The following is a 57,671-nucleotide window of genomic DNA, read 5'->3' on the forward strand; positions in this document are numbered from 1 at the left end:
AGGCTAATTATAAGCTAATTCCTTTTAATACAGCTATAGATATTACCTCAAATTTAGAGGGCATAGACGCTGTGTATATGGCAGGAGGTTTCTTTTTAAAAGATGAGGAAATAAAACAATTAGCCAATGCATTTATTGAAAAGCAATTACCGTCATTTACTAGTTTAGGAGTTGACCAAGTACAAATGGGTTTAATGGCTACCAACCAATCTAATGAAAATTTTGATCAGTTTATGCGTCGTATATCATTATCGGTCGAAGGGTATATTAACGGTACACCTTTATCAGAAATGCCGGTTTATATTGAATACAGCCCTAGATTGACTATGAATTATAATACCGCTGAACAGGTAAATGTGCCTATTAAATATAGTTTGATTGCTGATACTGATTTTGTCGGAGAAATGAAAAATGCCTTGTCAAAGAAAACCTATACTCTTTTAGATGTTATAGACGGTGTTTTAAATGGAAACTTATCACTGCAATCACAACAAAAAGATGTTGAGCTTAGCACGCAAGATGTAAAAATTGCTAAAAGTAATTATTTACCAAGTTTGACAGCATCTGGAACAGGAACATATGTAGATCCTGATGCTGCTGAAATTAGTAATGGTCAAAGCCCTGAATTTTCTACTGCAGGAAATATTACATTGCAGCAAACTCTATTTTCTGAAGCTGCCAATGCCAATATCACCATCCAAAAAAAATTACAACAAGCGCAGCAAGAAAATTTTAACGCTGCTGAATTAGATATTATTTTCAATGCTACTAACGCGTATTTTAATGTATTGATCTTAAAGGCAAATGCGCAAATTCAATTACGAAATTTAGATTTAACAAAGCGCAACTTGCAAATAGCCGAGCAGAATTTTGAAGCTGGTGAATCAGGAAAATCAGATATGCTTCGTTTTCGCAGTCAAATGGCGCAAAATACACAAGCTATGGTAGAAGCCGTCAATCAGCTGGAACAGAGTTTTATTGCCTTGAATCAGCTGTTGAATAATCCGGTGGAAACGGAAATTGATGTGGAAGATGTTGAATTAAACGAAGGGGTGTTTAAAGATTATAACTATGACCAATTGGCTAATTTATTAGATGACCCAAGGTCTAGAGAACCTTTTATTGCTTTTTTGATTGAAGAAGCTATGAATAATGCACCTGAATTAAAATCCCTTGGTTATAACCTTGAAGCAGTTGAACGTAACTTAAGGTTAAACTCAGGTGGACGCTTTCTGCCAACGGTTGCCTTGCAAGGACAATACAATAGAACATTTAATAGAAGTGGTGCAGGAAGTACAGCACCTCCAGGATTTTCATTGTTAGATGATAATTACAATGTAGGAGTAAACGTTTCAATTCCTATTTTAAATCAAAATCAAACTAATATCAATCGTCAAACAGCCATTATTCAAAAAGATCAGTTGAACATTAATAAAGAAAATACCGAGTTAAGTATTGCGGGTAATATGAGAACTGCTGTCTTGAATGTTGTCAACCAAATGTCAAATATTGAATTGTCAAAAGTGTCTGAAGAAACGGCAAAAGAAGCTTTAGAGCTTACGCAAGCATCTTATGCAAGTGGGGCAGTAAATATTATTCAATTAATAGATGCACAGAATAATTATTTAAATGCACAATTAGCGAGAACCAATGCGGTCTATAATTTTTTAATTAATAGTTTGCAACTAGAACGCTTTTTGGGGTATTACTTTTTATTAAATACCAAAGAAGCTAATGATACATTCACACAACGATTTTTAGAGTTTTTAAATAGAAGAAATTAAGCTAACCAAAAGATAAAACTATCAAAATGAAAACAGGCATAAATTTTTTAAGTATAGCTGTTCTAACAGGATTATTGTTTTCCTGTTCCGAAGAAAAAAAAGAAGCCGAAAAATTTGTACGTCCGGTTAAGTATGAGGAAGTGGGTTATTTAGGTGGTGAAAAGATCAGAACATTTAGTGGTACTGCTCAGACCGATAAGATCATTAACCTAAGTTTTCGTAATTCAGGAATCATAACCTTGTATGATGTTAAACTGGGGCAAAAAGTAAAGAAAGGACAATTGCTGGCAAAATTAGACAATGTGCAGTCTAGGTTGACCTACGAACAGGCGGTTACACAGTTGAACAGTGCTGCATCACAAATGAATACAGCTAAGTTGAGTTTAAATCGTGTGCGTTCTTTGTATGAAAAAGGGAGTACTTCTTTGAGTGATTTTGAGTCAGCTAAAAATGCCTATAAAACGGCACAAGAGAGCTATCAATCTGCAAAGCGAGGTGTTGATATTCAACAAGAACAGATTCGATACGGTTATTTATATGCACCAGAAGATGGTCTTATTGCTGCGGTAACTTCTGAAATTGATGAAAATGTAAGCCCTGGTCAAGCGGTGGCCACCTTAAATGCAGGTACTGATATGGAAATTACCCTAGGAATTCCAGAAAGTGTCATCAACGGTGTAAAAACGGATATGACTGTAGACGTTGATTTTTCTTCGTTGCCCGGTAAAAAGTTTAAAGCAAAAGTTACTGAAGTTGCCCCTGCCGTTGATTCAAATACGGCCACGTATCCGGTTAGAGTAACGGTGACAGACCCTAGTGATGAAATAAAAAGTGGTATGGCTGCTAATGTAACCTTCGATTTTGGAGATCATAAAAATGACAATACCATTTTAGTAGTGCCAGCAAATGCAGTTGGTGAGGATAGTAATGGACAATTTGTATTCTTAATTGAAGGAGAGGGTGAAGCTGCTAAAGTGAAAAAGCAACAAATAGCAATTGGTAATTTAACAGCTGAAGGATTTGAAGTAACGTCGGGTTTATCAATAGGACAAAAGATTGCAACGGCAGGCTTACAGACACTTTTGGATGGGCAGGAGGTGAGGTTGAATTAGTTTTAAACGAAAATTCAATTATAAAGAATTCCTCTCCTAACAAGGAGGAGAGGTGACTTCAAGTCGAGAAATGACTTGAAGTTGGAGAGGTTCGATCATAAAATGTAGATAAGTATGAATTATAACCGCCTCGCTTTTCAACCTTATAAGATTGAAAAGTACTCCTCCTTTAAAAGGAAGAGAATTTTTAAAGATTAAAAAACTAACCAAATGAACCTAGCACAATTTTCTATAGACAAAAACCGTATCACCTTTATGGTGCTTATCACTATTATTTTAATGGGAGTGGTAATGTACTCAGGTTTATCACGCGATAGTATGCCACCTTATACCGTAAGAGTAGCTACTGTTGTTTCTCAATTTCCAGGTGCTAGCCCAGAAAGGGTAGAGCAATTGGTGACAGATAAAATTGAAAAGGTAGCACAAGAGTTACCGGAACTAAAAGAAGTTTCGAGTACTTCAAGAACTGGACTATCTGTAGTAAGTGTAACACTTAAAGATGAGGTAACTCCTGGAAAAATGCAATCAGTATGGGATAGGTTACGTAGAAAACTAAATGCATTACAAGGATTACCTGAAGGCGTACAGCCTTTTCTAAATGATGACGGTATTGGTGATGTGTATGGTATAGTTGTAGGCTTAACTTCCGATGGGTATTCATATGCTGAAATGAAAGAATATGTAGACGATATAAAGGATGCACTCATTAAGCTACCTGATGCCGCAAAAGTAGAAATTGGAGGTGAGCAAGAAGAAAGGGTCTTTGTAGAATTTGATAACACCCGCTTAAAAGAATATGGACTCTCAGCTTCCAAATTGCAACAAACCATAGCTTCAACCAACATTCTAAATTCTGGGGGACAAGTTAACTTGGGTGATGAACGTATTATTTTAGAGCCTACAGGAAATTTTAATTCAGTAGAAGATATCAGAGATATGCTCATTACTATGGGTAATAGTAATAGCTCACAATTGGTAAAATTAGGAGATATCACCACGGTTACCAAAGCCTATATAGATCCGCCAACTCAAAGAGTGCGTATCAATGGCAAGGATGCTATTTCTCTACACGTCAATTTAAAAAAGAATGCCAACGTTATTGCTTTAGGTGAAGAGGTCAATAAAGTTGTGAATGATTGGCAGCAACGATTACCCGTTGGCTTAGAATTAACTAGAGTATCATCATTAGATACTTATATAGATAACAAAGTAAGTGATTTCATTGTAAACTTAATGCAATCTATTGGTATCGTATTATTAGTGATGTTAGTTTTTCTAGGTATTAGAACAGGATTTGTGATTGCGAGTTTAATTCCTATTGTTACCATCATGACACTCATGATAATGGGGGTCATTGATATGGGCTTGAATCAAGTTACGCTGGCAGCATTGATTATGGCGCTTGGTATGTTGGTAGATAATGCCATTGTGGTGGCCGAAACAATTATGGTAAAAATGGAACAAGGTGTTGAACGAAAGCGTGCTGCTACCGAAGCGTTTTCGGAATTATGGATGCCTTTATTAATATCTACGCTAACTACATCTGCGGCATTCTTAGCTTTCTACCTGTCTCCAACTACAATGGGAGATATTGTAGGGCCTATTTTTGTAGTGATTACCATTGCTTTAATGTCATCATGGATTATTGCATTGACTGTAATAACCATGTTCTGTTATCTCTTTTTAAAGGTAGCACCTAAAGGAACAAAAAAACCAGGTTTTGTAGACAGAATCATTAATAATTTAAAAGTAAAATATAAAGATTTGATTCTGGTTGCACTTAGGCATAAATACAAAGTAATTATAGGAATTTTTATTGCATTTTTTGCCTCCTTATACGGCTTCGGATACATTCCTTTTATTTTCTTTCCAGATAGTGATCGTAACATGATTACGGTAGATATTAATCTCCCCGAAGGAAATAAAATTGAGCGTACCACTGAGGTTGTTAAACACATTGAGCAATATATGGCTGATTCTCTTCAGATGAATATCAACAGAACGACAGGTATATCAGATTGGTCCTCGTACATAGGGGAAGGGCCAGAGTCTTATGATTTAGGATACAGCCCAGATGAAGCGAATTCCAACTATGCGCATATCTTGGTCAATACATCATCATTTAATGAAAATAATAGCGTAATTGCCAAACTTGATAATTTTACATTCAATAATTTTCCGAATGCAGATATCAAAGTTGGAGCACTTGGCGCAGGTGGCGGGGGAACTCCTATAGAAATTAAAGTTTCAGGAAGTAATCCGGATGAATTATCTAGAATAGCCGAAGTTGTAAAATTAAAGCTTTCAACTTTGGCAGGCACAAAAAATGTGAAAGATGATTGGGGGCCAAAAAGCAAAAAGTTTTTAATTGAAGTTGATCAGAATAGAGCGCAATCTGCGGGCATTTCAAGTTCAGACATTGCTACTTCACTAAGAACAGTATTAGATGGATTTCAAACAGGTGAGTATCGCGAAGATGATAAATCTATCCCTATATTAATGCGAAGTGATGATAATCAGCAACAGTCTTTAGCTTCTTTAGAAACCTTAAATGTGTATTCACAAACCTCTGGGCGAAGTGTACCATTATTGCAAGTGGCCAGTATAGTTCCGCAATGGCAATATTCAAAGATCAGACGTTTTGACCTAAGAAGAACTATTAATGTTACCAGTGAATTGCGTGAAGGAGGAAATGCATCTGCCATAACTGCAGAAATTACCCCTTGGCTTGATGAGCAAAAACAAAATTGGCCTGCCGGTTATCGCTATGAGTTTGGCGGTGATGCCAAACAGACGGCAGAAAGTATGGGGTCTATCATAGGATTTTTACCCGTGTCAGCATTTATAATTGTTCTTTTGTTAATTATTCAATTCAACTCTTTTAGAAAAATGGGAATGGTGGTATTGACTATTCCATTAGGAATTATTGGGGTGGTTATTGGCTTATTGACTTTTCAGGAAGCTTTTGGATTTATGCCTTTCTTAGGTGTGATTTCTCTTGCGGGAATTGTCATTAATAATGCCATAGTGTTAATTGATAGAATGGAAGTAGAGCAAAAAGCAGGGCGTAATGATCAGGATGCGGTAATTGCAGCTTGTTTACAACGTTTCAGACCTATTTTATTGGCTACTTTTACAACGGTTTTAGGTTTAATTCCGCTTTATCTTTCAGGAGGCGAAATGTGGGAAGGAATGGCTGTAAGTATTATGATTGGGTTGTTATTTGGTACGGTGATTACCTTATTATTCATTCCATCTTTATATAGTGCGTTGTTTAAAGTGAGTTATAAAGATTATGAGTTTAATGATAAATTATTAGGGGATTAAGACTTACCATGCATAGAGATGCAACGAGTTTTTTAAAATTACTTTGGCAGTCTTTATTATTTTGGGGACTTGCATTAGGTTGTTATGCTGTATTTAGGTATTTTGGGATAGAAGGCGAACCTGGTATTGTGGTTCAGGAAGAGTTTTTAGGGCTTAGATCATTTATACGACCTTTCTCTGTATTGATTAGTCTTGGTGCTGTTTTAGGTATTTTATACGCTATAATTGATTTCTTTTTTGATAAGTTAATTTCAAAGCGTCTAAGTTTAGGGTTAAGTCTTATTTTAAAGACGGTTGTATATTTTGTCTGTACCATTGTAGTATTTACAATTACCTTAGAAATATCTTCAAAAATTTTTGAGATAGAATTCAATACTGAGTTAGGTTGGTGGCGTGAAGATCGCAGTGCCTGGGCATTGATTTTTTATATTGTAATTGCTTCTATAGTTTTTTCTTTTATAAGAATAGCCATGGAACGTTTTGGATCTGGTGTTTTTATAAAATTACTACTTGGGCGTTATAAAAAACCGCGTGAAGAAGAACGTATTTTTATGTTTCTTGACTTAAAAAGTTCTACTGAGATTGCAGAACAATTAGGGCATCATAAATATAGTCAGTTTATTCAAGATTGCTTTTATGATTTAAATGAAGTTGTTTTGGATTATAATGCCGAAATATATCAATATGTTGGCGATGAAGCGGTACTGTGTTGGCCCTACCAAAAAGGTTTGGTTAATAACAACTGTGTGGGTGTCTTTTTTGCATTTGAAGCACAACGCCAATCTAAAAAAGACTATTATATTGAAAAATATGGTGTCTTTCCTGAATTTAAAGCTGGTTTACATGGGGGGTCATTAATGGTGGCAGAAGTAGGTTTTGTAAAGAAAGAATTGGCTTACCATGGTGATGTAATTAATACTTCTGCAAGAATTCAGGCCGAATGTAACAAGCACAATGTTACCCTGTTACTTTCAGAAAAATTATTGAAAGATTTAAAAATTAATGTCCTGTTAAAAACAAAATCTTTGGGTAATGTTATCTTAAAAGGTAAACAAAAGGAAGTGAATATTCATACCATAACTGCTCTATGATAAAAACACTTTACAAAAATCGTTTCGAAATATTTTTGGTGACACAATTGGCCATCTTGTTTGGATCATTGTTTTTTCCACATGATTTTTTTGAGTACTCTTTACTGCCTTTGCTATATTTAATAAGTATTGCCGCCGGAATTTTAATGATTTCTAAAAAGAAAAAGTTAATGTGGTTTTCTATTGTTCTTTTTGCTGTTGCTGCATTTATTTTTGGATCAGACATGATTTCTAGAACAGAAAATACTGAGAGTATTTTAATTCGTTTATCTATCTATTTTGTGTTTCATATTCTGGTAACGTGGAATATCATTGGGCAGGTTTGGAAAGCAAAGCGAGTCACCAAAAATGTGATTATGGGTTTGATGAGTGGTTATATTTCATTAGGTTTTTTAGCATTCTTTCTATTTATGTCTATAGAGCTAACGAATCCTGGAGCTTTTGCTGGTATTTTAATGGAAAGTAGTGATATGGCAATACATTCAGATGGTATTTTGTATTATGCCTACATTACACTACTCACTATTGGTTATGGTGAAATAGTTCCTGTAATTCCCATAGCACAAAAGGCGGCTATATTAGTGGGTTTGGTAGGACAGTTTTATATGGTAATTATTACCGCAGTTGTGGTAGAAAAATATATCAAACATTCTTCTGAGCATTGAAAAAAATCAAAATCAAAAAAGGGCAAATTCTTCAGAGACAAGGTGAAGTGAATACTAAGGTGTTTGAAGTGCTATCAGGATTACTAAGAAGTTATTCTATTGATGAAAAAGGCAAAGAACATATTTTTCTTTTTGCATCTGAAGGTACAGTAATGACAGATCATTTACCACCTGAATTACCCGGCGATCTTTTTATTGATGCCATAGAAGATTCAGTGGTTATTATTAGAATAAAAGATTTTGAAATTGCAAAAAGAGATGTGCATAAAATAGTACAACGAATTGATGCATTGCAAAAACGAGTTATCATGCTGATGAGTTCTTCTATAATTGAACGCTATAAGCATTTTATAAAGACCTACCCACAAATTGTTGAGCGTGTACCGCAAAAAATGATCGCATCTTATTTAGGTGTTACGCCTGAAGCTTTAAGTAAAGCTAAAAGTCAATATCTTCAGACTAAATAGAACCATTTCTTAATCTCGATTAATGCAAATTAGATTTTATTAAATCATTTTTGTGAACTAATTCAAAATTGAAATAATGAAAAATCTAAAACCACTATTAAAAATTTCAGCAGTACTTTGGATCATTTGGGGACTGGTTCATATTCTAGCTGGTGTTCTAACTATGTCGAAAACAGTATCTGGCGATATAACAGGAGCTGTAGCTGGAATTGCTGATGCTATTGCCCCTGCAACCTTACAAGCTGATTATCCTAATGCGGCAGGAGCCGTTCTAGGGCAACATGGTTTTAACTTGTTTTGGATTGGTCTAGTAACGCTTATTTGCGCTTTTTATGTTTGGAAAGGTAACAAAAATGCGATTTTCTTAGCAGCTATTTGTGGCGGCCTAGCCGATTTAGGATACTTTATTTTTATGGATTTAGGAGGCTATGTAAACTTTATGCCAGGTACCTTAATGACCCTATTTTCTTCTGCCGCTATTATTTTAAGTTTTTATGCTCATTTTAAAGAAATTAACAGTTAGTTTATATAATTCACCTAAAAAAAATACTAAGATGGTTGCAATTATTTTATAAAGGGGCTACATTCATGCTTTAATTCTTAAGCATGGACTATTATCTGATTGCTGCCATATTAGTAACACTATCTGCCATTTTTGGCTATATCAATGTTCGTTTTTTAAAGCTGCCCAACACCATCGGTTTGATGCTCATTACCATCATCTATACCATGGCAGTTTTTGCATTAAGTTATTATGATGACACCTTATTGCAAGCAGAAGTTGAGCTCATAAGACAGATTGATTTTAAAGATTTGTTGATGGATCATATGCTGAGCTTTCTATTATTTGCAGGAGCGATGCATACCAACTTTCAGCAATTGAGAGTTCAACGTTGGCCCATTTTTTTGTTTGCTACATTAGGTGTTTTAACATCTACTTTTTTGGTAGGAGGAGCACTGTTTTTTTTGTTGCAACTATTAGACTTAGAAGTGGCTATCATTTATTGCCTTTTATTTGGCGCTTTGATTTCTCCTACGGACCCTATTGCTGTATTAGGGATTTTGAAAAAAGCTGGAGTTCCAAAAAAATTGGAAACCAAAATTGTTGGTGAATCACTTTTTAATGATGGTGTGGGTGTGGTCGTATTTTTAACCATATTTAATATTGCTTCTTCTAGTAATGGTGAAGTTAATGTTGGTGAAATTGCACTACTTTTTGTAGAAGAGGTGCTTGGTGGTGTTGGTTTTGGATTGCTGTTAGGATGGATAACTTACAGAATGATGAAGTCCATTGATGATTTTGATATAGAAGTAATCATCACTCTTGCTATGGTTATGATGGGAACTATTATTGCCCAAAAACTACATTTTTCCGCTCCTTTAGCAATGGTGACTGCCGGGTTGGTAGTAGGAAATGATACGATTCGAGATTCGGTGATGTCTGAAACTACAGAATTGTACGTTGATAAATTTTGGGAGCTTATAGACATATTACTTAATGCCATTTTATTTGTTTTAATTGGTATGGAAATGCTTGTTCTGGTATATGACGGTAATTATATAGTAGCTGGTTTATTAGCAATTCCTATTATTTTGTTATGTCGTTATGTTTCACTGCTTTTACCCGTCAATCTATTTAAAAAGAAACTTGATTTTGTTCCTAAAACTAATTTGATAATGACCTGGGGTGGTTTACGTGGCGGAATTTCTATAGCACTTGCTTTAGGGTTGTCACAAGAGATGCATCGTGATATGTTTTTAGTCATTACCTATATAGTGGTCGTGTTTTCTATTTTAGTACAGGGATTAACCATTGGGAAATTAGTAGAAAGACTGCGAAAAAAATATAACTTTTAATGAACTTAACACAAGATCTTATTGAGCACTTAGCTCTTAAACAATTAGAAGACTTTGTATTTGAAGGGGAGAATATTACAATTGGAAGCCCTAATGTCTTTGGAGGCCAGGTACTGGCCCAAGCTATCAATGCGGCCTACCGTACTATTCACAATAATAGGATTTTGAATTCTATGCATGGTTATTTTTTAGAGCCTGGTAATTTAGATTTACCTATACAGTATGAAGTGGGAATTATGCGTGATGGAGGGAGTTTTTCTACAAGAAGGGTAACTGCAAAACAAAAGGGCCTCACTATTTTTATTTTGGCTTGTTCTTTTCATCAAAAAGAAGACGGTCATGCACATCATTTTGAAATGAAAACCAATCTCAAAAAACCTGAAGAGTTGTTGAGTTGGTCAGAAATGTCACTGAAGTTTGGTGAAATGCTACCAAAAAGCCTAAAAGCTTTTTTGGATATCCCTAGACCCGTAGATTTTAAACCCGTTAAGAATTTAAACCCGGTGGGAGAGCAAAACCTACCACCATATACAGATGTTTGGTTTAAGTTGAAAGGCAATACTTCTGGACTTAGTTTAGCGGTAAAGCAACAAATACTAACTTATATTTCTGACTATAATATTTTATCGGTCATGTTTTTTCCACATGCAAGCGAGGCACATTGGGGCAATACCAGAACTGCGAGTTTAGATCATTCTATGTGGTACTTTAATGATTTTGACTTTGATGATTGGTTATTGTATTCCCTAGATTCGCCTAGCACCCATAATGCACGGGGGTTTTGCCGAGGAAATATCTTTACACGTGAAGGTAAATTAATTGCATCTGTTACGCAAGAAGGTTTGATGAGACCAATCAAGTTATGAGTTAAGAGTGTTGAGTTATGAGTATTCTGTCATATTGAACTTGTTTCGGAATTTTATCAACATTTAATACCACGCTGATCGAGTTAAGTATTTACTTGTCATTCCTGCGAACGCAGGAATCCAGGATAGTAATCTAACTTTTAAATGAAGATGAAAAGTCGTACAGAATTTAACAGATTCTCACACTTTTCTTTGAAAAGCTCAGGATGACACTAATTTTCAATTAGGTCTTTCATTTTTGCACTATAGAAAATTCATACAAATTTCCACCGGAACCATGTGCCAGTTCATCAGTAATATAAAGCGTACTGTCATTCTTAAAACAGATACCTTCTTTTTGAGAAAGATCTGCTTTAAAAGGTAGTTCGGTTGTTTTACCATTGAAGAAATCATGGCCTGTAAAATCGGTAAATAACCAAGCGGATTTATGATTAAGCAAAACTACTTTTTTACCATCATTAGAAATATCGGCTGAAGTAATCCAACATTCCATATTACTGCATGATTCAAATGAATTAATATAAGTAGCTATGTGATTGCCGCGTTTAGCAGGTATTTTATAGAGATTAGTTTTACCGAACTTATTTTTTACGCGGCTTTTTGTAAAAATGTATAAACTGTCCTTGTAAAAGAAAAAGGATTCACTATCAAAATGCCGTTGTTTCTTTTTGGGTGGAAATTTTTCCTGATTGGGGTACTTAAAATTTATACGTTCTATATCAATTTTTTCATTGCTTTTTAGATCAGAAACATTAACCTTTAGAATAACCAGATTCTTTCGTTTATTGGCATTATTTCCAAAATCTCCAATATATAAATTCCCTTTAGGGTCTGATGTCAAGTCTTCCCAGTCATGGTTTTTAGCATTGATTTTTAGTACTTTTTTTATCGTTCCTTTTTTATTCAAACCAAATAATTCTGGTTTATTACCACTGTCATTTAACATCCAGATCAAATCTGAGTTGGCGGTAATTTCAATTCCGGAAACTTCTTTTAGAGATGTAGGCAGATCAGCTAATACTTTTAATTGCCCAAAATTTGTGCAATTTAATAGTACAAAAAAGATAAAAAGAATAAAAAAATTGCGCATCCTAAACAAATTGATGGTCGGCAAATTTTTCAAGAACTTCATCAAAGACATTGTAAATATCTTGAGGATCATCTAAAGTCACCATCTTTAAACGGTATTCCTTAAAATGGGGTATCCCTTTAAAGTAATTAGTATAATGACGACGTGTTTCAACCACTCCTAAACGTTCACCTTTCCAATCGATTGACATTTCAAGGTGGCGTCGTGCCACTTTTACACGCTCTTCTAGTGTAGGTTTTGGTAGATTTTCTCCGGTTTTAAAATAGTGTTTTACTTCATTAAAAAACCATGGATAACCAATGGTAGCACGTCCAATCATGGCGCCATCTAATCCATAATCATCACGCATTTCTTTGGCGCGCTCTGGCGAAGAAATGTCACCATTACCAAATACAGGGATATGCATTCTTGGGTTATTTTTTACAGCTGCTATAGGTTTCCAATCGGCATTGCCTTTATACATTTGTGCTCGTGTGCGCCCATGAATGGCAATAGATTTGATCCCTACATCTTGCAAGCGTTCTGCAACTTCCACAATTTTAATAGAATCATGATCCCAACCCAAACGTGTTTTGACAGTAACTGGTAAATTAGTGCGCTTTACCATTTCTGCAGTGAGCTTTTCCATTAGGCAAATATCTTTTAGAATACCTGCTCCGGCACCTTTAGAAACCACCTTTTTAACCGGGCATCCAAAATTAATATCTATAATGTCTGGATTCGATTTCTCAACAATATCAATTGTTTGTAGCATAGAGTCTAGGTTTGCTCCAAAAATCTGAATACCTACCGGGCGCTCTTTCTCATAAATGTCGAGTTTCATGGTACTTTTTGCAGCATTTCTAATTAATCCTTCACTTGAAATAAATTCAGTATACACCACATCAGCACCTTGTTCCTTACATAAAGCGCGGAACGGTGGGTCAGAGACATCTTCCATAGGTGCTAGTAGTAGCGGGAAGTCTGGGAGTTCTATGTCACCAATTTTTACCATGGGACAAATTTACACAATCCTATAAAAGGAGAAATCTAATTATTATATTTACTTTTTAGTTAAGAAAATGGCAGAACATGATCATGAAGGGCATCATCACCATGGTCCCTCTGATTTATCTCAAATAAATAAGGCCTTTTATATAGGTATTTTGTTAAATGCTGCATTTACGCTCATTGAATTTGTTTATGGGTTTCTTCATAATTCTTTAGCTTTAATTGCTGATGCTACACATAATTTAAGTGATGTTGCGAGTCTAATTATTTCATTGGTTGGATTAAAACTTACACAGAAAGCTGCTACTAAATTATACACCTACGGTTATAAAAAAGCTTCTATTTTAGCTTCGTTAATCAATGCTATTTTATTGGTAGCGGTAGTCTTTAATATAGCAAAAGAGGCCATTGAACGTTTTGATGCACCACCAGAAGTTTCAGGTAGGGTTATCATCATTGTGGCGTTAATAGGAGTTGTTATAAATACTGTTTCGGCCTTTTTATTTTATAAGGGACAAAAAGATGACATTAACATCAAAGGTGCTTTTTTACATTTATTAGTAGACGCACTTGTATCTGTTGGAGTGGTGATATCAGGAGTTCTAATTCATTATACCGGTTGGAATGAAATAGATTTAATAGTTAGTGTTGTCATAGCCATTGTTATTTTAATTACCACTTGGGGTTTGCTGAAAGAAAGTATAAAGTTGACACTTGATGGTGTACCTAAGAACATTGACGTTGAGAAAGTTCAGGAAGTAATATTAGCTAAAGATTCCGTTCAAAAAGTACATCACACTCATATCTGGGCATTAAGTACCAATACAAATGCCATGACTACACATGTTATTTTAGATAAAGATTATACATTAGATGAAATTTCAAAGCTTAAAACAGAGCTAAAGCATGAGTTGCAACATGAAAATATTCAGCATATAACCTTAGAGTTTGAAACAAAAAACAATTTTTGTAAAGAAGAAAATTGCGATTAATGGAAGCATTCATTAACTTCATAGAGCAATACATTAATCTCTCCAAAGAGGCAGAGGACAAAATTAGTGCATTTGCTAAAGTCAAACAATTAGAAAAAGGAATACTGTTATCTGAAGAGGGAAAAACCTGTAAGTATTTGTACTTTCTATCTAAAGGAACAGTACGTACTTTTTTTTATCAAGATGGTAAGGATATCACGCACTGGATATATACTGAGAATAGTCTTGTGACATCTTGGTATAGTTACCTGTCTCAAACACCTTCAAAAGACTATTTGGAGACTACTGAAATATCTGAAGTAATCGGTTTGACCTATGAACAATGGCAAGACTTGTATGAAAGATTTCCTGAATTAGAACGTTTTGGTCGACTCATTATTGAAGAACAACTTGCGCTGATTGACGATTTTTATAAAGGATATTATTTTTTATCTGCTAGGGAGAAGTATACCTTATTAACTAAGGTATATCCTGACATTACGTTGCGTGCCAATCTTGGGCATATAGCTTCTATGTTAGGGATTAGCCAAGAAACGCTAAGCAGGATCAGAAAATAGGTACTGATAATTATTTGAGTATATGTTTAAATATTGGAAGACCATACTAGCACTTATCTTAATGGCTTTGGCTATTTATTTTAATTGGGGATGGTTCTGGGCTTTATTTATTTTTTTAGGTTTGATTAATATGATTAAAAGCAAAAAAATCCATTTTGTAGAAGAAGTTTCGTTAAAAGATTCTCCAAAGTTGTACTGGATAATGATAATCATCTGGACATTTTTAGCTCTTTATTCAATGTTAGCATATTTAAACATTTTGACATAGATCAAAAATCAAAAGAAAACCCCATGATATTTTTGTCTTATAATTTTTAAACAATTAATAATGATAGAAAATAATTTTATATGGGCAGATTTATCCAGTTACAACCCAATAAAAACTGAAGAGTTTTATAAAGCGGTTTTTAAATGGGATTATTATGGTGCTAAAGGATATTTAACGGCCTATAAAGGAGATAGGGAAGTGGTGGGTTTGTATGAAACTCCTGAAAAATTTCAAAGAATCAATATGCCATCGTTTTGGATGTCTTATATTCAAGTTGATAGCGTTTTAAAAACTGTAGAAAAGGCAAAATCATTGGGCGGTATTATTGAATTGGTAGATGCAAATAATGATATAGGTAGCATCGCTTTAATTCGTGATACGCTAGGGGCAGGCTTTACTGTTTATGAAGGAAATATATTGAATTCCAGAACCCACAATGAGCCAAATACTTTTGCTTTTAATGAGTTGCATGTTTCTGATGCTAGCAAAGCCATTGATTTTTATAAAAATTTATTTCAGTGGAACTTCAAAGAAGTTTATAAAAATTATTATGAAGTTTTTAATATTCAAGGTGAGCATATCGCTAATATTAATGAAGTAGACAATACCATTAAAGGAAAGTATGAGTATTGGGCGGTTATTTTTACAGTAGAAGATTTGAAGGACACATTGAGTAAAATACAAAGCAATGGTGGTAATTTGATTTTTGATGAGGGTGATCGTTTGTTATGTTCAGATGGTTCAGAAGCGTTTTTTTATATTCAACAAAATTAAAGCCATGAAAAATTCAACACTGTTATTTAGAAGTTTAGCAATCATAATTTTAATTACTGGTGGAGCGCATCTAGCAACGTATGCTTCGAAAAATATGGCTTCATCCGCAAGTTCAACGGAAGAAATTATAGACGGAAATAAAGGTCTTGAAAAGGAGTATCAATCTGAAGATTCTTTAGAGGTAGTGTCAAAGAAGTATGATGTAAATACCGATTACATTATCGGAGAATGGAAAGTAACTTACAATAATGAGAATTTTGAAGGTGCTGTAGTATATAATATCAAGAAAGAAGGAAAAACCTATAATGCCTACACTTATAGATATGAAGATAAGGATGGTAATTCTGAAAAGGCCGAAGGTTCAAAAACATTAGTTATTAAAAAATTTGATGGTTATAAAGGAAAAGGCATTTATAAAATTGAATATGAAGGGCAGCAATATGAAGTGAAATGTGCCATTGATATGGTAGATGAAAATACCTTTAAATTAAGTTATGACTATTATGGTTATGGTGATGTTGAAACCTGGAAAAGACAATAAGTTATGATAGAATTTCTTTCAAAAAAATTAGATTGGATCGACGTTGACTACTGGTTTTATGTGCTGAATGACTTGAGTCTATTATATATTATAGTCCCATTTTTTGTGCTAGAATTAATTCGCTATGCGTATTTAAAGCGCTTAAATAAGGATTTGATTTTCGATTCAATTGCAAACATTATCACTTTTGGAGGTTTCTTTTTAATTGAAATTATCCTAGGACTATTAGCTGTAACCAAAGTCTATTTTTGGATATACAACAACTTCAGTCTACCACATCTAGAGTTGAATTGGGCAACGATTATAGCTTGTGTATTAGTGGCAGACTTTGCTTATTACTGGGAACATAGGATGATGCACCGTATAGGTATTGGTTGGGCAACACATACGGTTCATCATAGTTCACCACATTTTAACATGTCAGTAGCGTATCGTTTTGGTCCTTTAGATGCTATTATGCCTATTGTATTTTCATTGCCAATAGTGATGTTAGGGTTTGATCCGATCTTAGTATTGTTGTCCGAAGTCTTTGTGCAGGTATTTCAAACCTTATTGCATACTGAGGTCATAGGAAAATTAATGAAACTAGTTGAATACATTTTCAATACTCCTTCGCATCATAGAGTGCATCACGGATCCAATCGTCAATATTGGGATAAAAACTATGCAGGAATATTAATTATATGGGACAGGATGCTGGGGACGTTTGAACCTGAAGTTGAAAAAGTTCGCTATGGTATTTCGCAACCGATAAATTCAACGAATCCCATTAAGGTCTTTTTTCATGGAATCAGTCGCTTGTTTAATAAAATGAACAGTATAGATGGTCTCAAAAATAAGCTTCTAGTTCTTGTAAAACCGCCTGACTGGATGCCTTAGAAAAAAAGCCCTAGATTAATGGTTTAGGGCTTTTTAACAGTAAGGTTAAGATTTTATAAATCAAATGCTTTTTTCACTATATCAACATGATCTAATTTTTCCCAGGTAAAGAGTTCCACATCTAGCGTTTTACTTTTACCATCAGGCTGGGTAAATGTTTTTGATATAGTTTCATTTTTTCGCCCCATGTGTCCATAGGCTGCTGTTTCACTATACATAGGTTGACGCAATTTTAAACGCTCTTCAATGGCATGCGGACGCATATCAAAAATGTTAGCCACTTTTTTAGCTATTTCGCCATCTGTAAAATCAGTTTTAGAGGTGCCATAAGTATCCACAAAAATTCCCATGGGCTCAACCACACCAATGGCATAAGACACCTGTACTAAAATCTCATCAGCTACACCTGCAGCCACTAAATTCTTAGCAATATGCCTCGTCGCATAGGCAGCGCTTCTGTCTACCTTACTTGGGTCTTTTCCAGAAAAAGCACCACCACCATGAGCACCTTTACCACCATAGGTGTCTACAATAATTTTTCTTCCGGTTAAACCGGTATCACCATGTGGGCCACCAATCACAAACTTACCGGTAGGATTGATGTGATATTTAATATTGTCATTAAATAATTCTCTAACCGCTGGTGCTAACTTCTGCTTTACTCTAGGAATCAAGATTTCAACGATATCTTTTCTAACAGTATCAAGCATGGCTTCTTCAGAAGCAAAATCATCATGCTGAGTAGAAATAACAATTGAATCAATACGTTGAGGCACGTTATCATCTGAATATTCAATGGTCACTTGTGCTTTAGCATCCGGACGCAAGTATTTAATCAACTCATTTTCTCTACGTAACAGCGCCAATTCTTTTAAAAGAGTATGTGAAAGGTCTAATGCCAAAGGCATATAGTTTTCTGTTTCATTGGTGGCATATCCAAACATCATTCCTTGATCTCCCGCACCTTGCTCTTCTTTTGAGTCTCTGTCTACACCACGATTTATATCATCAGACTGTTCATGAATAGCAGATAACACGCCACAAGAATTTCCGTCAAACATATACTCACCTTTGGTATATCCTATTTTATTAATGACATCTCTGGCTATTTTTTGAACATCTAAATAAGTATTTGATTTTACTTCGCCAGCCAAGACTACCTGCCCGGTAGTCACTAAAGTCTCACAAGCTACTTTAGACTCTGGGTCAAAAGCCAAAAAATTATCAATTAATGCATCAGAAATCTGATCTGCTACCTTATCTGGATGTCCTTCTGAAACACTCTCAGAAGTGAATAAATATGACATAAAATTTGATTAAAATTAAAATAGGAAAACAAAGAGTGATTGCTTGGTCGCTTAATGAAGTATTTCATTACTGCTTTAGCATTTTTAAACGAGGTTGCAATCAGTTCAAATCTTTCCTCTGAAATCGGCTACAAATTTAGAAAAATATTTAGCATTACTAGAAGTTCATAATTTAAATTTTCTCAAATTATGCATAAATGAATTCATTTGATTAATCAAGAAAAATTAAGATATGAGAATTGGTTTTGATGAGAATAATAAAATTTGAATGCATAAAACTTGCTATATATATAAAAATAATCAGTTTTCTTTAAAAAAATTTGGTCAACTGAATTTTCTTTTAGAATATTTGTAGCTAAGTTCAATTACTTATTGAAATGTTATCAAGAAAGGTGGAGGGATTAGACCCCGTGAAACCTTAGCAACCCTTTTTTCTAAGGATTTTTAGGATTAAGAAGGTGCTAAATTCTACCAAACATTGCTTGGATAGATAACTCAAAGAAATTACTTTCTGTACTTTCTATAATTTCTTATAACATTTTTCTATTAAGTACGTCGTAAGACGCATTTGGCTTTTTAATTTATTCATTAACGAAAAAAGTAAAGAAAAATGAGCACACAACAATTTGCAACCAACGCACTACATGCTGGACACGATGTGCAGCAAAATGCTGGCACAAGAGCTGTCCCTATTTACCAATCTACGGCGTACGTTTTTAACGACGCAGATCATGCTGCAAACTTATTCGCATTGGCGGAAACAGGAAATATTTATACACGAATTAATAACCCAACAAATGATATTTTAGAGCAACGTTTAGCTGCATTAGAAGGAGGAATTGCAGGCGTGGTAACAGCGTCAGGCACATCAGCTATTGCAACAACATTACTCACACTTTTAAAAACAGGAGATCATATTGTAGCCTCAAACAGTTTGTATGGTGGTACCTATAACATGCTAAGTGTTACCTTGCCAAGATTTGGTATTACAACTACATTTGTAGACCCTTCTGAAGTTGATAGTTTCTCAGCGGCTGTTCAGGAAAATACTAGAGCTGTTTTTGTAGAATCTTTAGGAAATCCTAAACTAGATGTATTAGATATTGAAGATATTTCAAGACAAGCGAAGGCTGCTAAAGTTCCTTTAATTGTTGACAATACAGTGGCAACACCTTATTTACTAAAACCTATTGAATATGGAGCAAATATTGTTATTCACTCATTAACCAAATATATCAATGGTAACGGTACTGCACTGGGAGGTGTTATTATTGATGCCGGCACTTTTGACTGGAGCAATGGCAAGTTTCCTGAATTTACGGAACCTTCTGCAGGATATCACGGGTTGGTTTATCATGAAGCACTTGCAGAAGCAGCTTTTATTGCTAAAGTTCGTATAGAAGGGCTTCGCGATTTTGGAGGAGCTTTGAGCCCATTTAATGCATTTCAGATCATTCAAGGATTAGAGACACTACCTGTAAGAATTAAACAACATAGTCAAAGTGCCCTAGCATTGGCAAAATGGTTGCAAAAACAAGATGAAGTAGCTTGGGTAAATTACCCAGGATTAGAGACAAGTGATTACAAACAACTAGCAGATAAGTATTTGCCTCAAGGTCAAAGTGGTATTGTTACTTTTGGTGTTAAAGGAGGTTATGAATCTGCAAAAACTGTGGCTGATGAAACGAAGATATTTTCGTTATTGGCAAACATTGGTGATACAAAATCATTAATTATTCATCCTTCAAGTACTACACATCAGCAATTAAATGAAGAGGCCCAAGAGTCAACAGGAGTTACTAAAGATTTGATTCGACTTTCTGTTGGTTTAGAGGGTTTGGAAGACTTAAAAGCTGATTTAAAAGCAGCATTTAAGGCGATTCCTAAATCGGTTTTAGAAAGCTAATGAGTGATCTGAATTATTTAAATATTGATAATTATAAGACTGAAAGTGGTACGGCAATTTCACTAAAATTGTCGTATCAAATTTTTGGTCAACCCTTGCATCAAGCACCTATTGTATTGGTCAATCATGCCTTGACCGGAAATTCAAGTGTAGCAGGAGAAGATGGTTGGTGGAAAGATTTAATAGGTTGTAATAAATGTATAGACACGGAATTTTATACGGTATTAGCCTTCAATATTCCTGGCAATGCATTTGATGGTGATGAGACCTCATTAATTCATAACTATAAAGACTTTCTTGCAATAGATGTGGCTAAAATATTTGTTCTAGGGCTTCGGGAGTTAAAAATAAATATACTTTTTGCTGTTATAGGTGGATCTGTAGGCGGTGGTATCGCCTGGGAGCTGGCAGCCCTGAAACCTAATTTAATAGAACATTTAATACCGGTTGCAACAGATTGGAAATCTACAGACTGGTTAATAGCGAACTGCTTTTTGCAGGATAATATTTTAAATAATTCTAACAAACCTATTGAAGACGCTCGTATCCATGCGATGATGTGCTACAGAACACCACAGTCTTTTAAAGCAAAATTTAATAGAACTATCAATGAAAATTTAGAAATTTTCAACATTGAGAGTTGGTTGATACACCATGGAAATAAGTTAAGAGACCGTTTTCAATTGGCATCCTATAAGTTCATCAATCAGCTTTTAAAAACAATTGATATTTCCAGAAATGAAGATTTTGATGTTGTGGTTAGCAAAATTCAATCAACAATTCATTTGGTTGCAGTAGATACAGATCTGTTTTTCACACCTGATGTAAGTCGAAATACATATGATCAATTAAAGAACCTAGGTTTAAATGTTTTTTATCATGAAATTCAATCCATTCACGGGCATGATGCTTTTCTTATAGAGTTTGATCAGTTAACCTCATTTTTAGAACCCATTTTCTCAAAGCACAAGATAAATATAGCTTAGTGAGTAAAAAGCAAGATTTTCATATTGAAACTGAGGCGATTCGTACGCAATTAGAACGTTCTAACTTTCAGGAACATTCTAATCCTTTGTATCTAACATCAAGTTTTGTTTTTGAAGATGCTGAAGAGATGCGCGCATCATTTGCAGAAGAGAAACAACGAAATATATATAGCCGATTCACAAACCCTAATACTTCTGAATTTGTAGAAAAAATATATAAAATGGAAGGAGCGGAGTCAGGTCATGCTTTTGCTAGTGGAATGTCGGCCGTGTTTTCAACGTTTGCAGCTTTATTAAATAGTGGTGATCATATACTATCTTCCAGATCAGTTTTTGGGTCAACACATTCATTGTTTACCAAGTTTTTACCTAAATGGAATATCTCAACTAGTTATTTTAAAGTTGATGAAATAGATGCAGTTGAAAGTCTGATTACGGAACGTACAAAAATTCTTTATGTAGAATCTCCTACAAATCCTGCTGTAGATATTTTAGATTTGGAATATTTAGGAGGCATAGCAAAGAAATACAATCTGTTATTTGTTGTTGATAACTGTTTTGCCACACCTTACTTACAACAACCAATAAAATTTGGTGCCGATTTAGTAATTCATTCAGCTACAAAATTAATTGATGGACAAGGAAGAGTATTAGGTGGAGTAACTGTTGGTCAGGCTGATTTAATTCGAGAAATTTATCTATTTTCGAGAAATACAGGCCCAGCATTATCACCTTTTAATGCTTGGATCTTATCAAAGAGTCTTGAGACACTTGCGGTTCGTGTTGAAAGGCATTGTGAAAATGCTTTGGCGGTAGCGCAATTTTTGGAAAATCACTCCAAAGTAGATTGGGTAAAATATCCATTTTTAAAATCTCACCCTCAATTTGAGATTGCAAAAAAACAAATGAAGTTAGGAGGTAATGTGGTAGCTTTTCAAGTAAATGGAGGTATAGAAAAAGGAAAGCAATTTTTAAATGCAATCAAGATGTGTTCTCTGTCTGCTAATTTAGGAGATACAAGAACTATTGTAACACACCCGGCTTCTACTACTCATAGTAAACTATCCATAGAAGAGCAATCTGAAGTAGGAATTACTGACGGTTTGGTTCGGATTTCTATAGGGTTGGAACACATAGATGACATTATTGAAGATCTTAGCAATGCGTTGAACAAAATATAGTGATATATTTGTTTAATGCTTTCCAAAAAAACCAAATACGGCCTTAAAGCACTGGCATATATTGCGCGCCAAGAAAAAGGAATTCCAGTACCTATTGGTGCCATTGCTAAAAGCGAAAATATTTCACATAAATTTTTAGAAAGTATTTTACTTACGCTGCGCAAATCTGGATTTTTAGGTTCAAAAAAGGGAAAAGGTGGTGGCGTATACCTGATTAAAGAGCCTAAAGAAATTAGAATGGTTGATGTCATTAGAATTTTAGAAGGTCCCATTGCCTTGGTACCATGTGTAAGCTTAAATTTTTATGAAAAATGTGATGATTGCCCTGATGAAGAAACCTGCTCCATAAATAAGTTGATGATTGAAGTTAGAGATAGCAATCTGGCAATCTTCCGTAAGCGAACGCTTTTGGACCTTATCTAATGTCATATTCGTAAAAACTTTAAGTAATTTTTATCAAATTATTATGATTTTTTAAAGAATAAGTATTTATGTTTGTACAGTAATCCTACTAATCCGATAGGATTATTATAAAATAAAATTAACCACATGTTAAAAGATACAATTGATATTGAATTTTGGAATAAAAAGTTAAGCGATAAAACGCCATATGAAATTATAGATTGGGCACTACAATTAACTGATAAAAGAATAGTAACAACAAGTTTTGGTAAGTACTCAGCAGTTTTGTTACATACTTTTTTCCAAAAAGACCCTGCTATAAATGTAGTTTGGTGTGATACAGGTTATAACATTCCTGAAACCTATGATCATGCTTTAGAATTGATGCGCAGATTTCAATTAAACATAGACTCATATGTGCCTTTAAAGAGCAAGGCTTTTATAGAAGCTACTTTGGGGTACCCGGAAGTTGATACTCCTGAACATAAAGAGTTTACTGAGATCGTGAAGCTTGAGCCATTTAAAAGGGCGTTAGCTGAACATGAACCTGAATTATGGTTTACCAACATTAGAGAACGTCAAACAGAATTAAGAAAATCAAAGAATATATTAAGCTTTAGCAAGCAAGGTATTTTAAAGGTGAGTCCTTACTATTATCATACAGACGCAGATTTAGACGCTTATTTAGATGCACATGACTTGCCAAAAAATAGCACCTATTTTGACCCTATTAAAGCTTTAGAAAATAGAGAATGTGGAATACACTTGCAATAAATTACAATGCAAAGTTTTAGAACAGAAATAGAAAATCCGGTAGTTGAAAAAGACATCATTGAATTAGCCAATAAGATTGAGCTTTTTCAAAAGGGAAAGATTGACGAAGAAAAATTCAGAAGCCTTCGTTTGGCTCGTGGAGTTTATGGCCAGCGACAAGAGGGCGTCCAGATGATTCGGATCAAGTTACCTTATGGGAAGGTAAAATCCAATCAGTTAAAACGTATTTGTGATGTTTCTGATGAGTACTCAACAGGAAGACTACACATTACAACGCGTCAAGACATTCAGATTCACTATGTGGATTTGAATAGAACTCCACAGTTATGGGCACAACTTGAAAAGGATGAAGTTACTTTACGTGAGGCTTGTGGTAACACAGTGCGAAATGTAACGGCTTCTGAAACTGCAGGTATAGATCCTAATGAGCCATTTGATGTATCACCCTACGCGCAGGCGGTTTTTGAATATTTTTTAAGAAACCCTATTTGTCAGGAAATGGGACGCAAATTCAAAGTGTCATTTTCATCTTCAGACGAAGATACAGGGCTATCTTATATGCATGATATTGGATTTATAGCTAAGATAGAAAATGGTATTCGAGGCTTTAAAATTATGTTAGGAGGCGGTTTAGGCTCGCAACCCAGACATGCTGATGAGTTATACAGCTTTTTACCTTCAGACAAGATTATTCCATTAATGGAAGGTGTATTGCGGATTTTTGATCGCTATGGAGAGCGAAAAAGTAGGGCAAAAGCAAGGATGAAATTCTTGATCAAAGATATTGGCTTAGATGCTTTTAAAGAATTAGTTGCAGAAGAACAAAAAGCCCTCCCAAATAAAACTGTAGTTATTGATGCTGAGACATATCAAGCTTCTATTCCCGTAAAAGCTGAAGTACCTGAGATTGAAATTAAAGATCATAAAGCCTTTGACTTATGGAAATCTACAAATGTAATAGCTCAAAAACAAAAGGGTTATGTAGCAATTGGTATAAAAGTCTTATTAGGCGATTTCTATACTGATAAAGCTCGATTATTAGCAGATTTAGTTGAAAATTATGCAGCAGGTGAAATCCGTTTATCCTTACGTCAGAACATTTTAATTCCTTTTGTAAAGGAAGATTTAGTGCCTTTCTTTTATCAAGAGCTAGAAAAATTAGGCTTTACTGAAGTAGGCTATAATAAAGCAGTAGATATTACTGCTTGTCCGGGAACAGACACTTGTAATTTGGGAATTGCCAGCAGTACAGGAATAGCTGATGAATTAGAGCGTGTATTGAAAGCTGAATATCCTCAATATCTTGAAAAAGACGATTTAGTGATCAAGATTAGTGGTTGTATGAATGCCTGCGGGCAACACAATATGGCGAATATTGGCTTTCAGGGTATGTCAATTAGAACAAAAGACAAATTGGTGGCCCCTGCACTTCAGGTGTTACTTGGTGGAGGGAACTTTGGTAATGGTCAAGGGCGCTTTGCAGACAAAGTAGTTAAGATACCAAGTAAAAGAGGGCCTGAAGCTTTAAGAAGAATTTTAAATGATTTTGAAGCTAATGCCAAAGGGAAACTTTTTACGGAGTATTACGAAGATAAAGGAGAAAGATACTTTTATGAACTCCTAACGGATTTATCTAATGTAGATAACCTTACTCAAGATGATTTTATTGATTGGGGTAACGAGCAGAAATATATAAAAGCAATTGGTATTGGTGAGTGCGCCGGTGTTGTGATCGATTTAGTAGCGACATTGTTTTTAGAAAGTGAAGAAAAAATAGACAATGCAAAAAGATCATTTGAAAATCAAGTCTATTCTAATGCTATTTACCGTGCCTATAGTTCTATGGTAAATTCTGCTAAAGCCATATTAATTGCTGATAATCATAAAACCAATACGCATGCCGGAATCATTAAGCAATTCGATGAGCTGTATGTATCCACAGGCACATTGCAATTGAATACTACTTTTTCAAAGTTGGTGTATCAAATAAAAGAGTTTTCGCCTAGCAAAGAATTTGCCATTCAATATATAAGCAGCGCAACAGACTTCTTGACAGTTGTTAAGGTATTACGTCAAAAGCAATTAGAGTTAGTGAATTAAAAATGTAGCAAGATGTTAAATGAACGTATTCCTAAATTGACAGTCGTAGGTGCTGGCCCCGGAGATCCGGAACTGATTACATTGAAGGCAATCAAAGCTATTAGATCTGCTAATGTAATTTTATATGATGCATTGATCAATACAGATTTATTAGAACATGCATCTCATGATTCAGAAAAGATTTATGTCGGTAAACGTAAAGGATGCTATGCTTATCAACAAGAACAGATTAATGAATTAATTGTTTCTAGAGCCAAAAGTGATGGGCATGTAGTTCGTTTAAAAGGTGGAGATCCCTTTATTTTTGGGAGAGGGGCGGAGGAAATGGAATATGCCTCTCTATTTGGAGTTGAGGTAGCTGTGGTGCCTGGTATATCATCTGCATTTGCAGTACCAGCGTATCAAAATATACCACTTACCAAACGAGGAAGCTCAGAAAGTTTTTGGGTTATTACCGGAACTACCAAGGAACATAAATTATCAAAAGATATTGCACTCGCTGCGCAATCTACTGCCACAGTAGTTATTCTAATGGGTATGGGCAAATTATCGGAAATAGTAGCACTTTTTAAGTTCAATGGAAAGAAAGATTTGCCTGTTGCTATTATTCAAAATGGAACGACACCCCAAGAGAAAATAGGGATTGGAACTGTAGATACCATTGTTGAGGTGGTTAAAGAAAAGGAGCTTAGTAATCCGGCTATTATTGTATTAGGGCAGTCGGTAAAACACAGAGAGCAGTTATTAAATATTCAGAAAAAGGTTCAATTAAGAACAGTGTTATGTTAGAGCAAGTAAAAAATGAATTATACCCCATTTTTTTAAAGGTATCGCAGTTAAATGTGTTAATTGTTGGCGGAGGTAATGTGGCCTTAGAAAAGCTAACCTTTTTACTAAAATCAAGTCCTAATGCCAAAGTTGCTTTGATAGCATTAGACTTTTCTGAGGAGGTAATTAAACTGGCTAAAGAGCATAACATTTTGTATATGCACAGACCTTATTCAGCAAATATTTTGCACAAGCAACATATTGTTATTGCTGCTACAAATGATGAAGAGGTAAACAAACAAATATACTGTGACGCCAAGGAGAAACAGCTATTAGTAAATGTAGCAGATACTCCACAGCTATGTGATTTTTATTTAGGTGGAATCGTAACCAAAGGCAACATAAAAATTGCCATTTCTACAAATGGAAAATCTCCCACAATGGCAAAGCGTTTACGTCAATTTTTTGAACAGGTAATTCCTGAAGAAGTAGATGATTTAGCTAAGAATTTGAATAGATTTAGAAAAACAATCAAGGGTGATTTCGCATTAAAAGTTTCGAGATTGAACAAATTAACAAAAGGATTAATTACAGAATAAAATGATAACTACAGATATATTAATTATTGGAGCAGGTCCAACAGGATTATTTACGGTTTTTGAAGCAGGATTATTGAAGTTAAAATGTCATTTGATTGATGCATTACCACAAGCTGGTGGTCAATGTGCAGAGATTTACCCTAAAAAACCCATTTATGATATTCCTGGTTTCCCTGAAGTGTTAGCAGGTGATTTAGTTGATAACCTACTAAAACAAATTGAACCTTTCGCTCCTGGTTTTACATTAGGTGAACGTGCTGATACTATTGAAAAATTGGAAGATGAAACTTTTATTGTTACCACAAATAAAGGTACAAAGCATCATGCAAAAGTGGTAGCTATTGCAGGAGGATTAGGTAGTTTTGAACCCCGTAAACCACCTATTGTAAATATTGCTGATTTTGAAGATAAAGGTGTAGAATATATTATTAAAGACCCAGAAATTTATAGAGATAAATCGGTAGTTATTGCAGGAGGTGGAGACTCTGCTTTAGACTGGTCTATCTTTTTGACAGATGTAGCCTCAGATGTAACGCTTATTCATAGAAGGAATGAGTTTAGAGGTGCGCTAGATTCAGTAGATAAAGTTCAGGAATTAAAAAATTTAGGTAAGATCAATTTGATTACACTAGCAGAAGTAAAAGGAATCCTTGGAAAAGAAAAAGTCACCGGAGTGGCAGTTGAACAAAAGGATAAAGATCCGTTTATCATTGATACCGATCATTTTATACCCTTATTTGGCTTATCACCTAAGCTTGGACCTATTGGTGACTGGGGACTAGAAATAGAGAAGAATGCTATTAAAGTAAATACCTTTGATTATCAGACCAATATTCCAGGTATTTATGCTATTGGAGATGTAAATACATATGCAGGTAAATTAAAACTTATTTTGTGTGGATTTCATGAAGCGACACTTATGTGTCAAAGTGCCTATCAAAAAATTTATCCTGATAAAAAGTATGTAATGAAATATACTACTGTTGGCGGTGTTGAAGGATTTGATGGATCTAAAAAGGAGGCACCAAAAGCAGTTGTTAAATCTATTGTATAGTGGTAAGGATTCAATACATTTGAGTCTAATAATGCTCATAAAGAAATTATATGCCTTATAATATTCGTTTAAAGGATGAAGTAGAAAAGTTCACTAAAGAACTTTTCTATTTTTTATTTGATACCTCAGATAGAGAGCAACAGCTTAAAAATTTAAAAGTAGATTTTATAGAAATTTCCGAAGAGTTATTGGTGAAAAAACCGCAGCAGTTTTGGGAATCCTTCCAAGAGAAATTTTCGGTTATAAAGCAGCAATTAGATATTGATGCTCAATCTTTTGTAGAAAATGACCCTGCTAATAAGAGCTTAGAGGAAGTATACTTGGCCTACCCTGGGTTCTATGCTATTGCCATTTATAGATTGAGTCATGAATTAGAGCTACTTGATATTCCAATTTTACCAAGGATGATGAGTGAATATGCACACGGTGTTACAGGAACAGATATCCATCCAGGAGCTGTTATTGGAAACCCATTTTTTATTGATCATGCCACTGGAGTTGTAATTGGTGAAACTACTACCCTAAAAGATAATGTAAAAATATATCAAGGGGTGACGCTCGGTGGTATTCAAGTTGCAAAGAGCTTGGCTTCAGTTAAAAGACATCCAACCATTGAAGATAATGTAACCATTTATGCCAATGCTACTATTTTAGGAGGCGATGTAGTTGTTGGCGCTAATAGTATTATTGGTGCAAATGTTTGTTTGACAGAATCGGTTCCGGAAAATTCAATTATTACCTATAAAAAAGAATATAAAATAAGATCAAAAGAGCGTGTTACAAGGTAAAAGTATCTTAGATCAGATTGGTAATACACCTTTGGTTGAGGCCTCTAACATTATCTCAAAAGATAAGGTTCGATTATTCTTGAAACTTGAGGGTAAGAACCCCGGTGGTAGTGTAAAAGATAGACCTGCTTTTAATATGATTTCTGAGGCGTTAAAACGGGGTGATATTAAAAAAGGAGATACATTGGTTGAAGCTACCAGTGGTAATACCGGAATTGCCTTAGCACTTATTTCAAGTCTTTTAGGGGTTAATATGGTGTTGGTAATGCCTGAAAGTGCTACCGAAGAGCGTAAAAAAACCATGCGAGCTTATGGAGCCGAATTAAGATTGGTATCACAAGAAGTTGGTATTGAAGGTGCCAGAGATTTAGCCGAAGAGTTGAGAGATAGTAAAGGTTATTTTATGTTAAATCAATTTTCGAATCCAGATAATTGGAAGGCACATTATAAAACAACAGGTCCGGAAATTTGGAGAGATACAAATCAACAAATTACGCATTTTGTATCGGCCATGGGAACAACAGGTACCATTACAGGTACTTCTACATTCTTAAAGGAAAAAAATAAAGACATCACTATTGTAGGTGCACAACCTGATGATTATTCAAGAATTCCCGGGATTCGCAAGTGGTCACCGGAATATGTACCTTCAATTTTTGATCGCTCAAAAGTTGACCGCATTGTAGAAGTAACACAACAAGAAGCTTCTGAAATGTCAAGGCGATTAGCGCAGGAAGAAGGGATTTTTGCTGGCATGAGCAGTGGAGGTTCAGTAACTGCTGCGTTAAAAATAGCGCATGAAATTGACGAAGGTATAATTGTAGCTATTATTTGCGATATAGGCGATCGCTATTTGTCTTCAAATTTATTTGGTTAAAATTATGTAATTCAAAAATGAATTGCGTTATTTGTAAGCAAGTTCAATAAAACATTCTGATTGTTATCATGAAAGGCTGAGGGAATAGACCCTGTGAAGCCTTAGCAACCCTTTAACCTGTAAAGAAGGTGCTAAATTCTATCCCGTGTACTCGGGAAAAGATAACTTAAGAGCAATTCCTCTTATTTTTCGTGATGACAATTGATTTTAGATCAATATGTCAAATATATATAAAGCCATAAAAGAACGAATTTTAGTGTTAGATGGTGCTATGGGCACCATGTTACAGCGCTATGAATTTGCCGAAGAAGATTTTCGAGGAGAACGATTTAAAGAATATCATCTTCCCTTAAAAGGAAATAACGATCTGTTATCTCTAACGCAGCCAGAAGCAATTAAAGAAATACACAGAAAATATTTTATTGCAGGAGCAGATATCATAGAAACAAATACCTTTTCGGGTACTACCATAGCCATGGCTGATTATGATATGCAAGATTTGGTCTATGAACTAAATTATGAATCGGCGAAATTGGCAAAGGAAGTAGCGCAAGAGTTTAGTACTCAAGGAAAACTAAGATTTGTGGCTGGAAGTATTGGCCCTACAAATAGAACGGCAAGTTTATCACCTGATGTTAATAAACCAGAATATAGAGCTGTCACTTTTGATGAGTTGAGAAAGGCATATAAAGAGCAAGTTGAGGCATTAATAGACGGAGGCGTTGATATTTTATTGGTAGAGACCATTTTTGATACATTGAATGCAAAGGCGGCATTATTTGCTATTGAAGAGGTAAAAGATGAGCGTAGTTTAGAAATTCCAATCATGGTATCTGGTACCATAACTGATGCAAGCGGTAGAACTTTATCAGGACAAACAGTTGAAGCATTTTTAATTTCCATTTCACATATTCCTTTACTATCAGTAGGGTTCAATTGTGCACTAGGGGCTGATCAACTGAAACCGTACTTAAAAAGATTATCAAAAGAAACATCATTTTATACATCAGCTCACCCAAATGCAGGTTTACCAAATGCTTTTGGTGAATATGACCAAACTCCAGAAGAGATGCAAGCACTTATTGAGGACTATTTAAAAGATAATCTGGTAAATATTATTGGAGGTTGCTGCGGTACAACACCAGAGCATATTCAAAAGATTGTTGAGGTCTCCCAAAATTATGAACCAAGAAAAATTCTTCAAGAAGTTTAAGGTGGTATTAGAAGTAGCCATATTACATATAAAAGATAATCTTTCTAAGGAGTTTGAAGAAGCTTTTAAGAAGGCTGCACCAATCATTGCTTCCATGAAGGGGTATGTTTCTCATGAGCTCAAAAAATGCATTGAAAAAGATGATAAATATATATTACTAGTGAATTGGGAAACAGTAGAAGATCATGAAGTGGGGTTTAGGAAGTCAGATGAGTATAAACAATGGAAGAAACTGTTGCATCATTTTTATGAACCATTTCCTATAGTAGAACATTATCAATAATGGGAGTAGCAAATAAAAAATATTTAACACTTTCGGGGTTGGAACCCTTAATCGTTACACCTGAAAGTAATTTCATTAATGTAGGTGAACGCACCAATGTAACAGGTTCAAAGAAGTTCCTTCGTTTGATTAAAGAAGAGAAATTTAGCGAAGCTTTAGAGGTAGCAAGACATCAGGTGGAAGGAGGGGCGCAGATCATTGATGTGAATATGGATGAAGGAATGATTGATGGTAAAGAGGTAATGGTCACTTTTTTAAATTTAATTGCTTCTGAACCAGATATTAGTAGGCTGCCTATTATGATTGACAGTTCTAAATGGGAGATTATAGAAGCCGGATTGCAAGTGGTGCAAGGTAAGAGTGTTGTTAATTCTATTAGTCTAAAGGAAGGAGAAGAAGAATTTATTAGACAAGCAACGTTGATCAAGCGCTATGGCGCGGCTGTAATTGTAATGGCTTTTGATAAAGATGGTCAGGCAGATACGTATGAGAGAAGAATAGAGATCTGTGAGCTGTCTTATAGAACTTTGGTAGATAAAGTTGGATTTGCACCTGAAGACATCATTTTTGATCCCAATATTTTTCCAGTGGCCACAGGAATGGAAGAGCATAGAAAAAATGCGATTGACTTTTTTAAAGCCACCAAATGGATCAAGGAGAATCTACCATATGTAAATGTGAGTGGTGGGGTGAGCAACGTATCTTTTTCTTTTAGAGGAAATAATACGGTTCGTGAGGCAATGCACTCTGCTTTTTTATATCACGCCATTCAACATGGTATGACTATGGGTATTGTAAATCCCGCATTGCTGGAGGTTTATGATGAAATACCAAAAGATTTATTAGATCATGTAGAAGATGTACTTCTAGACAGACGTGAGGATGCTACCGAAAGACTATTAGAATTTGCAGAAACGGTAAAAGGAATAAAGAAAGAAACATCCGCTAAAGCACAAGAATGGAGAAGTGATGCTTTACAGGAGCGTTTAACTCATGCATTGATAAAGGGTATAGATACTTTTATTGAAGAAGATGTTGAGGAAGCCAGGCAATCAGTTTCAAAACCTATTGAAGTGATCGAAAACCATTTGATGAATGGAATGAATGTGGTTGGCGATTTATTTGGTAGCGGAAAAATGTTTCTGCCGCAAGTAGTAAAATCGGCTAGGGTAATGAAAAAGGCGGTGGCATATCTACAACCCTATATTGAGTCTGAAAAAGATGGTTTACAACCATCAAATGGAAAAATTTTAATGGCTACTGTTAAAGGCGATGTACATGACATAGGAAAGAACATTGTAAGTGTGGTATTAGGTTGTAATAATTATGAAATTATCGACTTGGGTGTGATGGTGCCTCCTGAAAAAATAATAGAAGTAGCTAAGAACGAACAGGTAGACGTCATTGGGTTAAGTGGCCTTATAACGCCATCCTTAGATGAAATGGTGTATTTGGCAAATGAATTAGAAAAACAAGAGTTTGATACACCGTTGCTAATTGGTGGTGCAACAACCTCTAGGGCTCATACAGCTGTTAAGATTGCTCCTAAGTATCAAAATACTGTAGTGCATGTTAATGATGCTTCCAGAGCTGTTACCGTGGTTGGTAGTTTGCTTAAAGACAATAATCAGACTTATAAAGAGGAAATAAGAAAAGAATATGATTCTTTTAGAGCGCAATTTCTATCAAGAAACAAACGAAAAGAATATGTTTCTTTAGAAGAAGCACGTAAACGGAAATTTAATATTGCATGGTCAAAGTCAATGATCGTTAAGCCAAATAAATTAGGTGTTCAGGTATTTAATGATTTCGATTTAGAAAAACTAGAAAATTATATTGATTGGAGCCCGTTTTTCCGTTCATGGGATTTACATGGAAGGTATCCAGATATTTTAAAAGATAAAGTTGTAGGCAAACAAGCTTCAGAATTATTTGAGGATGCAAAGGTGCTTTTAAATAGAATTTTTACTGAGAAATTGCTGACTGGTAAAGCTGTTTTTGGTCTGTTTCCGGCAAATACTATTAATCATGATGATATTGAGGTTATTTCGAATGAAAATGAGAAATCTAAATTTCTTACCCTACGTCAGCAATTAAAGAAAGGAGAAGGTAAATCGAGTTTTGCATTAGCCGATTTCATAGCCCCTAAGGATACAGGAATTCAAGACTATATAGGATGCTTTTGCGTTACTGCAGGATTTGGTACTGATGAATTAGCAAAACAATTTGAAATAGAGCATGATGATTATAATTCGATTATGATTAAGGCATTGGCAGATCGCTTGGCAGAGGCATTTGCTGAATATCTGCATGAAGAAATCAGAACTAAGTATTGGGGCTATGCCAAAAATGAAAAATTGACCAATGAAGAATTGATCAAAGAAGGCTATAAAGGTATTCGACCCGCACCAGGTTATCCAGCTTGCCCGGACCATTTGGAAAAGAATACGATCTGGAATTTATTAAATGTTGAAGAAAAAATAGGTGTTAGGCTAACGGAAAGTTTGGCCATGTGGCCTGCAGCTAGCGTCAGTGGTTATTATTTTGCCAATGAGCAAGCTAAGTATTTTGGACTAGGTAAGATTACAGAAGATCAATTAGAAGATTATTCAAAACGAAAAGATATTACAATGGAAGAAGCTAAGAAATGGCTAAGCCCTAATCTTGTAGAAAACTAATATGAAAGTAACAGAACATATAAAAAACGCGAATGGTAAAACCTTATTTTCATTTGAGATTTTACCTCCCTTAAAAGGACAACACATACAATCTATTTTTGATAATATAGACCCTTTAATGGAATTCAATCCACCCTTTATTGATGTAACTTATCATCGTGAGGAATATGTATTTAAAGAAATAGAAAGTGGTTTGTTAAAAAAGCAGGTGGTTAAAAAGCGCCCAGGAACGGTTGGTATTTGTGCGGCAATCCAAAACAAATATGGGGTAGATGCTATTCCGCATATTTTATGTGGTGGTTTTACCAAAGAAGATACAGAGAATTTTTTAATTGATCTTGACTTTTTGGGTATTGAAAATGTTATGGCCTTACGGGGTGATGCTGTAAAAAGTGAAACCTACTTTAAACCAGAAAAAGAAGGGCATAACTATGCTTGCGAGCTGGTATCTCAAATTCAGGATTTAAATGAAGGAAAGTATTTAGACGAAGAATTGCAGAACACATCAAAAACTGATTTCTGTATTGGTGTAGCAGGTTATCCTGAAAAGCATATGGAAGCCCCTAGTTTGGATTCTGATATACATTTCCTGAAAAAGAAAATAAAAAAAGGAGCTACATATATTGTTACCCAAATGTTTTTTGACAATCAAAAGTATTTTGACTTTGTTGAGAAATGTAGAAGTGAAGGTATAACAGTTCCTATCATTCCTGGGTTAAAACCTATTTCTACTAAAAAACAGTTGAATTTAATTCCACATAGATTTAAAACTGACCTACCTGATGATTTAATCATGGCTATTGTAAAGAGTAAAGACAATAGAGAAGTACGAGAGATAGGTATTGAATGGTGTATAGAACAGAGTAAAGAATTGATAAAAAATGGAGTTTCCGTTTTGCACTATTATTCTATGGGAAAATCAAGCAATATAAAGTCAGTAGCTAAGGAAGTATTTTAGTTTGTAAGGAAATTGATATTTTGCATACTATTATAAGCAAAAGTAATGCTGCCACAATAAAATGGCAGAATATTTGTTTATTTTTGCAAGAGTAAGTAACCCGAATTAAAAACTAAAGAAATATAAAAATGGCATTAGAAGTAACAGATGCTACGTTTGATGATGTAGTATTAAAGTCAGATAAACCTGTATTGGTAGATTTTTGGGCGGCGTGGTGTGGTCCTTGTAGAATGTTAGCACCTACAGTTGAAGAGTTAAGCAATGATTTTGATGGAAAAGCAGTTGTGGCTAAAGTAGATGTAGACGCTAATCAAGAATTTGCAGCAAAATATGGTGTAAGAAATATTCCTACGGTATTGATCTTTAAAAATGGTGAGATCGTTGACAAGCAAGTAGGAGTTGCGCCAAAGGCTACCTATACTGAAAAGTTAGAAGCCTTAGTTTAATTTGAAGGTAATAGAAATTTTATAAAAAAGGTTTGGTCCCGAAGACTTGGGATCAAACCTTTTTTAATTTGGCAACATAGCTTATCCAATGACAGTAAAAGAAGCCAATACTATTTATGGAATTAACAACCTTGAATTACTTGCTACACAAGTGGTTGAAGGGTTTATTACAGGAATGCATAAAAGCCCTTTTCATGGATTTTCTGTTGAGTTTGCTGAGCATAGGCTTTATAACAAAGGGGAAAGCACGCGTCATATTGATTGGAAGCTGTATGCTAAAACCGAAAAACTCTTTGTAAAACGATACGAAGAAGAAACTAATTTACGGTGCCACCTGATCATCGATAACTCGGCATCTATGTACTACCCTAAACTAAAAAATCCTTCCGTTGAAAATTTAAACAAGATCGCGTTTTCGGCCATAGCTTCTGGGGCGTTAATAGAGATCTTAAAACGTCAAAGAGATGCTTATGGGTTGAGTATTTATAGTGATGTAAATGAATATTTTGCTCCTGCCAAAGGTGGTGAACGACACAGAAGAATGTTGTTTACTCACCTTGAGAATTTATTGAGCAAAGATTCTTCAAAGAAGACAGATACCTACAGTGTATTGCATGAAGTAGCAGATAAAATTCACAGAAGGTCTCTCATTTTTTTGTTTACAGATATGTTTCAATCAGATAAAAAAGATGATGAACTGTTTGAAGCGTTGCGACATTTAAAATATAATAAACACGAAGTGATTCTTTTTCATACCTATGATGGTAAACATGAACTGAAATTTGATTTTGATAACCGCCCCAAACGATTTGTTGATGTTGAAACAGGAGCACACATCAACTTATATGCAGATACGGTAAAAGAGGATTATGAAAAAGCAGTTAAAGTTTATTTTCAAAAGCTCAAAATGAAATGTATGCAGTATAAGATTGATTATGTACCTGTAGACATACATGAAGGTTTTGAGCAAGTGTTGATTTCGTATCTGATAAGCCGTAAACGATTTTTATAAAAAAGGATAAAAAAGGTTTTGCAGATATAAAAAACGAACTTATATTTGCAACCGCTAATTGAGCAACGGTCTGGTAGTTCAGCTGGTTATCCCGAGTACTCGGGACTGCCTGTCTACCAAACTAGAATTAAGTTCTTTAATATGTTTTATGTTTACATTCTGTAAAGTGAAAAGGATAAATCATTTTATATTGGTTACACTAGTGACCTTGATAAGCGTTTAAATTTTCATAATCAAGGATTGTCAAAATATACGAGCCGAAAAATTCCTTGGCATGTAGTGTATTTTGAAGAATTTAAAACTAGAACTGAAGCTATTCAAAGAGAAAGATTTCTAAAACGACAAAAAAATAGAAATTTTTATCTTAGCTTAATTAACAAACGGTCTGGTAGTTCAGCTGGTTAGAATACCTGCCTGTCACGCAGGGGGTCGCGGGTTCGAGTCCCGTCCAGACCGCATAAAGATAGTTGTGTTGTTTATCTCATATTTGTGAGATAATAGGTAGAAAGCCCATGGATAGTGGGTTTAACCAATGGAAAGCTTCCCTAAATACTGGGATGCTTTTTTGGTTTTAAGCCAATTCTTGCCAACATTTCGCCAACAATCTTAAAATTCAATCACTTTCGGTAATTTTTTTGCGAAATAAGCCCCGTAGCCTATATTGGGTTTATTGATAAAAATGCATACGATCTAAACCACTAGGAATAAGAATCTAGTGATTTGTTGAAAAAAACAGGAAAAACACCCTTAAGAAATAGGATTTTTCCTCTTGATTTATATGGTAAAAAACCACTAGTTTTCCAATAAAAACCATGAATTTTAAAGCTTTTATTTTCGCCCCTTTTTTTATTATATCTTTGATTTATGCACAAACCCCTGTCCCACGGATTACTGATATTACTCAAAACACTAAACTGCTCGCGAAGCATAAAGTTTACAAATCAGATTTCCGACCGTATGGTTATAATGTCAATAAATCGTTAAGTGAGCTTGGTCCTGATTGGCCATCTGGTACAACCATAATGATGTTGAAACCAATTTCAAGAAATAGAATTAACAATTTATACTTACTCCCCCCATCAAGGGTTCCCCAAGTAGCAAAATCTAAAGTCGATGGAGAAAGAGTTGAGCTTAACTGGTATGGCGTAGAAAGAGAAATTATGGCTTGTGTATGCATTCCAGTAAGTAACTTCCCAGCGAATAACAATAGTGACAGTAATCTTACATTTTTTGACAACGCTTGGCCTTCCCCTTCAATAACAGCAAACGATATTAATTATCAAAAATCATATTGTTGGTTTGGATTGGTTAAGGTCAGAGTAAATATATTTTATCGTAAATATTGTAATGGTGGAACAGAAAGTTATTTCTATTTTCAAGGCGAAAACTGCACAACCCATCTACCTGAAAGAGACCCAGATGAATCAATTATTATGGAGTGTGGCTCCAGTCCAGATGATGAAATTGATATTGACCTAGGATCAAAAGTTCCGATTTCAGATAAAAAGAAGAAAAAAAATAATTGAAAAAACTTGATTAATCAAATTTCAATCTGAGATTTTTATTCGAGGAATTTTCAAGAATTCTATCTTGGGTATTCTAAGGGTATTTTAGGTTTTTTGAAGTTCTAAATGTTAAGTTTGGTGATTAATGAAAATCTATTTCATCAAAAATAGCTGCTCTATATCTGAAGCTGTAAATTTACTTGACTCATTTATAATTGATAGTAACTTTAAATATCTTTTAGTGGGCTTACCCTTATAGAATTTTTTGAAGTGCTTGCTATAGATTTCTTGATAGCATTTGTCACCATCAAAATATGATCCATAATTCTTTTCTATCCACCTCCACTTTTTACTATGGGTTTGACATCCATACATTCCAGATGGAAGCGCAGAGCGATGCATAAATCTTCCTTGTATTAAATGAAGCTTTCTACAGCGTTTAAAGGTATAAGGGCATACAAAGTACCAAACTTGCCCTTTTCCTACTTAAATTCTAACCAAAAAAATCTTACAGGAAGGCGCTTTTAGCGCCTTTTGTGTTTTCATATTCTGCCACTACTTACTAAATATTGTATCAATTACTCTTCTATGCACTTCATCGAAAATATTATAAGGACATTAATCATCTTAAATAGTTGCAGTGAACCTTAATTTCAACAACCTATTAATTGCTCTATAATGGGAGTAAGTAATGGTAATTTTTGCAATCTTCCAAAATCAATTTATACGCGCGTAATGATGTTCAAATACTTGCTCCATTATAATTGCTTTTAGTATTTTCACTTATGGTTTGTAAACTTATGTAAATCAAAGAATTATCATATTTTTTTATAAAAAATCAATGTTTTTTCGGGAATTTTTAAAACTAGGTTGTTTTTAAGATGTAAGTGAAACATAAAGTAAACGTACGAGTTACGTCCCTAAAAAGAAACATTTACAAAACGACGATTCGGGAGAATTGCTTGAAAGAAAAGAATCTAATAAACCAAACCAATTAGAATTTCATAATGCAACTAAAGACTTTTTATAAAGTCTTTTTTTGTTTTTAGGAAATAAGTAAATCCCAGTTTTGTATTGTTTTATTGATGAATAATACCATAAATACTAAGCTCACCATAAACTTTAGTGTAGAAGAAAATAAAAAACCGATAAAAGAGCCAAAAGCAGCTTTTACAGCACGTTTTTTATCTTGACTGTCATGAATTATTTCGCCAACTAAAGCGCCTGCAAAAGCACCTATAATGAATCCTCCAGGAATAGGTGATAATAAACCTATAATCAAACCTAAAGTAGTACCTATAACCCCCATACGACTACCACCAAATTTCTTGGTACCCATAGCAGGAATAATATAGTCAAGCACCCAAATAAAAATGGCAATACCTAAGGTAATACCTAAAAAAGTCCAGTTCATTGGAATTGCTTTGGTTAAATGCAATACAAATAGACCTATCCATCCTGTTAAAGGTCCTGGGAGTATTGGTAAAAAGGAACCAATGAGCCCCAACCCCATCAAGCAAAAACCTAAAATAACGAGCAGTATATCCATAACTTTTGCCAGTAAGACGTAAATATACATTGTTTGTTACAAAGCTTTCGAATCCTGGAAATTGCGGCATTTAGTTTTATCAAAAAATTGTACTTTCACAGAGTCAATCAATTAACCATGTTAAAGCGTACACTAGGCTTCTTTTTATTGGTAGCATTACTTATTTCTTGTAATTCATTTTCTTCAAAAACAATAAATGAAAGTAACGTGCAGGTACTAGATAGTTTGATTGATTTCACTTCTGTAGATGTCTATCCTATTTTTTCTGATTGCGAGAATTATGCTGAGAATACCAATCAAAAAGCTTGTTTTGAACAATCGTTTACTCAAAAACTTTCTCGCATTTTAAATGAAAATGAATTTAAAGTAAAAGAAAAAGTAAATGATACTGCTACTATTGATTTCTTAGTAGATGACACTGGAAAGGCCACTTTAGTTGAAGTAAATTCCCCTAGAAGTATTCAAGAACAACTACCACAATTAGATAGTATTTTAAGAAGAAGTATTGATAGATTACCTACGATGAAACCGGCTCTAAAAAGAGGTATGTTTGTAAAATCACAATATAGATTAGCTCTAATTGTAAAAACGATTTAAAATCTAATAGCAAGTTTTTTCATCAAGCGAAGTACTTCTATATAAAGCCAAATGAGTGTAACCAATAAACCCCAAGTGGCTACCCATTCATAGTATTTAGGTGCTCTGCCTACTTTTCGTTCAATGAAATCAAAATCTAATAGTAAGGAAAATGAAGCTATAATAGCAGCAATTACATTAAAACCTATTGCAAACCAAGAAGTTCCCCATACAAAAGGAAGACTTAAACCAAAAAAGGTCAATATCCAATTAATAATATAAATAAACATGATAGTGACCGCTGCTGAAATAACTACACTTCTAAATCTTCTGGTTACTACAATAATTTTTGCTTTATACAAAAGTAACATTACAAAAAAGGTAAGAATAGTGATGCTTACAGCTTTCATAGGCATTCCGGGAAACCGAATTTCAGCATAGGCAGAGATGCCTCCTAAAAACAGTCCTTTTGAAAGTGCGTACAAAGGTGTGGTCCATGGTGCCCAGGTTCTTTTAAAAGAAGTAAGTAAACTAAAAACAATAGCCGCCAGCATGCCACCAGAAGTATACCATTTTACATCAACTCCTTTATTGACTAAATCCCACACATACCATGTTGTAAGACCTACCAAAATAATACTAAAAAAAGATTTTAAAAAAATTCCACCCAAAGTCATTTTAGTAGTCTTAGAATAACTTTTCCAAACATAACTGCTAAAAGCCGGATTTGATGTTCGGTAATTAAGGAGTGACATTGGTATGGGTTATTTTTTGAATTGGCGCCCTTTCCACTCATAGGTAGAAGTAAAAGACGCAATGACTACAAACATACTAAAAACAGGATAAAACAAGCTGCTCAACAAAAAGTTACTCAATACTTTTTGTTGATTGAAAAAACGAGTTGTTTTGTAGATTAAAACAAAATCGATGATTGCTTTTAAAAGAAAAATAGAGATAAGAAGATACCATGAGTTTAATCTGGCAATACTTGTGAAAAGTAAAACAATCAACAACATGTTCATCAAAAAAACGGACCAACTTACTAGTGAGCTAAATACATTTTTATAATGAGTTGCTTTAGATGCCCAACGTACGCGCTGTTGCAAAAGATTTCTAAGGTTAGGTTGAGGTTTAGTAGTAACTATTGCTGATGTTGATTTTAAAAAATGGACTTGTTTAGGAAATTTTGTTACCATTTTTTCTAGTAAAAAAATATCATCACCGCTCGCTATAGCTTCATTACCTTCAAATCCGTTAATTTCAAAAAATGCCTCTTTAGAATAACACAAGTTGGCACCATTACAGAGAAAAGGTTTTTGAATACCAAATGCGCCAATGGTACTTCCCATAAGGCTGAGCAAGTCTAACAATTGAAATTGCTTTAAAAATCCAGGATTCGATTCATAAGTAACTGGTGCGGCTATCATTTTGGGTTGATGTGCTTGAATGAACTGATCAAACTCACGTAACCATTTTTTTGGGACGACACAGTCAGCATCTGTAGTCAGAATCCAATCATATTTGGTATGTTCTATAGCAATATTGATTGCATCTTTTTTAGGAGATCCTGTTATTCTTGTGTTATTCAATATTTTGAAATCTAAAGAAGAATTTTTAAGAACTTGATTCATAATCTTTACGGAATCATCGGAAGAATCGTCATCTATAAATAAGACTTCAAAAAAGTCTATTTGATATTCTAAAGCATCTAAACTATTTAGTAGTTGAGGTAAGCTTTTTGCCTCATCGCGAAATGGAATTATTATTGAGAATTTATTTTTAACAATTCCAGTATTCGATGAAAAAACAGTGACACGATCAAATCCAATTATAAAAGCTATAATGATCCAAATATAAATACCAGTAATAAGACTTGCTACAACTATCATTTTTGATCAGAAAGCCTAAAATTCAACACAAAATAACTTCCGAAAAAGGCGGGAATGGCAAAGTTCAAAATCCACATCAATAAGCTTATTGTAATAATTACTAACTCATTTACTTCTAAAAATCCAAAAATCCAGACTGCTACTGACCCTTTGATAAGCCAATCAAAAAATGACAAACTTGGGACTAACGAAGCGAGTAAGTACATACTGCTGATTAAGCCCATAGCTTGAAAATAATCTATGTCTACTTGAAACACTTGGAGTAAAAAATAAAACTGATAAGAAAACACTACATAGCGGAGTGTTGAGAGAAGCAAAGTTGTGAGTCCTACTTTTAATGATAGATTTTTGATAAACCCAATTATCTTATTTGTATAAAAACCTCTTATTTTCTTTCCGCCATATTTGCTTCCAAATACAATAAAAGCGATAAAAAAAGCGAGCAAATAACCTAGTTTTCTTAGTCTATATACCTCAAAGTCAACTGTAAAATGTGTAAAAAAGTAGATTAGTCCTGCAATTCCTGCAAGCATGGTAATGCTCATTTGAGCTATATTGCTCAATAGGTTTAATAGCATTATTTTTCTTCTATTCCCTTTTTTAAAATAGAAAGCTTTCGCTCCATATTCTCCAATGCGGTTAGGTGTAAAAAGTGAAGCCGTAAGTGCACCTAAACTTTGTTGTAGAGATTCAAAAAAAGTAATGGATTTTAATACTGAAACCAATATTTTCCAACGCAGTGTTTCAAAGATCCAGTTAAGTGATGTAAGCCCTAATAGTATGAAAATGACAGAATAGTTAGAGAATATAGTACTTTCTAATTGCTCAATAAATACCGTAAAATTTAATTGCTCATTATGAACAATTTTAGTGTAGATAAAATAAAATGCACCAACAATAATGGTTAACTTGACCAGCAGAAATAAGAATTGCTTAGTTTTGTATGGCAGCGATTTATACACCGTTGCAAAGTAAAGAATTTAAGCTAATTGTCATGCCAAGCATAACGAAGTATCTTTTTTAGATTGACATCAGAAAGAATAATTTTAGGAATTGATCCTGGAACCACCATTATGGGATTCGGACTCATCAAGGTGATGGGTAAACAAATGAAGTTTTTGCAATTAAATGAATTGCATTTACGAAAGTTTGATGATCATTATACCAAGCTCAAATGTATTTTTGATAGAACAATTGAGCTCATAGATAGTTATCACCCTGATGAGATTGCTATTGAAGCACCTTTTTATGGTAAGAATGTACAGAGTATGCTGAAGCTTGGGCGTGCACAAGGTGTGGCAATGGCAGCAGGACTTTCAAGACAAATACCTATTACCGAGTATTCTCCCAAGAAGATTAAAATGGCCATTACGGGTAACGGAAATGCTAGTAAGGAACAGGTAGCTAAAATGCTGCAAAACACTCTACAATTAAAAGAATTACCTAAAAATTTAGATGCTACGGATGGGTTGGCTGCCGCAGTGTGTCATTTTTATAATGATGGAAAAGTGGCAGTAGGCAAAAATTATACGGGCTGGGCAAGTTTTGTAAAGAATAACCCAAAGAAAGTTGATTAGATAATTGGCTAATATGATAATTTGAGTTTTGGCAAAATTATATAATTAACTAATTATCAAATCATCAAATTAATCATTTGGCTGGAATCTACATCCATATCCCTTTTTGCAAACGAGCCTGTCATTACTGTGATTTTCATTTCTCCACATCGCTTTCGCGAAAGAATGAAATGATGCAGGCTCTTCAAAAAGAGTTATTACTTAGAAAAAATGAGTTGCTCAACAATTCTATCGAAACCATTTATTTTGGAGGAGGAACACCAAGTGTGCTTTCAATTCATGAAATAGAAGCGCTTATCAATACTATTTATAAATATTATCAAGTAATTGACCGACCGGAAATCACCCTTGAAGCGAATCCGGATGACTTAACAAATAAAAAGATTGTAGACTTAACATCTACAAAAATAAATAGATTGAGCATTGGTATTCAGTCGTTTTTTGATGAAGATTTAAAGCTTATGAATAGAACACATAATGCTGATGAAGCGAAGAAATCTTTATCAATTGCGAGGCGTCACTTCGAGAATATTTCAGTTGATTTAATCTATGGTATTCCCAGACTATCAAATGAGCGATGGATAGAGAACATTAAAACCGCTCTGTCATTTGATATACCACATATTTCAAGTTATGCGCTTACAGTTGAACCTAAAACAGCCTTGGCGTCTTTTGTAAAAAAAGAAATTGTAAAAATGCCCAAAGATAGGCAGGTACAAAAACAGTTTAAGTTATTGGTTGACTTACTAGAGGAACATGGTTTTATTCATTATGAGATTTCCAATTTTGGTAAAGAAGGATGGTTTAGCAAAAACAATTCGGCGTATTGGCAGGGTAAATCTTATTTAGGAATTGGCCCATCTGCACATTCTTTTAATGGCATACAGCGCAGTTGGAATGTTTCAAACAACATAAAATATATCAAATCTCTTAATGAAGATAAATTGCCCAATGAAATTGAAATCCTTTCAAAAAAAGATCGTTTTAATGAATATATCATGACTGGTTTGCGTACTATTTGGGGTGTGTCATTAACCAAAATTGAAAAGGAATTTGGCAGCGAATATTTGTACCATTTAAAGAAGTGTTCCCTGAAATATGTAAATGATCAGTATCTTCATATTGATGAAGATAAATTATTGGTTAGCAAAAAGGCTAAGTTTTTGGTTGATGGTATTGCTTCAGATTTATTTATCGTTTAGTATATTTGAGATATGATTGCTACGATAGAATACAACTCCAAAAAACACAAAATTGACTTGTCACGACCCATTGATATTTCAATCCCTTTGCGTTCAACGGTAGACAATGTGAACGCGTGGTATATTAAGCAACCGGAAATAAAACCCGTTGTTGTAGAAGATTGGGTAGGTAGTGTAGCAGAAGGTAGTTGTGTTAACTTTAATGATATTTATTTCAATCCGCATGGGCATGGTACGCACACTGAGTGTGTAGGTCATATCACTGAAAAAGTACATTCAATAAATCAGCATTTAAAACGTTTCTTTTTTCTTGCAGAACTGATCACCGTTGCCCCTGAGCGTCAGGGAGAAGATTTTATTATTTCTAAAAAACAAATCCAGTTTACTTTAGGTAATAAAAAACGAGAAGCCATAGTCATTAGAACAATTCCAAATACAAATGAAAAATTAACGACGAAGTATTCAAATACCAATTGGCCTTATTTAACTGAAGAAGCGGCTATATATCTTCGTGAAAAAGGAGTACAGCATTTGTTGATCGATTTGCCTTCTGTGGATAAAGAAAAAGATGAGTGCCAGTTATTAGCACATAATGCCTTTTGGAACACTTCAGGAAAAATAAGATTAGATGCGACTATTACAGAACTTATTTTTGTGCCGAATCGGGTAGAGGATGGCACTTATTTTTTGAATATTCAAATAGCTCCTTTTGAAAATGATGCGAGCCCCAGTAAGCCTGTTTTATATAAAATTGAAGGTTGAATGTTTGAGATATCAACTGATAAAAACAGATTAGACTTGAAAATGGTACATGCTTTTCTGACCAATTCCTATTGGGCAAAAGGAAGAACTTTAGATCAAGTTAAGAAGTCAATAGAAAATTGCCTTTGTTTCGGAGTTTATTTGAATGAAAAACAAATAGGTTTTGCCAGAGTTTTAACTGACTTTACGGTGTATGCCTATATAATGGATGTTTTTATTCTGCCAGAACATCGAGGTAATGGTTTCTCAAAAAGATTGATGCAAGTGGTTATGAAAGATGAGCGATTGAAAACGTGTAATTGGATGCTAAAAACCAGAGACGCTCAAGGTCTCTATAGGAAATATGGTTTTAAAGAGGCTGAGTATCCTGATAATGTGATGGAAAAGATACAGAAATGAACGTTGAAGAATTGCGCGATTATTGCCTAAGTAAGAAAGGAGTAACCGAGGAATTTCCTTTTGATGAAACTACGTTGGTATTTAAGGTTATGGGTAAAATGTTTGCTTTAACTGGATTGGAGCGTACACCACCACAGGTAAATCTAAAATGTGATCCTGAGCGCTCAGAAGTACTTCGAGAAGAATATGATGGTCTAATCTATGGCGGATATCATATGAACAAAAAATTGTGGAATACTGTTGAGTTTTCAACTTTACCATTCAATTTTATGAAGGAATTGATTGATCATTCATATGATTTGGTGGTAAGTAAACTACCCAAGCGTTTACGAGATGAATTATAGAATTAATGTTACTGTATTTCTGATACTGTTTTTTTTATTATTAGGTTGTAAGAAAGATCAAATTACAAATGCTTCTGATCAATTAGCAAATATTATCGAATTAGTTGAAAGTCATGAAGGTTATGACGAGAAAGAATATCCTTTAGGCTTATTCACCAAAGAGCATTATAAAGCTGAAGCTGAATTCGCGAAATCTAAATTAGATGAACTTTCTGAAATTAGCGTTGATGGTTTAAGCGAAACTGAAAAAATATCTTTAGAGCTTTTAAAATTTGTTTTACAGGATAAGATTGATTTTTACAAATTTGAACGTTATCTGAACCCACTACTTTCTGATTCAGGTTTTCATAGCAGTTTAAATTATATGGTTAGACCTTTAGCTAATTATGAAAAAACAAAAGAATACTTAAATAAGCTAAATGCCTTACCGACCTTTGTAGATCAGCATTTTGTGAATTTGCGTGAAGGTTTAGAAAAAGGAGTTTCTCAACCGTTGGTTATTTTTAAAGGGTATGAATCTACTTATGATGATCATATTGTTGATAGTTATGAAAAAAGTTATTTCTATTCTCCATTCAAAAATTTACCTACAAGCTTAACGCAGGAACAAAAAGATTCTGTTTTAGAAGCCGCAAAATTGGTAGTAGAAGAACGAGTAATACCTCAGTTCAAGAAGATCAAAAAATTTTTTGAAAATGAATATTACGCCAGAACCAGAAAGACATTAGGCGTTTCCGAAACACCTAATGGAAGAGAATATTATCAGAATAGAATCAATTTCTATACTACAAGTAAACAATATACGGCAGATGCTATTCATCAAATAGGCATAGATGAAGTGGCTCGTATAAAAACTGAAATGGAGAAAATTATTGACGACCTAAATTTTGAAGGAAGCTTTGATGATTTTTTTAAGTTCTTGCGAACAGATGAGCAATTTTATGCTAAATCTGGAGATGAGTTACTAATGATTGCTAGAGATATGGCCAAACGTGCTGATGAGCAGCTACCGCGATTCTTTAAAACATTGCCGCGTAAACCTTATGGAGTGGCTCCGGTACCAGATGCTATTGCTCCTAAATACACAACCGGAAGATATATAGGTACCTCAAGTGAAAGCACTAACCCAGGTTATTATTGGGTAAATACCTATAACCTACCAAGTAGAACTCTATATACCATGCCCGCATTAACGGTTCATGAAGCAGTTCCAGGTCACCACTTGCAGGGAGCACTCAACAAAGAATTAGGCGATAGTATTCCTAAGTTCAGAAAGGATATGTACCTCTCGGCTTATGGTGAGGGGTGGGGCTTGTATACTGAATTTTTGGCAGAAGAAATGGGAATGTACACGACACCATATGAAAAGTTTGGACAATTAACTTATGAAATGTGGCGTGCATGCCGTTTGGTGGTTGATACAGGCATTCATGCAATGGGATGGACAAGAGATCAAGTGGTAGATTTTATGGCGAAGAATACTGCACTGTCATTACATGAAATCAGTACTGAAACAGATAGATATATTTCATGGCCAGGTCAGGCTTTATCCTATAAAATAGGTGAGTTGAAAATTCGAGAATTACGTAAAAAAGCTGAAGCCGAATTAGGAGAAGATTTTGATATCAGAGAATTTCACGAAGTCATTTTAGGTCAAGGTACTGTTACCCTTTCTATTTTAGAGAAAAGGGTTAATAATTTTATTGAAAAAAGTAAGAATGCCTCGTAGTATTTTAATTGTACTGATGGTCACACTTGTGGGAATCCTGTTCGTGTTATAAAAGAAGGAGCTCCCGAATTGATTGGAGGAAATATGAGTGAAAAGCGTCAGTATTTTCTTGATAATTATAATTGAATTTGTAAAGGATTGATGTTTGAACCCGTTAATCATGATATGAATTCCAGATAATTTAACATGAATAAAGATGTAGTGATAATTGGAGGTGGTATTATGGGTTTGTGTTCTGCTTACTATTTACAAAGAGAAGGACATAAGGTGACTGTTCTAGATCAGTCAAACATGGATTCTGGAGCATCTTACGTTAATGCAGGCTATATTACTCCTAGCCATATTATTTCATTGGCAGCACCAGGAATGATTACTAAAGGTATAAAATGGATGTTCAATGCTTCGAGCCCTTTTTATGTAAAACCTAGGTTAGATATAGATTTTTTTAAATGGAGCTTGGCTTTCAAAAGGTCGGCAACAAAATCTAAAGTAGAACAATCTATTCCTGTAATTAAGAATATAAATATATTAAGCAGAACACTTTATGAAGAAATGAAATCAAGTAATGATTTCGATTTTTTTTATAAGCATAAGGGTTTATTAATGCTTTACCAAACAGATAAAGTGGGAGAAGGAGAATGGAATGTGGGAAAGCGTGCAATTGAAGAAGGATTAAAAGTTGAAAATCTAACAAAAGAAGAAGTTAAGAAAATTGAACCGAATGTTGATTTAAATATTAAAGGAGCAGTGTATTATCATTCGGATGCACATATGACTCCCAATGAGTTTATGCCACAGCTAAAATTACATTTAGAGAATAAGGGTGTTGTCGTTTCTCCAAATCAAGAAGTTCAAGAAGTTCAAACCACTAATGACAGGATAATTGCTATCAAAACAAAAGATAAGGAGTTTAAGGCAGATGATTTCGTATTGGCAACTGGTGCATGGACTCAAAATTTTGCGAAGAAGATAGGTATAGATATTGCAATTCAAGCGGGAAAGGGCTATCGAATAAATGTAGAAAGACCAACTAATATCGCGATTCCTGCAATTTTAATGGAAGCTAAGGTGGCAGTAACTCCTATGAATGGATTTACGCGATTTGCCGGTACTATGGAAATCGGAGGGATCAATCATTATATTAACCCAATTAGGGTGAATGCCATAGCAAATGCTGGAGAGAGATATTATAAAGGGTTAAAGATTAGTCAAGAAGAAAAGGATGTTGCGCAATGTGGACTGCGGCCATGTTCTCCTGATGGCTTGCCATACATAGGTAAATCTTCAAAATGTGAAAATTTAACAATAGCAACAGGTCATGCTATGATGGGTTGGAGTTTGGGACCAGCTACTGGAAAGTTGGTTTCAGAAATTATATCTGAACGAAAACCTTCTATAAGTTTGGATTCATTTAATCCTGACCGGAAGTTTTAGTTTTATCTTAACTACCTGTTTTCATTGATGTACTACCTATAAACAATGAATTTTAAAATTCACTATTTCCGCTATTGATTTAGTTGAACGTTGCATATAGCTTTGTTTCATCTTCCCTACAAGACATATTGCTATGACCAAAAAGGATGTTTTATTGTTATAATGAATTGTAATATTTACATTCAAAAGATTCTTTAGAATTTCTTTAGAATTGAATTTTATATTAGTGGTTTAAGATGATAAAGTACGTTCTTAAAGTTTTAGTTGTTAGAAAATTATCTAACTGAATTGCAGTAATATATGAAAAAGAAAAGTTAAAGTTTCGGGAGTTTCCATTAACAATTTGTTTTATTATAGCAAGCCAAAAAACTAAAAACATGAATCACGATTTTAACATAGGGGAGGTAGTCGTTTGTATCAATGCCAGAAGAAGATGGTATCGTTTAGGTGGACTTAAAAAAGGAGAATTATATACCATTACTGGTTTTAACCCGTATGATGGAGGTTTAATTCTTAAGGAAGCAAAGGCACCTAAAAGCGGTCATAATGCTTACAGGGCTAATCGTTTTAGAAAAGTTGACTACGCTTTTGCTGAAAATGTAACTAAAACAATTATACCACAAACTCAGAAGGTTGAAACAGTACCAGTAGAGGAAAGAGATTTTTCTATTGCTGCTATTTTAAATTAATTTTAATCCTTATTAAGTAGAGAATAAACAAATTTTCTGCTCTTCATCAGGTAAGAGAATCATCTCTTTAAATTTTAACCCAAGTTTATTTAGTAATTGGTGAGATTTGATGTTGTCTTGATTAGCTATAGCTAATATGGGATTTAACTTTAATACTTCCTTAGCATAACCCAAAATTGCTTTACTACTCTCATATGCATAACCTTTTCCTCTGCCAATAGGTAAAAAGGCAAAACCTACATCAACATATTCTAAACTTTCTCGATCTACCAAACCTGAGATTCCAATAGGAACCTTGTTGTCTTTTAGTGAAACTTTATAGAATCCAAATCCCCAATTTGTATAGCTCGGTATAATCCTTTCGGTGAGATAATCTTCAGCATCTTTAAGAGCATTCACATTTCTATCACCAATGAATCGTTTCCAATCAGGGTCATTTACCAATTCAAAAAAAAATGGCGCATCTTCTTTGGTCAATTCATTAATTATAAGTCGATCTGTCTCTAAATACATATGTTAAAAATAGTTAGATTAATTTAAAAGACTACTTTTAAGCACTGAATTTTATAAGATGAGTTTGATAGAAGAACTTAAAGAACGAAGCGGAAATAAATGTGAATTATGTAATAGGACTGAAAACTTGAATGTTTATGAAGTTCCTCCTGTTTCTACCAGAAGAATTGATGGAAGTTTACTGGCTTGTAAACATGTATCAATCAAATTGAAAATATAGATGCTACAGATGTTAACCACTGGAGATGTTTAAATGAAAGTATGTGGAGTGAGCACAGTGCAGTTCAAGTGATCGCCTGGCGCATGCTATCACGGTTAAAATCTGAAGGATGGCCACAAGATTTATTGGATATGTTGTATTTGGATGATGAAACTCTAAACTTTGCTAAAGCTACAGGTGAAGGACTTGATGAAAGTGAAAGAATAATTCATAAAGATGTTAATGGTGTTGAGCTACAGGCAGGTGATTCTGTAGTTTTGATTAAAGATCTTAAAGTAAAAGGATCTAGTATGGTTGCTAAACAAGGTACTGCAGTGCGAAGGATTTCTTTAGATCAAGATAGTGCCGAGTATATTGAGGGTAAAGTAGATGGACAACATATTGTCATCATTACAAAATATGTAAAGAAACTCTAATTGAACTTATAACAAGTCAGTCTGTTTTTTATAAAAAGCATCCGATTGTTTTCTGAATAATTCTTTAGCCTTTTGCTTTTTATAGTCGTACACTTCTTGGTCTTCAGCTACATCATAGTACACCTTCTCATTCAAAGAAGTATCAGTGGCTAGCAAAGAAGCACGTTGGTTTTTTTGCTGTGTCACCCAAGTATAAAGTGCATTTTCTTGTTCCTCTAATTTAAGATCATAAGCACCTTTTGGAGCCATAATCTTTGCAAATACAGGTGCTGTTTCAATAGCTAAGAAGAGTAATAATATAAAGAAAGAAGGAAACCAAGCCAATTGGCCCAAAGCATTAATTCTTGCCATAAGTCCGTCAAAACCATCAATAATAGGTTGGCTAGAAGTAACCTGATTGCCTTGTTTTACTCTTAAAGCTGTAATAGCAGCTTCCTTTTCAGAAATTTTTGCCCTGTTTTCTTGTTTTAGCTGCTGGAATTCCTGTAAAAGGGCATCATGTTTTTCTCGTTTTTCTTTATAAACGGGCCCTTTTCCTAATTTCATTGTGCCTGCTGTTCCTTCTGCTTCTGAGATATAAGTATCATATAGATCATTAACCTCTTTCTCTTTAGTATCAACAGTATTTTGCAGTGATTGAATTTCAGTTTGAATCCTATTAATTTCTGGGGTAAATTGCTCAGCAATCTGATTCTGATTTTGTAGAGTCAACTCATTTTTTTGTTCCAGTAAGACTTGATTGATCTCTTTTTCAAAAATCTTCATCTCTAAAGGTTTTGATATGACTATAGCAATGATAACCGCCAAAATAATCCTGGGCGAAGCCTGAATCAATTCCTTCCAAACACTGTCTTGTTTTTTTATGGTAGAGACAATAAACCTATCTAAGTTAAAAATTAATAATCCCCAAATAATACCGAATGTTATAGCTATATACACATTGTCAAAAACTGTGTATAAAGCATAGGAGCCAGAGATAAGGGCCATAACTGCTGTAAAGAATACAGTGCCGCCTATACCTGCATATTTTATTTGTTCTGATTTTGGGCTATCATTGAGGAGGTCTGGATCTGCACCGGAGCACATCCAAAAGAAGTTTTTTAACATGGTAACAGGGTGTATACTTATATTTAACGCCGTAAATGGTAAAATGTTACGCTTTAAAAGTTAAAATTTTCTTTTAATCATAAGAAGATAAATGAATCCTAAAATAGCTACAATACCACATGTATACATAATGTGTGGTATTCTTGAAATAATATCTTGATAATACCATCCTGAGAGAAAAGCACCGAGCCCAATACCAGCTTCTAATGCAATGAACATTGTTGCAACCGCTTTACCGCGATGATTTTCAAAACTCATATCTATAGTCCAAGCATTGATGGCCGGAGACAAAATACCCATTGCTAATCCATAAACACTAGCAGCAACGAGTAAACCTCTAGCTGTTTTTAGATATCCTATTAAAAAAAGAGAGAGAGATAGCAGTATTAAACCAAAGATCATTACAATAATCCTCCCATACTTATCAGAGGTTTTACCTGCAATAAAGCGAATAGTAAGTGAAGCAATAGTAAAGAAAATAAAAAATGTACCCTTGTTCGTCATTTTTAAATTCTCACTCCAATCAGGTATTAATGTTAAAATAACACCAAAGCCTAAGTACGTGCAAAAAGTAATAATAGCAGCAGGAAATACTTCTTTGGCAATAATTTCATCTTTAGATATTTTTAAATATGAAAAATTAAAGGCTTTTTTATTATTTAAGGTTTCTTGTACACGCCAGATTAATAGCATTGAGAGAAAAGCTACGAATGAAGAACTGTAAAATAGAGTACTGTAGGAGTAATTTATTTTTATTAGGCTTCCCAATGCTGGGCCTAAGGCCAATCCTGTGCTAAAGAATAGACCTTGTATACCAAGGGCTTCACCCCATCTATTTTTAGGAATAATATCTGCAACAAAAGCAGCAATTGCTGTAGGAGTAAATCCGGTTGAAAAACCATGCACTAATCGTAAAAGCAAAAAACCGGAAATGGAAGAAAGTATGGGATAGAAAAAACCACAAATTAAACAGACAGTTGCACCAAAGATCATTACAGGTTTTCTACCAATGGTGTCAGTTAGTTTTCCACTAAAAGGTCTTGAAAATCCAGCAGTAAGTGTAAAGAGAGATATAATCAACCCTTTATATTCAGCTCCTCCTAAACTACTTAAATAAGATGGTAGCTCAGGAATTAACATATTGTAACTAGCTGAGAATAACAAGGAACTAATGCAAACCAAAAGAAAGTTTTTTGTGTAGATAGGTTGCTTTTTCAAGATTTCGAATTTTTTGATTTACTTTTATGAATATCAAAGCAACATCATTTTTAAACTTTAAAAAAGGACATTTGTCCAATCAAGGAAATGATCAGAAAACATATTGAGCTATTAGATTATTTGGATATTTTATATCAAAAAGGGAGTGATCTTGTTATAGCTGAGAGGCATCAACCTAAAAAAATAATTATTCAGCAAGGTAAAAGATATTCATGGGTTTATATTATTAGAAAAGGCATTGCTAAGTGTTATTTGACAGATGAGAATGGTAAAAGTTTTATTCAAGAATTTTTAGGAGAAGGCATGGAATTTGGCGAAATAGAAGTTTTCTCTAAACAACCTGCTTTTTGTTGCGTAGAAGCCATTTCTGAGTTGGAAGTTTATAAAATTTCATTTCAAGATTTCAATGATTTGTTAGAAACTGACAGAAAATTTAATAGGATTATCTTAAATGGATTAGCATTAAAAATTAAGTATAAAGCACCTAGACATTCATATCAACATTCCTACCCTATTGAAGATAATATTTTAAGGTTACAAAAGATGTTTCCGAATTTTGAAACTGTTATCTCAAAGCAAGATATCGCCAATTATGTTGGCATAACTTTGAGAAGTTTAAATAGGGCAATGGCTAATTTGAAGAAGTAATGATTAAATTTTATGAATCAATCGCGCTAAATAGTAATTTATATCCTTTGTATTACCGTCATTAAAATTTAAAAAAAGTACTTAATTTTAATCTATAGAAACAATAATAAGTATGTGAATTAAGTGCTAACTGGCATGTTTTTTTATAAATATTCGCTTTTTCCAATTCTCCCATCTCTTTCCTACAATAAGAAGCCATAACATAGTACCCATTTCACCAATCATAGCTGCGTAAGAAAGTATTTGGTATACTATATTCTTGTTAATTTCTGGCAGAAGAAAATAACGGAGCACTTCCATTAAATAGTAAAAACACCCTATAAAAAGAGCAATACCTAAAAATTTAGGTAAGAAACCAGATTTGTAGACTAAGTATCCAAAAGGTAATAACCAAAGTCCCCAAAATATTTCTGCTAACGTAAGACCACTACCATAGGCTTTTAACGATATAAAAGCTTTAGTAGACAATTCTTGTTCATTAAATGAAGCAAGATGCTCACCTCCATTCACCAAAGGAATGATTTCAGCCAAATGCGTTAAAGCTGAAAAGGCAAACGGAATACTAAGAAAAACAAGAATTGCTAAATAAATAGAAGCAAGCTTAGAGGTTGTTTTAAATAACTTATATAACCAAACAGCTAGGAAGGCATAGGCAGAATAGCATATAACACCCGAAATAATAGAAATAAATAATAGCTCTTTCCCATTAAATAAATTGAAAAAATAGATCTTTTCAGGGTTACTAATTTTCACCCATGTAGCAGATGAATTACTCCAGTCAATTAGTTGCGAGGGTACAAGCATAATACTTATGACGCCAAACAAAGCGACCATAAAATAGAAAATACCTGCTGAGTGCGCTGTTTTGTTTGTTGACTCCATTTGAGTTATGGTTAATGTTATTACGACGAACTACAAATGGAATTGTTACTGGAAAAGAATACGAAGGCTACAGATATTCGCGTTTTATAGCAGAGTAATCAGGAATTTTAATAATATAATTGTTTTTATAATAAACAAACAATAAGAAGTAATGTCAAAAGCAAGTAATTCAGAAATTAGAGCAGAAATCTTTAAGTTGTCAATTTTAAGAAAACTTATTTCTACTACTTCAAATCAGACTCAAAATCAGGTTGAGTCTGCCCAGTAATTTTTAACAATTTGATTAATCAACTGCTCATTTCAGTGTAGTATTTATAGAACCAAGGAATGGTTTCTATGCCCTTAAGGTAATTCCAAATACCAAAATGTTCGTTTGGTGAGTGGATAGCATCACTATCTAAACCAAAGCCCATTAAAAGCGTTTTACTTTTCAATTCTTTTTCAAACAAAGAAACAATAGGAATACTGCCACCACTTCGTTGTGGGATCGGCGTTTTACCAAAGGTTTTTTCATAAGCTTTGCTAGCTGCTTGATACCCTTTAAAGTTTGTTGGTGTTACATAACCTTGTCCACCATGATGTGGCGTAACTTTTACTTTCACTCCTTTGGGAGCAATACTTTCTAAATGGGTTTTAAAGAGTTGAGTTATCTCTTCCCAATCTTGATGCGGAACAAGGCGCATGGAGATCTTTGCAAAAGCCTTACTTGCAATAACAGTTTTTGCACCTTCACCAATATAACCACCCCAAATACCATTGACATCTAAAGTGGGGCGAATAGAATTTCGTTCATTTGTAGTATAACCTTCTTCCCCATAAACCGCATCAATAGCTAATGCTTTTTTGTAATTCTCTAAAGAAAATGGAGCTTTTGCCATTTCAGCACGTTCTTCAGAAGTAAGTTGCTCTACTTTATCATAAAAACCGGGTATAGTAATATGCTTATTTTCATCATGCAATGAAGCAATCATTCTTGTCAACACATTAATCGGATTTGCTACGGCACCTCCATATAGACCTGAGTGTAAATCGCGGTTGGGCCCGGTAACTTCTACTTCTACATAACTCAAACCACGCAAGCCGGTGGTAATAGAGGGAATGTCATTGGCAATCATTCCGGTATCAGAAATTAAGATCACATCATTGGCTAGTTTTTCTCTGTTTCTGGGTACAAACCAAGCGAGGCTTTCTGAGCCCACTTCTTCTTCACCTTCAATCATGAACTTTACATTACAAGGTAATTTCCCTTCGGTGGTCATATACTCTAATGCTTTTACATGCATGTAAAGTTGCCCTTTATCATCACAAGCACCTCGTGCAAAAATAGCCCCATCCGGATGTTTTTCTGTATTTTTTATAATGGGCTCAAAAGGAGGAGAATCCCAAAGATCTAATGGATCAGGAGGTTGTACGTCATAATGCCCATACACCAAAACTGTTGGTAGATTTTTATCAATGATCTTTTCTCCAAAAACAATGGGATAGCCAGGCGTTTCACAAATTTCAACAGTATCGCAACCTGCTTTTTCAAGGGATGACTTTATGGCCTCAGCAGTTGTAATGACATCTTTTTTATAGGCGGAATCGGCTGAGATAGACGGAATTTTTAAGAGTTCTAAGAGCTCGTTTAAAAAACGGTCTTTATGCTGATGTATGTATGATTTTATGGAGTCCATTTTGTGAAATTTTGAACAACTCAAATGTACTAAAAATATAAGTGGTGTGACTTTGTAGTTTTGTTGGATTGCTTATATTTGCACCCACAATTCAAACTGCGGATGTGGTGGAATTGGTAGACACGCTAGACTTAGGATCTAGTGCCGCGAGGCGTGGGGGTTCGACTCCCTTCATCCGCACAAAAAAGCCAAAGAAGATGTTCTTTGGCTTTTAAATTACTTCTTACTTTAGATAGGTTTTATCCAGGCTAAATGTTTCCATGTTTCTTTCTCTTTTAGTACCAAAGCTATATTAATTGCTAATAATGCGGCCGTTTGAAAAAGTTCTCCCGTTTCATCAGGTTCTAAAAACAAATGAAATAAAAAAATATGCAAGGTTATAGGTAGTAAAAATAGGGCGCCTATAAAACCGGTAAACTGAATTAATAGTAACAACCCAAATAACAATTCGCATATGCCCAATACCTGCCAGAAATATCCTGTTTGTTTTGCGCCACTTATATATAGTATTTTTTGGAGCGTATTTTCCTTTTCTGGTGTTGCGAACTTCTGCGCTTTTTCTACTACTTCAATTGGAGTTGGTATTGGCTTTTGAAATTTCTGAACTCCCCCATAAACCATCATCCCGCCAAGAAAAAGTCGAAATATAATGAATAGTATACTTATTGATTTTTGCATAATTAAAACGTTGTTGCACCTTCATTGGGGTTATATACATAATTGAATGTATAAAAGCGTCCGTTT

57 protein-coding genes, 2 tRNA genes, 3 pseudogenes and 2 riboswitches (2 of these 64 running past the window's edge) are annotated in these 57,671 nt (G+C 34.3%); of the genes and pseudogenes, 47 read left to right on the forward strand and 15 right to left on the reverse strand.

Going from position 1 to position 57,671, the window contains the following annotated elements; genetic code table 11:
* From AC1EU5_RS03225 to AC1EU5_RS03265, 9 genes are all read left to right on the forward strand, one after another.
* On the forward strand, positions 1-1,784 hold the 3' portion of the coding sequence (locus AC1EU5_RS03225; RefSeq protein ID WP_480190910.1) for a TolC family protein. It extends 559 nt beyond the left edge of the window; the window shows 1,784 of its 2,343 coding nt (coding positions 560-2,343); its start codon lies off the left edge, out of view; the stop codon is at positions 1,782-1,784.
* Positions 1,785-1,810: 26 nt separating this feature from the next.
* On the forward strand, positions 1,811-2,896 hold the full coding sequence (locus tag AC1EU5_RS03230) for an efflux RND transporter periplasmic adaptor subunit (RefSeq protein WP_480190911.1): 1,086 nt from the start codon (positions 1,811-1,813) through the stop codon (positions 2,894-2,896).
* A gap of 210 nt (positions 2,897-3,106) precedes the next feature.
* Complete coding sequence (locus tag AC1EU5_RS03235) at positions 3,107-6,223, forward strand: efflux RND transporter permease subunit (protein WP_480190912.1); 3,117 nt, start codon at positions 3,107-3,109, stop codon at positions 6,221-6,223.
* A gap of 8 nt (positions 6,224-6,231) precedes the next feature.
* On the forward strand, positions 6,232-7,314 hold the full coding sequence (locus AC1EU5_RS03240) for an adenylate/guanylate cyclase domain-containing protein (RefSeq protein WP_480190913.1): 1,083 nt from the start codon (positions 6,232-6,234) through the stop codon (positions 7,312-7,314).
* Positions 7,311-7,979, forward strand: coding sequence for an ion channel (locus AC1EU5_RS03245; RefSeq protein ID WP_480190914.1), 669 nt, complete (start codon positions 7,311-7,313; stop codon positions 7,977-7,979). The genes AC1EU5_RS03240 and AC1EU5_RS03245 overlap by 4 nt, the downstream gene beginning before the upstream one ends.
* On the forward strand, positions 7,976-8,446 hold the full coding sequence (locus tag AC1EU5_RS03250) for a Crp/Fnr family transcriptional regulator (protein ID WP_480190915.1): 471 nt from the start codon (positions 7,976-7,978) through the stop codon (positions 8,444-8,446). The genes AC1EU5_RS03245 and AC1EU5_RS03250 overlap by 4 nt, the downstream gene beginning before the upstream one ends.
* 76 nt (positions 8,447-8,522) lie before the next feature.
* A complete protein-coding gene (locus tag AC1EU5_RS03255; protein WP_480190916.1) occupies positions 8,523-8,969 on the forward strand; it encodes a hypothetical protein in 447 nt (148 codons plus the stop codon).
* An 83-nt stretch (positions 8,970-9,052) separates the two neighbouring features.
* Positions 9,053-10,303 carry a cation:proton antiporter gene (locus AC1EU5_RS03260; protein ID WP_480190917.1) on the forward strand — a complete coding sequence of 417 codons (1,251 nt, stop codon included), beginning with the start codon at positions 9,053-9,055 and terminating at the stop codon, positions 10,301-10,303.
* A complete protein-coding gene (locus AC1EU5_RS03265; RefSeq protein ID WP_480190918.1) occupies positions 10,303-11,169 on the forward strand; it encodes an acyl-CoA thioesterase in 867 nt (288 codons plus the stop codon). The genes AC1EU5_RS03260 and AC1EU5_RS03265 overlap by 1 nt, the downstream gene beginning before the upstream one ends.
* Before the next feature lie 232 nt (positions 11,170-11,401).
* Here the strand turns inward: AC1EU5_RS03265 and AC1EU5_RS03270 are convergent, their stop codons facing one another.
* On the reverse strand, positions 11,402-12,259 hold the full coding sequence (locus AC1EU5_RS03270; RefSeq protein ID WP_480190919.1) for a hypothetical protein: 858 nt from the start codon (positions 12,257-12,259) through the stop codon (positions 11,402-11,404).
* A 1-nt stretch (position 12,260) separates the two neighbouring features.
* Entirely contained in the window at positions 12,261-13,253 is a 993-nt protein-coding gene (gene dusB, locus AC1EU5_RS03275; protein WP_480190920.1) for a tRNA dihydrouridine synthase DusB, read from the reverse strand.
* A 67-nt stretch (positions 13,254-13,320) separates the two neighbouring features.
* Between dusB and AC1EU5_RS03280 the strand changes: the two genes are divergently transcribed.
* The 5 genes from AC1EU5_RS03280 to AC1EU5_RS03300 all read left to right on the forward strand — a co-directional run bounded on the left by AC1EU5_RS03280 (position 13,321) and on the right by AC1EU5_RS03300 (position 17,260).
* A complete protein-coding gene (locus AC1EU5_RS03280; protein WP_480190921.1) occupies positions 13,321-14,241 on the forward strand; it encodes a cation diffusion facilitator family transporter in 921 nt (306 codons plus the stop codon).
* A complete protein-coding gene (locus AC1EU5_RS03285; RefSeq protein ID WP_480190922.1) occupies positions 14,241-14,798 on the forward strand; it encodes a Crp/Fnr family transcriptional regulator in 558 nt (185 codons plus the stop codon). Before AC1EU5_RS03280 ends, AC1EU5_RS03285 begins: the two co-directional genes overlap by 1 nt.
* 328 nt (positions 14,799-15,126) lie before the next feature.
* The gene (locus tag AC1EU5_RS03290; protein ID WP_480190923.1) at positions 15,127-15,840 is read left to right on the forward strand and encodes a VOC family protein; all 714 of its coding nucleotides are present in this window, start codon (positions 15,127-15,129) and stop codon (positions 15,838-15,840) included.
* Positions 15,841-15,844: 4 nt separating this feature from the next.
* Entirely contained in the window at positions 15,845-16,381 is a 537-nt protein-coding gene (locus tag AC1EU5_RS03295) for a hypothetical protein (RefSeq protein WP_480190924.1), read from the forward strand.
* Between the two features lie 3 nt (positions 16,382-16,384).
* Entirely contained in the window at positions 16,385-17,260 is an 876-nt protein-coding gene (locus AC1EU5_RS03300; protein ID WP_480190925.1) for a sterol desaturase family protein, read from the forward strand.
* A gap of 53 nt (positions 17,261-17,313) precedes the next feature.
* Here the strand turns inward: AC1EU5_RS03300 and metK are convergent, their stop codons facing one another.
* Complete coding sequence (gene metK / locus AC1EU5_RS03305; RefSeq protein ID WP_480190926.1) at positions 17,314-18,567, reverse strand: methionine adenosyltransferase; 1,254 nt, start codon at positions 18,565-18,567, stop codon at positions 17,314-17,316.
* A 377-nt stretch (positions 18,568-18,944) separates the two neighbouring features.
* Positions 18,945-19,064: riboswitch (SAM riboswitch) on the forward strand.
* Positions 19,065-19,177: 113 nt separating this feature from the next.
* Here metK and AC1EU5_RS03310 point away from each other — a divergent pair.
* The 20 genes and pseudogenes from AC1EU5_RS03310 to AC1EU5_RS03405 all read left to right on the forward strand — a co-directional run bounded on the left by AC1EU5_RS03310 (position 19,178) and on the right by AC1EU5_RS03405 (position 38,118).
* The gene (locus tag AC1EU5_RS03310) at positions 19,178-20,473 is read left to right on the forward strand and encodes an O-acetylhomoserine aminocarboxypropyltransferase/cysteine synthase family protein (RefSeq protein ID WP_480190927.1); all 1,296 of its coding nucleotides are present in this window, start codon (positions 19,178-19,180) and stop codon (positions 20,471-20,473) included.
* Positions 20,473-21,459 carry an alpha/beta fold hydrolase gene (locus tag AC1EU5_RS03315; protein WP_480190928.1) on the forward strand — a complete coding sequence of 329 codons (987 nt, stop codon included), beginning with the start codon at positions 20,473-20,475 and terminating at the stop codon, positions 21,457-21,459. Before AC1EU5_RS03310 ends, AC1EU5_RS03315 begins: the two co-directional genes overlap by 1 nt.
* The gene (locus AC1EU5_RS03320) at positions 21,459-22,640 is read left to right on the forward strand and encodes a trans-sulfuration enzyme family protein (RefSeq protein WP_480190929.1); all 1,182 of its coding nucleotides are present in this window, start codon (positions 21,459-21,461) and stop codon (positions 22,638-22,640) included. The genes AC1EU5_RS03315 and AC1EU5_RS03320 overlap by 1 nt, the downstream gene beginning before the upstream one ends.
* A gap of 15 nt (positions 22,641-22,655) precedes the next feature.
* Positions 22,656-23,063: an RrF2 family transcriptional regulator gene (locus AC1EU5_RS03325; RefSeq protein ID WP_480190930.1), complete on the forward strand. Its 408-nt coding sequence runs from the start codon at positions 22,656-22,658 to the stop codon at positions 23,061-23,063.
* A 126-nt stretch (positions 23,064-23,189) separates the two neighbouring features.
* Positions 23,190-23,816, forward strand: coding sequence for a phosphoadenosine phosphosulfate reductase domain-containing protein (locus AC1EU5_RS03330; protein ID WP_480190931.1), 627 nt, complete (start codon positions 23,190-23,192; stop codon positions 23,814-23,816).
* 6 nt (positions 23,817-23,822) lie between these two features.
* The gene (locus tag AC1EU5_RS03335) at positions 23,823-25,916 is read left to right on the forward strand and encodes a HEPN domain-containing protein (protein ID WP_480190932.1); all 2,094 of its coding nucleotides are present in this window, start codon (positions 23,823-23,825) and stop codon (positions 25,914-25,916) included.
* 12 nt (positions 25,917-25,928) lie between these two features.
* On the forward strand, positions 25,929-26,705 hold the full coding sequence (gene cobA / locus AC1EU5_RS03340) for a uroporphyrinogen-III C-methyltransferase (RefSeq protein ID WP_480190933.1): 777 nt from the start codon (positions 25,929-25,931) through the stop codon (positions 26,703-26,705).
* Entirely contained in the window at positions 26,699-27,283 is a 585-nt protein-coding gene (locus AC1EU5_RS03345; protein WP_480190934.1) for a precorrin-2 dehydrogenase/sirohydrochlorin ferrochelatase family protein, read from the forward strand. The genes cobA and AC1EU5_RS03345 overlap by 7 nt, the downstream gene beginning before the upstream one ends.
* Position 27,284: 1 nt before the next feature.
* A complete protein-coding gene (locus tag AC1EU5_RS03350) occupies positions 27,285-28,337 on the forward strand; it encodes an NAD(P)/FAD-dependent oxidoreductase (RefSeq protein ID WP_480190935.1) in 1,053 nt (350 codons plus the stop codon).
* A gap of 50 nt (positions 28,338-28,387) precedes the next feature.
* Positions 28,388-29,125: a serine O-acetyltransferase EpsC gene (gene epsC, locus AC1EU5_RS03355; protein WP_480190936.1), complete on the forward strand. Its 738-nt coding sequence runs from the start codon at positions 28,388-28,390 to the stop codon at positions 29,123-29,125.
* Positions 29,112-30,002, forward strand: a complete 891-nt coding sequence (cysM, locus tag AC1EU5_RS03360; RefSeq protein ID WP_480190937.1) for a cysteine synthase CysM — start codon at positions 29,112-29,114, stop codon at positions 30,000-30,002. Before epsC ends, cysM begins: the two co-directional genes overlap by 14 nt.
* Before the next feature lie 60 nt (positions 30,003-30,062).
* Positions 30,063-30,170: riboswitch (SAM riboswitch) on the forward strand.
* 49 nt (positions 30,171-30,219) lie between these two features.
* Positions 30,220-31,215, forward strand: a complete 996-nt coding sequence (locus AC1EU5_RS03365; protein ID WP_480190938.1) for a homocysteine S-methyltransferase family protein — start codon at positions 30,220-30,222, stop codon at positions 31,213-31,215.
* Complete coding sequence (locus tag AC1EU5_RS03370) at positions 31,184-31,498, forward strand: antibiotic biosynthesis monooxygenase family protein (protein WP_480190939.1); 315 nt, start codon at positions 31,184-31,186, stop codon at positions 31,496-31,498. The genes AC1EU5_RS03365 and AC1EU5_RS03370 overlap by 32 nt, the downstream gene beginning before the upstream one ends.
* A complete protein-coding gene (metH, locus tag AC1EU5_RS03375; RefSeq protein WP_480190940.1) occupies positions 31,498-34,176 on the forward strand; it encodes a methionine synthase in 2,679 nt (892 codons plus the stop codon). The genes AC1EU5_RS03370 and metH overlap by 1 nt, the downstream gene beginning before the upstream one ends.
* Before the next feature lies 1 nt (position 34,177).
* A complete protein-coding gene (metF, locus tag AC1EU5_RS03380) occupies positions 34,178-35,134 on the forward strand; it encodes a methylenetetrahydrofolate reductase [NAD(P)H] (RefSeq protein ID WP_480190941.1) in 957 nt (318 codons plus the stop codon).
* A 128-nt stretch (positions 35,135-35,262) separates the two neighbouring features.
* A complete protein-coding gene (trxA, locus tag AC1EU5_RS03385; protein ID WP_480190942.1) occupies positions 35,263-35,580 on the forward strand; it encodes a thioredoxin in 318 nt (105 codons plus the stop codon).
* 88 nt (positions 35,581-35,668) lie between these two features.
* Positions 35,669-36,592: a DUF58 domain-containing protein gene (locus AC1EU5_RS03390; RefSeq protein ID WP_480190943.1), complete on the forward strand. Its 924-nt coding sequence runs from the start codon at positions 35,669-35,671 to the stop codon at positions 36,590-36,592.
* Between the two features lie 183 nt (positions 36,593-36,775).
* Positions 36,776-36,997, forward strand: a pseudogene (locus tag AC1EU5_RS03395) (GIY-YIG nuclease family protein); the annotation flags it as partial.
* Positions 36,975-37,048, forward strand: a tRNA-Asp gene (locus AC1EU5_RS03400). The pseudogene AC1EU5_RS03395 and the gene AC1EU5_RS03400, both read left to right, overlap by 23 nt.
* Before the next feature lie 356 nt (positions 37,049-37,404).
* Complete coding sequence (locus tag AC1EU5_RS03405; RefSeq protein ID WP_480190944.1) at positions 37,405-38,118, forward strand: hypothetical protein; 714 nt, start codon at positions 37,405-37,407, stop codon at positions 38,116-38,118.
* 132 nt (positions 38,119-38,250) lie between these two features.
* Here the strand turns inward: AC1EU5_RS03405 and AC1EU5_RS03410 are convergent, their stop codons facing one another.
* Together AC1EU5_RS03410 and AC1EU5_RS03415 are read right to left on the reverse strand one after the other, a co-directional pair.
* A complete protein-coding gene (locus tag AC1EU5_RS03410; protein WP_480190945.1) occupies positions 38,251-38,499 on the reverse strand; it encodes a hypothetical protein in 249 nt (82 codons plus the stop codon).
* Between the two features lie 643 nt (positions 38,500-39,142).
* Complete coding sequence (locus tag AC1EU5_RS03415) at positions 39,143-39,646, reverse strand: DUF456 domain-containing protein (protein WP_480190946.1); 504 nt, start codon at positions 39,644-39,646, stop codon at positions 39,143-39,145.
* Positions 39,647-39,763: 117 nt separating this feature from the next.
* Here AC1EU5_RS03415 and AC1EU5_RS03420 point away from each other — a divergent pair, with 117 nt between their 5' ends.
* A complete protein-coding gene (locus AC1EU5_RS03420; RefSeq protein ID WP_480190947.1) occupies positions 39,764-40,243 on the forward strand; it encodes a hypothetical protein in 480 nt (159 codons plus the stop codon).
* Here the strand turns inward: AC1EU5_RS03420 and AC1EU5_RS03425 are convergent.
* From AC1EU5_RS03425 to AC1EU5_RS03435, 3 genes are read right to left on the reverse strand one after another with little or no spacing between them, the layout of a single operon-like run.
* Positions 40,240-40,977, reverse strand: a complete 738-nt coding sequence (locus tag AC1EU5_RS03425; protein ID WP_480190948.1) for a Bax inhibitor-1/YccA family protein — start codon at positions 40,975-40,977, stop codon at positions 40,240-40,242. The two genes, AC1EU5_RS03420 and AC1EU5_RS03425, sit on opposite strands and share 4 nt — an antisense overlap.
* A 9-nt stretch (positions 40,978-40,986) precedes the next feature.
* Positions 40,987-42,111 (reverse strand): glycosyltransferase family 2 protein, encoded by a 1,125-nt coding sequence (locus tag AC1EU5_RS03430; RefSeq protein ID WP_480190949.1) that lies wholly within the window; start codon positions 42,109-42,111, stop codon positions 40,987-40,989.
* Positions 42,108-43,073, reverse strand: a complete 966-nt coding sequence (locus AC1EU5_RS03435) for a hypothetical protein (protein ID WP_480190950.1) — start codon at positions 43,071-43,073, stop codon at positions 42,108-42,110. The genes AC1EU5_RS03430 and AC1EU5_RS03435 overlap by 4 nt, the downstream gene beginning before the upstream one ends.
* A 63-nt stretch (positions 43,074-43,136) precedes the next feature.
* On the opposite strand from AC1EU5_RS03435, the gene ruvC reads away from it, so the two are divergent.
* From ruvC to AC1EU5_RS03480, 9 genes and pseudogenes are all read left to right on the forward strand, one after another.
* Positions 43,137-43,688, forward strand: coding sequence for a crossover junction endodeoxyribonuclease RuvC (gene ruvC / locus AC1EU5_RS03440; RefSeq protein ID WP_480190951.1), 552 nt, complete (start codon positions 43,137-43,139; stop codon positions 43,686-43,688).
* Between the two features lie 77 nt (positions 43,689-43,765).
* Entirely contained in the window at positions 43,766-44,890 is a 1,125-nt protein-coding gene (gene hemW, locus AC1EU5_RS03445) for a radical SAM family heme chaperone HemW (protein WP_480190952.1), read from the forward strand.
* Positions 44,891-44,902: 12 nt separating this feature from the next.
* Complete coding sequence (locus AC1EU5_RS03450; RefSeq protein WP_480190953.1) at positions 44,903-45,652, forward strand: cyclase family protein; 750 nt, start codon at positions 44,903-44,905, stop codon at positions 45,650-45,652.
* Positions 45,653-46,051, forward strand: coding sequence for a GNAT family N-acetyltransferase (locus AC1EU5_RS03455; RefSeq protein ID WP_480190954.1), 399 nt, complete (start codon positions 45,653-45,655; stop codon positions 46,049-46,051).
* Positions 46,048-46,395, forward strand: coding sequence for an MmcQ/YjbR family DNA-binding protein (locus tag AC1EU5_RS03460; protein ID WP_480190955.1), 348 nt, complete (start codon positions 46,048-46,050; stop codon positions 46,393-46,395). The genes AC1EU5_RS03455 and AC1EU5_RS03460 overlap by 4 nt, the downstream gene beginning before the upstream one ends.
* On the forward strand, positions 46,385-48,124 hold the full coding sequence (locus tag AC1EU5_RS03465; protein WP_480190956.1) for a DUF885 domain-containing protein: 1,740 nt from the start codon (positions 46,385-46,387) through the stop codon (positions 48,122-48,124). Before AC1EU5_RS03460 ends, AC1EU5_RS03465 begins: the two co-directional genes overlap by 11 nt.
* Before the next feature lie 3 nt (positions 48,125-48,127).
* Positions 48,128-48,247, forward strand: a pseudogene (locus AC1EU5_RS03470) (proline racemase family protein); the annotation flags it as partial.
* Positions 48,248-48,310: 63 nt separating this feature from the next.
* The gene (locus AC1EU5_RS03475) at positions 48,311-49,558 is read left to right on the forward strand and encodes an NAD(P)/FAD-dependent oxidoreductase (protein ID WP_480190957.1); all 1,248 of its coding nucleotides are present in this window, start codon (positions 48,311-48,313) and stop codon (positions 49,556-49,558) included.
* Between the two features lie 377 nt (positions 49,559-49,935).
* Positions 49,936-50,247 carry a hypothetical protein gene (locus AC1EU5_RS03480; protein ID WP_480190958.1) on the forward strand — a complete coding sequence of 104 codons (312 nt, stop codon included), beginning with the start codon at positions 49,936-49,938 and terminating at the stop codon, positions 50,245-50,247.
* Positions 50,248-50,259: 12 nt separating this feature from the next.
* Here AC1EU5_RS03480 and AC1EU5_RS03485 read toward each other — a convergent pair whose 3' ends face one another.
* A complete protein-coding gene (locus AC1EU5_RS03485) occupies positions 50,260-50,760 on the reverse strand; it encodes a GNAT family N-acetyltransferase (protein WP_480190959.1) in 501 nt (166 codons plus the stop codon).
* Positions 50,761-50,818: 58 nt separating this feature from the next.
* Between AC1EU5_RS03485 and AC1EU5_RS03490 the strand changes: the two are divergent.
* Positions 50,819-51,396, forward strand: a pseudogene (locus AC1EU5_RS03490) (PhnA domain-containing protein).
* A gap of 6 nt (positions 51,397-51,402) precedes the next feature.
* Here AC1EU5_RS03490 and AC1EU5_RS03495 read toward each other — a convergent pair.
* Both AC1EU5_RS03495 and AC1EU5_RS03500 read right to left on the reverse strand, forming a co-directional pair.
* Positions 51,403-52,503 carry a DUF4407 domain-containing protein gene (locus AC1EU5_RS03495; RefSeq protein WP_480190960.1) on the reverse strand — a complete coding sequence of 367 codons (1,101 nt, stop codon included), beginning with the start codon at positions 52,501-52,503 and terminating at the stop codon, positions 51,403-51,405.
* Between the two features lie 60 nt (positions 52,504-52,563).
* Entirely contained in the window at positions 52,564-53,724 is a 1,161-nt protein-coding gene (locus AC1EU5_RS03500) for an MFS transporter (protein WP_480191088.1), read from the reverse strand.
* An 84-nt stretch (positions 53,725-53,808) separates the two neighbouring features.
* On the opposite strand from AC1EU5_RS03500, the gene AC1EU5_RS03505 reads away from it, so the two are divergent.
* A complete protein-coding gene (locus AC1EU5_RS03505; RefSeq protein ID WP_480190961.1) occupies positions 53,809-54,369 on the forward strand; it encodes a Crp/Fnr family transcriptional regulator in 561 nt (186 codons plus the stop codon).
* A gap of 126 nt (positions 54,370-54,495) precedes the next feature.
* Here the strand turns inward: AC1EU5_RS03505 and AC1EU5_RS03510 are convergent, their stop codons facing one another.
* The gene (locus AC1EU5_RS03510; RefSeq protein ID WP_480190962.1) at positions 54,496-55,251 is read right to left on the reverse strand and encodes a DUF4386 domain-containing protein; all 756 of its coding nucleotides are present in this window, start codon (positions 55,249-55,251) and stop codon (positions 54,496-54,498) included.
* A gap of 287 nt (positions 55,252-55,538) precedes the next feature.
* Positions 55,539-56,927, reverse strand: coding sequence for a dipeptidase (locus AC1EU5_RS03515; protein ID WP_480190963.1), 1,389 nt, complete (start codon positions 56,925-56,927; stop codon positions 55,539-55,541).
* A gap of 98 nt (positions 56,928-57,025) precedes the next feature.
* Here AC1EU5_RS03515 and AC1EU5_RS03520 point away from each other — a divergent pair.
* Positions 57,026-57,107 (forward strand) — tRNA-Leu (locus AC1EU5_RS03520).
* A gap of 48 nt (positions 57,108-57,155) precedes the next feature.
* Here the strand turns inward: AC1EU5_RS03520 and AC1EU5_RS03525 are convergent.
* Together AC1EU5_RS03525 and AC1EU5_RS03530 are read right to left on the reverse strand one after the other, a co-directional pair.
* Entirely contained in the window at positions 57,156-57,605 is a 450-nt protein-coding gene (locus AC1EU5_RS03525; RefSeq protein ID WP_480190964.1) for a DoxX family membrane protein, read from the reverse strand.
* A gap of 2 nt (positions 57,606-57,607) precedes the next feature.
* On the reverse strand, positions 57,608-57,671 hold the final stretch of the coding sequence (locus AC1EU5_RS03530; protein WP_480190965.1) for an HmuY family protein. It continues 569 nt past the right edge of the window; 64 of the gene's 633 nt are visible here — the last part of the coding sequence; its start codon lies beyond the right edge, outside the window; its stop codon occupies positions 57,608-57,610.

This window comes from Maritimimonas sp. 2405UD52-3 (assembly GCF_056591715.1).

Excerpts from the sequence above, each read along its gene's own strand:
- AC1EU5_RS03330 (WP_480190931.1), top strand. The coding sequence starts at position 23,190 with ATGTTAAAAGATACAATTGATATTGAATTTTGGAATAAAAAGTTAAGC.
- AC1EU5_RS03425 (WP_480190948.1), bottom strand. The coding sequence starts at position 40,977 with ATGTCACTCCTTAATTACCGAACATCAAATCCGGCTTTTAGCAGTTAT.
- AC1EU5_RS03365 (WP_480190938.1), top strand. The coding sequence starts at position 30,220 with ATGTCAAATATATATAAAGCCATAAAAGAACGAATTTTAGTGTTAGAT.
- AC1EU5_RS03235 (WP_480190912.1), top strand. The coding sequence starts at position 3,107 with ATGAACCTAGCACAATTTTCTATAGACAAAAACCGTATCACCTTTATG.
- AC1EU5_RS03265 (WP_480190918.1), top strand. The coding sequence starts at position 10,303 with ATGAACTTAACACAAGATCTTATTGAGCACTTAGCTCTTAAACAATTA.
- epsC (WP_480190936.1), top strand. The coding sequence starts at position 28,388 with ATGCCTTATAATATTCGTTTAAAGGATGAAGTAGAAAAGTTCACTAAA.
- AC1EU5_RS03300 (WP_480190925.1), top strand. The coding sequence starts at position 16,385 with ATGATAGAATTTCTTTCAAAAAAATTAGATTGGATCGACGTTGACTAC.
- AC1EU5_RS03350 (WP_480190935.1), top strand. The coding sequence starts at position 27,285 with ATGATAACTACAGATATATTAATTATTGGAGCAGGTCCAACAGGATTA.
- AC1EU5_RS03325 (WP_480190930.1), top strand. The coding sequence starts at position 22,656 with ATGCTTTCCAAAAAAACCAAATACGGCCTTAAAGCACTGGCATATATT.
- AC1EU5_RS03240 (WP_480190913.1), top strand. The coding sequence starts at position 6,232 with ATGCATAGAGATGCAACGAGTTTTTTAAAATTACTTTGGCAGTCTTTA.
- metF (WP_480190941.1), top strand. The coding sequence starts at position 34,178 with ATGAAAGTAACAGAACATATAAAAAACGCGAATGGTAAAACCTTATTT.
- trxA (WP_480190942.1), top strand. The coding sequence starts at position 35,263 with ATGGCATTAGAAGTAACAGATGCTACGTTTGATGATGTAGTATTAAAG.
- AC1EU5_RS03455 (WP_480190954.1), top strand. The coding sequence starts at position 45,653 with ATGTTTGAGATATCAACTGATAAAAACAGATTAGACTTGAAAATGGTA.
- AC1EU5_RS03255 (WP_480190916.1), top strand. The coding sequence starts at position 8,523 with ATGAAAAATCTAAAACCACTATTAAAAATTTCAGCAGTACTTTGGATC.
- AC1EU5_RS03510 (WP_480190962.1), bottom strand. The coding sequence starts at position 55,251 with ATGGAGTCAACAAACAAAACAGCGCACTCAGCAGGTATTTTCTATTTT.
- dusB (WP_480190920.1), bottom strand. The coding sequence starts at position 13,253 with ATGGTAAAAATTGGTGACATAGAACTCCCAGACTTCCCGCTACTACTA.
- AC1EU5_RS03270 (WP_480190919.1), bottom strand. The coding sequence starts at position 12,259 with ATGCGCAATTTTTTTATTCTTTTTATCTTTTTTGTACTATTAAATTGC.
- AC1EU5_RS03370 (WP_480190939.1), top strand. The coding sequence starts at position 31,184 with ATGAACCAAGAAAAATTCTTCAAGAAGTTTAAGGTGGTATTAGAAGTA.
- AC1EU5_RS03415 (WP_480190946.1), bottom strand. The coding sequence starts at position 39,646 with ATGGATATACTGCTCGTTATTTTAGGTTTTTGCTTGATGGGGTTGGGG.
- AC1EU5_RS03525 (WP_480190964.1), bottom strand. The coding sequence starts at position 57,605 with ATGCAAAAATCAATAAGTATACTATTCATTATATTTCGACTTTTTCTT.
- AC1EU5_RS03335 (WP_480190932.1), top strand. The coding sequence starts at position 23,823 with ATGCAAAGTTTTAGAACAGAAATAGAAAATCCGGTAGTTGAAAAAGAC.
- AC1EU5_RS03260 (WP_480190917.1), top strand. The coding sequence starts at position 9,053 with ATGGACTATTATCTGATTGCTGCCATATTAGTAACACTATCTGCCATT.
- AC1EU5_RS03230 (WP_480190911.1), top strand. The coding sequence starts at position 1,811 with ATGAAAACAGGCATAAATTTTTTAAGTATAGCTGTTCTAACAGGATTA.
- AC1EU5_RS03465 (WP_480190956.1), top strand. The coding sequence starts at position 46,385 with ATGAATTATAGAATTAATGTTACTGTATTTCTGATACTGTTTTTTTTA.
- AC1EU5_RS03495 (WP_480190960.1), bottom strand. The coding sequence starts at position 52,503 with ATGTTAAAAAACTTCTTTTGGATGTGCTCCGGTGCAGATCCAGACCTC.
- AC1EU5_RS03295 (WP_480190924.1), top strand. The coding sequence starts at position 15,845 with ATGAAAAATTCAACACTGTTATTTAGAAGTTTAGCAATCATAATTTTA.
- AC1EU5_RS03420 (WP_480190947.1), top strand. The coding sequence starts at position 39,764 with ATGTTAAAGCGTACACTAGGCTTCTTTTTATTGGTAGCATTACTTATT.
- AC1EU5_RS03310 (WP_480190927.1), top strand. The coding sequence starts at position 19,178 with ATGAGCACACAACAATTTGCAACCAACGCACTACATGCTGGACACGAT.
- AC1EU5_RS03475 (WP_480190957.1), top strand. The coding sequence starts at position 48,311 with ATGAATAAAGATGTAGTGATAATTGGAGGTGGTATTATGGGTTTGTGT.
- AC1EU5_RS03505 (WP_480190961.1), top strand. The coding sequence starts at position 53,809 with ATGATCAGAAAACATATTGAGCTATTAGATTATTTGGATATTTTATAT.
- metH (WP_480190940.1), top strand. The coding sequence starts at position 31,498 with ATGGGAGTAGCAAATAAAAAATATTTAACACTTTCGGGGTTGGAACCC.
- AC1EU5_RS03460 (WP_480190955.1), top strand. The coding sequence starts at position 46,048 with ATGAACGTTGAAGAATTGCGCGATTATTGCCTAAGTAAGAAAGGAGTA.
- AC1EU5_RS03290 (WP_480190923.1), top strand. The coding sequence starts at position 15,127 with ATGATAGAAAATAATTTTATATGGGCAGATTTATCCAGTTACAACCCA.
- AC1EU5_RS03450 (WP_480190953.1), top strand. The coding sequence starts at position 44,903 with ATGATTGCTACGATAGAATACAACTCCAAAAAACACAAAATTGACTTG.
- AC1EU5_RS03515 (WP_480190963.1), bottom strand. The coding sequence starts at position 56,927 with ATGGACTCCATAAAATCATACATACATCAGCATAAAGACCGTTTTTTA.
- metK (WP_480190926.1), bottom strand. The coding sequence starts at position 18,567 with ATGTCATATTTATTCACTTCTGAGAGTGTTTCAGAAGGACATCCAGAT.
- AC1EU5_RS03245 (WP_480190914.1), top strand. The coding sequence starts at position 7,311 with ATGATAAAAACACTTTACAAAAATCGTTTCGAAATATTTTTGGTGACA.
- AC1EU5_RS03430 (WP_480190949.1), bottom strand. The coding sequence starts at position 42,111 with ATGATAGTTGTAGCAAGTCTTATTACTGGTATTTATATTTGGATCATT.
- AC1EU5_RS03410 (WP_480190945.1), bottom strand. The coding sequence starts at position 38,499 with ATGCATCGCTCTGCGCTTCCATCTGGAATGTATGGATGTCAAACCCAT.
- AC1EU5_RS03480 (WP_480190958.1), top strand. The coding sequence starts at position 49,936 with ATGAATCACGATTTTAACATAGGGGAGGTAGTCGTTTGTATCAATGCC.
- AC1EU5_RS03390 (WP_480190943.1), top strand. The coding sequence starts at position 35,669 with ATGACAGTAAAAGAAGCCAATACTATTTATGGAATTAACAACCTTGAA.
- AC1EU5_RS03315 (WP_480190928.1), top strand. The coding sequence starts at position 20,473 with ATGAGTGATCTGAATTATTTAAATATTGATAATTATAAGACTGAAAGT.
- AC1EU5_RS03285 (WP_480190922.1), top strand. The coding sequence starts at position 14,241 with ATGGAAGCATTCATTAACTTCATAGAGCAATACATTAATCTCTCCAAA.
- cobA (WP_480190933.1), top strand. The coding sequence starts at position 25,929 with ATGTTAAATGAACGTATTCCTAAATTGACAGTCGTAGGTGCTGGCCCC.
- AC1EU5_RS03485 (WP_480190959.1), bottom strand. The coding sequence starts at position 50,760 with ATGTATTTAGAGACAGATCGACTTATAATTAATGAATTGACCAAAGAA.
- AC1EU5_RS03345 (WP_480190934.1), top strand. The coding sequence starts at position 26,699 with ATGTTAGAGCAAGTAAAAAATGAATTATACCCCATTTTTTTAAAGGTA.
- AC1EU5_RS03280 (WP_480190921.1), top strand. The coding sequence starts at position 13,321 with ATGGCAGAACATGATCATGAAGGGCATCATCACCATGGTCCCTCTGAT.
- AC1EU5_RS03405 (WP_480190944.1), top strand. The coding sequence starts at position 37,405 with ATGAATTTTAAAGCTTTTATTTTCGCCCCTTTTTTTATTATATCTTTG.